Here is a 57,671-nt window from a genome sequence, read left to right as displayed (position 1 = left end):
GAAAGGGAGCAACGACGACCGGAATTGATGAGTACCGCAACCGCATCGATGTATTTTGAAATGCACGGACTGCCATATTCAATTCGTCAAAATCCTGTTCTACTGCCATCATGAAAATCATTCCGATGTTAGCTCCAGCAGAGAAATTTTTTCCATCATTAGAAACTACCAATCCGCGGTATTCTTTTTCAGCAAGATCGATCGCTTTATTCAAACCTTGAATCACATCGCCACCAATGGTATTCATCTTGGTGTGGAATTCACAATTGATAATACCATCACCTAGATCTATAATAGAGACACCTGTGTTTTTCCAGATCGTTTTACTTTCACGGATATGATCCAACACAATAAGTTCCTCTGTTCCGGGAATAGGTTTATACGACTTTGAAGCAATGTCATAATAATGGCGCACGCCATTCTCAATTTTATAGAAGGATTCATGTCCTGCATCTAGCATTTCATGTACCCAGGTTGCAACTTCACCATTTTGGCCTGGAAGTCGTTTTTCTTCCGCCTTAATTTTAGCTAAAGTCTCGCGAACACCTAAGGCATCCCATACTTCAAATGGTCCTAACTCCCATCCAAATCCGGCTCGCATAGCATCATCTATTCGGAAGAAGTCATCGGTGATTTCTGGGACACGGCGGGATACATATTCAAACAAGGGATAATGCATGGCACGGAAGAGTTCTGCGGCTTTATCGGTTCCCTGTTCGTATACTTTCATCCGTTTGCGGATATCATCTACAGGTTTTGTGGATTCCAAAGTCGCTGATTTCACTTTTTGCTGCGACCCAAACTCCAGCGTTTTTAGATTTAAAGACAAAATCTCTGAACTACCATCATCAGCTTTTACTTTTTCATAAAATCCTTTTTTGGTTTTCTCGCCCAACCATTTATTTTCTACCATCTTACTGATGAATGGAGGAAGTTGGAACACACCTTTAGCTTCATCTTCCGGCGCATTCTGTGCCAAACCATTAGCAACATTCACCAAAGTATCCAGTCCGACCACATCTGCCGTACGAAATGTTGCCGATTTAGGGTGTCCCATTGCCGGGCCTGTATATTTGTCGATCTCTTCAACGCTTAAACCGAGAGGTTCCACCAGATGAGTGACCGCCAACATCGAATAAACCCCGATACGATTTCCAATAAATGCCGGTGTATCTTTACATAATACAACAGATTTACCTAACATCTTATCACCGAATTGAAGAATAAAATCGACGACTTCAGGTTTGGTATGCGGTGTTGGAATAACCTCCAACAAAGGTAGGTAGCGGGGTGGATTAAAGAAGTGGGTACCGCAAAAATGATCTTTAAAATCCTCACTTCTACCTGTTGTCATCAAATGAATGGGAATACCAGAAGTATTGGAGGTAATTAATGTTCCAGGTTTTCGAAATTGTTCAACACGCTCGAAAACGGACTGTTTAACATCAAGTCGTTCAACGACAACCTCGATAATCCAATCCACGTGGGCAATATCTTGAAGATTATCATCAAAGTTTCCTGTTTTGATTCGTTTAACAAAAGACTTGCTATAAATTGGTGATGGATTTGTTTTTAAAGCCGTTTCTAAAGAACTGTTAACAATACGATCCCGGACGATCTTGCTCTCCAACGTTAGGCCCTTGGCTTCTTCCGCTGGGAGAAGCTCACGTGGAACGATATCCAACAGTAAAACTTCAACACCAATGTTAGCAAAATGACAAGCAATTCGCGAGCCCATAACACCCGAACCGAGAACTGCCACTTTTCTAATATTTCTGTTCATCATAACATATTTAGTATGCACTTCTGTACATTTGGTTTAAATTCTAGACGATTACTTCTTCCTTGTAGCTGTTTGCAAGATCATTTAGTTTCGCTAGCGAAGCAATCAATTGGTCACGCTCATTTTCTGAAAAATTATCTGCCAGGTATTGATTGAAATTACGCACGACATCTTTAGCAATTCTCCTTTTTTCGCGACCGAGTTCTGTCAAATATACTTTCACAGATCTTTTATCCGTTTCGCTAGTCTCCCGGTAAATAAATCCCAATGACTCCAAATTATTCAACACCCGAGACAAACTAGTTGTTTTAACTCCCGTCAGATTTGCAATCTGAGAAACAGGAGTGCCTTCTTTATGGATATTTATCAAAATATAACCCGCCGCCTGCGTAAATCCATACTGCGAAGCGATTTGATTGTATTTATTGGCTATGGTCTGCCAGCCTGTTTTTAAAAAATAATCGATTGTCTGATTTTGGTTCATAAGCGCACTCTCAAGCTATTTATTATGCTTGCATAACAAATATACTCGTTAGGAATTAGAATAGCAAGATCCGAACTATAAATTTTGTCATATATTCGTCAGCATGATGACCGTTTATAGGTTAAGCGAAACTAAGAGCACTATTGAAATGTGGAAAACTTTTAAACACTGAAATACAGAACGATACAGTAAAACTAAAAACTTTTATTAACAACCTTTATGTAATAATCAAAATTAATTCCGTTAACTTTGTCCTAAACAAATATCAACACTGTATGGCTTTAGTAAACATACCGCGCTTGGACTTGCAGCATTACACACAAGGAACCCAAGAACAAAGAAATCAATTTATTCAAGATATTGGCAAAGCGTTTAACGAAACGGGCTTTGTAACGATTGCAAATCATGGCTTATCAAAAGATCTGATCGAGGAGTTGTACCAAGTAGTTCCTGAATTTTTCAGCTTACCTACTGAGACGAAGGAAAAATATGAGTTTCCAGAATTGGCAGGTCAGCGTGGTTATACAGCAAAAGGAAGAGAAAAAGCTAAAGATGCGAAGACTCCGGACTTAAAAGAATTTTGGCAGCGCGGCCAAACAATTGTTGGCGAAAAATATTCCAAAGCTGATTTTCCGGACAATCCAGAAGTTGCTGAAATTCCTCGCTTTAACGGTGTCACAGCTGAGGTTTATAAAAAGCTTGAAGATACAGGCCGCGACTTACTGAAAGCGATTGCGATCTACCTTGACCTGGAAGAGAATTACTTCGAAAAATTTGTTATCAATGGTAATTCTATTCTACGTGCGATCCATTATTTCCCAATCAATGACCCTGATGCCTTAGCGCCTGACGCTGTTCGTGCCGGTGCACACGAAGATATCAACCTCATTACCTTATTAATTGGTGCCAGTGCGGATGGTCTAGAAGTGTTGACAAAAGATGGCGAATGGTTCCCTATTAAAGCCAAAGGCGAAGATATTGTTATTAATGTGGGCGATATGTTGCAACGATTGACAAACAATAAGCTGAAATCAACTACGCACCGTGTTGTCAATCCTCCACGGGAAAAGATGGGAACTTCGCGTTTTTCTATCCCTTTCTTTTTGCATCCAAAATCTTCCATGAGCTTGGCTTCACTAGAATCATGCATCGATGCAGAACACCCGAAAGTTTACGAAGATTATACCGCGGGTCAATACCTGGATGAGCGGTTGAGAGAAATCGGATTAAAAATGTAATCTGTAAAAGGAAGATAAAACTCCAAAAATATATCAAAAAGGATTCCATTAGCCATTAAACTAATGGTATCCTTTTCATTTTAGGTCGCGAAACACCTAATTTATGCTTAAAAAGTGTAGCCAAATCCAACATTTAGATAGATATTATGCATACTAAAGTCTATAGAATTAAAATCTTTCTCGAGGATATTGTTAAATCCGTAGGTCAGATCGGTTAAAAATTTAAAGTGTTGGTTCAGGAGCCATTCTGCTCCAACTTGCGTTCCCCATTGAAATTTCCGAACGTTCTCAGAGAAATCATAGAAAGCCTGACTTCCCTCTTCAAATGTAATTTTTGTTCCGGTTGGTGTATTTTGACGCAAATAACCATCAGACACATTTCCATCAAAACTATTATCCAATAATGTAGCGAAATAAAGTCCTCCATAGAGATTCCACCGGTTAGATAACTTATAGACCGCTAACACCGGCAGTGTTAGATAGGTATTTTGAACGTTAGTTTCCACTTTACCCGTATAATACCCTTTCACTTTAGCATTATCTTTTACAATCTCCGTTAAATAGTTTTTCACCCGCGCCTTAGTTTTCATCCCTTTTGTTTCGAAGCGAAGCCCGGTACGAACCCCCAAGATTTTCTTTTCACCTAACCATTTTGTCGCATTTGCTTCTAGTCCGACCTGCAAACCTGGATTGAAACTTTCAATCTTCCGTATGGTTTGAGGGAGACCCAACGGGCTACTGCCACCAATACTGAACTGAGCCTGCAATGCGTAATCGATATCGGTATTGAAAAAATTTGGATGATTTGACGTGCCGCTTTGAGCCTGCACACCACCAGTCGCTATCATGAAGACAGCAATTATATAGAGAAACTTATTCATTAGATAGTCTTTAATTTAAAAATGATCACACCAATTGGGAATATATTCAGTGATATGCTCCTCCATTGAAGTATTTATATTTATTGATAATAGAAGGGATACTATTTTAAGTTATTTACAACTAGCTCTACTTCATCAATAAGTAATGTACTGCCTACAGCACCGTTAAACTTATCCCCCTCTTTACTTGAACTAAATACAATTGTATACATATATTCTTTAGTGGGATCGAATGATTTACCATTGACAAAAGAGAAAGGAAGGTTAAATGGCGTCCATACATTTGTCTCAATCTGCTCTTTTGCTCCCACGCGTGCAACGGCAACTATACGTGGATCAGTGAAGCTATGTGCTCCAGTTAGAAAATTATCTTTCGGCGGTGAGACCTTTTCAAACAATAACGCATACCCATCCCAAGTATCTTTCTTTAGCTGTGAAGGCGCATTGTTTACAATAAACAACTCACCAGCTTTATATTTAAAAAATCCCCTCAATGCCAAAGGGGCAGTTTTATTGTCATAAGGAAGTCCAAAACGTGTGGAGTTAATTGTTGGAAATGTTGTTTTAAATTCCCCTAAGAATAAATTACCTGCAGCGAGGGGTGAGCCAAATAGTCCACCTAATGCTCCTGTACTTTTGGTCGTAAGTTTCGCAGCTTTACCGATATAACCATCTGTTATCTGTGTCGTGGGATAAAAGCCAGGGACCAATTGTTCTCCTTGTTCTAAAAGAGTAGCAGCTAAAATATTATATCCATCATTTGCTGTTGCCCAATTATATTTTTTTTGCCCTAGTGTTGTCAAATCAAAAAACTTATGATAATGTCCTTCTGGACTATCCGTATCTACCACTTCAGCATTCTCAAAAGGAGCATATAAATCTGCCCCTTCATCAATCACAAATGAAACCGTATATGTCTTAGTCCAAGCTCCATCCTGGGAAGTAACAGTATATTTTTGTGGTTCGAAAAAATTAAGTTCTGTACCACTTTTCGGCTCGATTGATGCCCCAGGCGTCAACACAAATTCAGGAGATTGCATATAATTCCCCGTAAAACGTTTTAATGGGAAAACAACAGTATTGTTATCTATGGAGGGGTTACCCTTTAAAACCTGATCCCCTTGAGGGATACTAGCCGCTTCGATGTCCGCCTCAGCATTCAGAGCTTCTTCCTTGATACAACTTCCCAAGCTGAGAAGGAACGTAAAACCGATTACCCACAAGTAATTTCGTGTTCGCTTCATAAAAATAATATTTAGTGTAAATTTATTAATCGATGTGATTTCACAATTTTGGCAAATCCAGCATACCAAGTGTCAGAAAAAGTCATTGAAATGCTTTTCCTTAACAGTAAACCGATTCGTCAAATATATGGGCTGGCTATAACCCCTTGATCTCCTGCTTGAGTTTAGTCGGCAAGCTTTCAACAATTAGACTATAACTATGGACAATGAGTTCTTCAAGAATTTTGTCTTCCAGTTCTCGATTGGCAATAATGGTATTCCAATGCTTTTTATTCATATGATAGCCCGGTAGCACTGTATGTTCGTACTTTTCACGCAATTCTATTGCCCTTTCGGGATTACACTTTACATTAAACCGAAGTTCATCGATCTGATCCAGCCCAACCAATAAAAAAATCTTGCCGCCAATCTTAAACACAAGTGTATCTGGACCAAATGGGGTTTCTTCCACAACTGGCCCGATAGATAAACAATAATCCCTCAGATCTTCAATGTTCATATTTCTTTGGTTTTAGCTTAACATTCCTTTTCCAAAACATGGCCAGAAAAGGAAAAAAATGTACTTTCCCTTATTTTTCCAGCAGGGACTGGATTTCCTTTTGGATGGCTACTCCTTTATCGGCATTATACCATTTTTGAATTTCTTCTTTAATTTCGGAGAAATCCACTCCCTGCTCTTTCAGCTTCAAGAACAAATCTTGGCAAGCTGTAGGACGTGGCCCCCAGACAGCTAAATCTCGTCCGTTTTCATCACGTATGACAAGAATCGGAATAGATTTCCCTCCGTTGGTCAGGTAAGAATCGATCAGAAAAGGCGCGCTGTCACGAAGTTGTATGTCCAACGTGATGTTGGAGTTTTGTGAGGCCATTTTAGCGAGCATCGGTACAGAATGCGCCGCATCCCCGCACCAAGGTTCAGTAATAATAATCCATTGTTGTTTCTCAGCAATTGACTTTACAAAATGATCAAAATCCGAGTTTGGCATAAATCGTTTTAACCACCGGCCCATTCTAGCCCAGTTCATTTTGGTGTACTGATAATATTCTTCGTCCTGATAGGCCGGGTAATTCTCAGGATGATTTAAGATATCTTCGAATTGCTGCAAGTAATTTTCAAAAGTCATAACATCAATTTTGTGCAAAGGTAAATTTTACTTCCAACTTTCTCAACATACCTATCGGCAACTATCTGTATTGAATGCAATAAAAATAAAGATTTTCTAAAAACTTCCATTAAAATAACAAAAAGCTGCTACCCTCCGGGGGATATACCAAAGATTTTACATTCAGAAAAGATATTTTACATTTATTAACGATTAAGTAAATTATATTTGAAGGATAACACCCGTACATGAAAAGATTAGTTGAATTATTATTTTTGCTATTTATCCTCATCAACAGTGCTTACTCGCAAATAAACATCAAGGGGAGGATTCTAGACAAGGCAGATGATAAACCCCTGACCAATGCTTCTATTATTTTATTGAACCGCGATTCAGTTCTCCGTTATTTTAACCGCGCCAATGAAGAGGGGAGATTCCAGGTTAAAAATATTAAACCGGGGAGCTACATCATGCTGGCCTCCTACCCTAAATTTGAACTCTATAGCGATACGATCCAAATTGCAGACAAAGATCTGGACTTACACGATATCAAAATAAATTCCCAAAGAAACGTTTTACAGGAGGTGATTGTGACCCGTCGTCTTCCAATTACACTCAAAGGTGACACCATAGAATATGACGCCGCGAGTTTCGCGACGGAAAAAAATGCCAAACTGGAAGATTTACTGCGTCGTCTACCCGGTTTCACCGTGACGGGAGACGGAACTATCACGGCTCAGGGAAAATCAGTACAAAAAGTATTTATTGATGGGGAGGAATTTTTTGGTTATGATCCTAAAATAGCCATTAGAAATGTACGAGCAGATGCTGTCGACAAGGTACAGCTTTATGAGAAAAAATCTGAGGAGGCCGAGCTTTCGGGCATCGACGATGGCGTAAGGATCCAAACGGTTAATGTTGTGCTTAAGGAGAAAGCTCGAAAAGGCCTATTTGGGAACATGGAGGCATTAGCGGGATCCCAAGGACTATATGCTGGAAATCTGTTCGCTGCCAAATTTAACAAGACCGAGCGTATTGGAATTACTGCCAGCCACAATAATATGGGAAGTTCAAGCGGTCGTGAGGGCTCTTTACGGATGAACAATCAAATTACGGGCGAACCACTGAACACAAACCTTGGCGCCAACTATGATAATCAGTTCTTCAAAAAAGCCCTAAAAGTAAATGCCAACTATGGTTACGACGACAATAGCAATAAGAACCGTTCAGAAACTTACAATAAAAATGTGCTGCCAGACGAGTCTATTCAAGAAAAAAACACGAGTACTAATAATGAAAGGCACAGCCAAAGTCATGATTTCCGTTCAAACATCAGCATGCGACTGGATTCCACGCAAAGTATGGAACTCCAATCCAATGCCAGTTGGGAAAATACTTCGCAATTTAACTATACAAACAGCAACACAAGCGATGGATTGGCTAATCCAATCAGTGACTTTAGGGAGAATAATCAGTCGAATTCTTCAAACTCGAACAACAATTTTCGCTTAAACTATAGAAAGCGGCTAAAACCGGGACGCTCTTTAAATGTGATGATCGGCAACAATCACAAAGAATCATCTTCAGAAAGTAAAGTCAATTCACGAACCTATTTTTATAAAACAGCAGATAGCACCATTATCGACCAAAATCGACAGGGCTGGAATAAGGGCAATAATTTCACTTCGTCCATCAACTTGAATAACCGAATCAATGCGTATATCAATGTTGCCTTGGGCTATAGTTTTAATCATTCAAAAAACACCAATACGCAAAATTCAATAAACAATATCACGCAGCAGTTTGATTCACTTTACTCTCAAAATCAGGTGGACAATAACACTAATCAAGGAGTTAATGTCAACTTTTCTTACCGCAAAGAAAAACTGGAAATCAATTTTTCAAACCGAACTTTCTACAAAAATCAACAGCTGAATGATAGCTACAGGGCCATTGATCTTGCCCGTAACTTTTGGGATAACAATTTAAATATTGACGCCAATTATCGAATTTCAAACAGTAGAAATATACGATTAGCTTATCAGAGTTCAAATATTATACCGTCGTTTGATCAATTACAGCCACTTCAACCCCAAACCAATCCTTTGTTCCAGCAAATTGGTAATCCCGATCTTAAGCGCGCAGTTAGTAATAATATTTCGGCCAATTATAACGCTTTCAGTTTATTGAAAGGAACAAATATTAATATCAACGGGAGCTTCTCGTTTGTCAACAATCCTATTGTTAACAAAACCACCATATTGGACAATTCGGCTCAAATCAGCACTTACGAAAACCTGTCCGGCAAATCCAGCTGGAATAGCAATCTGAATATCAACCACATGCAACCTTTAGCCAATCGTCGTATCAACTTTAACAAGAGTGCAAGCGTCATATTTAATAATAGCTATAGCTACACCAAATTTGAAGGTGGTCAATCCAGCGGCGAATTTCTGCTGAACAATGCAAAGAACACCAATTTTAGCGTAGGTTCAAGCTTAAATGAACAAGACTCAGAGGGATTTGACTTTGACGTTTCTGTAAATACCGGATTTAATATACAGCAAAATTCGATCAACACGCAATATAATGCGACAAGTTTTTTGGGGGGAACGTCAGCCTATATTAAGTACTTTTTACCGAAGAAATTTAATATCATGACCAATATTTTCTATAGCTATACAGGCCCGACTAAGCTTTATAAAAAATCAATCAATCAATTTTATGCCAATATTGAATTGGAGAAAAAAGTGCTAAAAGATGAGAGCATGACGCTTAGTGTAAAGGCTTTTGACATTTTCAACACATTTAATAATACACGCCGTAGTGCAAGTGACACCAACTATTCCGAATCCGTTCAACAGGTATTAACACAATACTTTCTGATCGGCGTGAAGTGGGATTTTAACAAATATCTAGGGAAAGGAAATGATTAAAAAATTATATTTAACTGTAATTATCTGCTGCTTGTTTGGGCTGTCCATTCAGGCACAATATGCTTATTTTGGAAGCAGGGGCACGATCAGTTTTGATAAAGTCACGTATACAAAAGCGCGCCTGCGACAGATGTCCAACGACATAAATTCGAAAGGAATGGACAGAGGCGCAGGAATAATGGAATATTTGGATAAGGTACCTGATTCGCATACAGAAAAATTGAAATTCTACTTTGATGAGAATTCAACCGTACTGATGCCCGAGGAAAGCGCGGAAAGTGACAAGAAAAATGCTGAAGTGAAAATGACCGCACCTAAGACTATTTCTGCCAATGGTCGGGGCGGTAGATTTCAAGGGGCGGCTCGATCTGGCGCAAGCCCGAGAGGACAATTTAGAGGTGGAGCTAAAAATGGCAAAGTGCTTTATCAGGATCTGAAAGCTGGCACCGCAGATATTCAGCTCGACATTGACGAGAAATACATTCTTTCGGAAACATTGGACAGCATTACTTGGCGGTTCACAGAAGAATACCGAAATATTGCTGGTGTAAACTGCCGCCGGGTGAATGGTGCCACCAAAGACTCACTTTATCTTATTGCCTACTATTCGGAAGAAATTCCTGTTTCAGCAGGACCAGCCTTAAGCCATGGTCTCCCGGGGATGATAATAGGTCTCGTGATTCCTGAAATGCATATTCAATACTGGGCTACAACTATTGAATATACCAATAAACTTGTGCCTGCTGACTGGCGAGATAAGAAATCGAAAAAAATGGAACTTAATGAATTCTCGGAAATTTTTGGCAGATATATGCCACTCAATCGACAAAACGAGTCAGCAAAAAAAAGGATTTTAGAGCAATTGGTGTATTGAAAATGTCAGTTTGGCAGTACCTAAAGACAAATAGATGACAAATAGTGATTTTTTTTAAAAAAATTTGGATTGGCATAAGGGTTGATAATAGAGTGATAGATTTGTTTAAGTAAAAAATTAAAACACAAGATATGTCTAAAATTATAGGAATTGACTTAGGTACTACAAACTCATGTGTTGCCGTAATGGAAGGTAACGAGCCTGTAGTAATTACGAACAACGAAGGTAAACGTACAACTCCTTCGATCGTAGCTTTCGTAGAGGGTGGCGAGCGCAAAGTTGGGGACCCAGCAAAGCGTCAAGCAATTACTAACCCACATAAAACTATTTATTCCATCAAACGTTTTATGGGACTTTCATACGATGAAGCTGTGAAAGAAGCAGAACACGTACCTTATAATATCGTTAAAGGTGACAATAATACACCGCGCGTAGAAATTGACGACCGCAAATATACACCACAGGAGATTTCTGCAATGATTCTTCAAAAAATGAAGAAAACAGCTGAGGATTTCTTAGGTCAAGAAGTAACTGAAGCTGTTATTACAGTTCCTGCATACTTCAATGATGCACAACGTCAAGCAACAAAAGAGGCTGGAGAAATTGCTGGTTTATCAGTAAAACGTATCATCAACGAGCCAACAGCTGCAGCTTTAGCTTATGGCTTGGACAAAGCACACAAGGACATGAAAATCGTTGTTTTTGACTGTGGTGGTGGTACTCATGACGTTTCTGTACTCGAGTTAGGTGACGGTGTATTTGAGGTTAAATCTACTGACGGTGATACACACTTAGGTGGTGATGACTTTGATAACGTAATCATCAACTGGTTGAACGAAGAATTCAAAAGTGAAAATAATGGCTTTGACTTGAAAAAAGACCCAATGGCATTGCAACGTTTGAAAGAAGCTGCTGAGAAAGCGAAAATTGAATTGTCAAGCTCAACTTCTACTGAAATCAACCTGCCATATATCACTGCTGATGCAACTGGACCAAAACACTTAGTTCGTTCATTATCACGCGCTAAATTTGAGGCTTTGGCTGCTGACTTGATCAAGAGAACAATTGCTCCTTGTGAATCAGCATTGAAAAATGCAGGTTTCAGCAAATCCGATATTGATGAAATTATCTTAGTAGGTGGTTCTACTCGTATCCCGGCAATCGTTGATGCGGTAAAAGCATTCTTCGGAAAAGAGCCTTCTAAAGGTGTAAACCCGGATGAAGTGGTAGCTTTAGGTGCTGCTATCCAAGGTGGTGTATTGACCGGTGAAGTGAAAGACGTTTTATTATTGGATGTAACTCCACTTTCACTGGGTATTGAAACAATGGGTGGTGTGATGACTAAATTGATCGAAGCAAATACGACAATTCCAACTAAAAAATCGGAAACATTCTCTACTGCTTCGGATAATCAACCATCAGTAGAAATTCACATTCTACAAGGTGAGCGTCCTATGGCGAACCAAAACCGTACAATCGGCCGTTTCCATTTGAACGATATTCCACCTGCTCCTCGTGGCGTTCCGCAAATCGAAGTTACTTTTGACATTGATGCGAACGGTATCATCAAAGTGTCTGCGAAAGATAAGGCTACTGGAAAAGAACAAAATATCCGCATTGAAGCATCTTCAGGTTTGTCTGACGAAGAAATCAAACGCATGAAAGAAGAAGCTGAAGCCAATGCTGATGCCGACAAAAAAATGAAAGAAGAAGCTGATAAGGTAAACGCAGCCGATGCTTTAATCTTCTCAACTGAAAAACAATTGAAAGAATATGGCGACAAAATTTCAGCAGATAAAAAAGCACCAATTGAAGCTGGCTTAGCGAAATTAAAAGCTGCATACGAAGCGAAAAACTTCGCTGATATTGACGCTGCTTCTGAAGAATTGCAAAATGCTTGGAATGCTGCTTCTGAAGAGATGTATGCTGCTTCTCAAGGCGGTGCTCAACAGCCTCAAGGTGATGCAGGACAAGCTCAAGGTGGAAACCAAGGTGGTGATGATGTAACTGACGTCGATTACGAAGAAGTGAAGTAATCACTCCTCCTCATAAAAAAAGCTCCGGGAACATTAATCCTGGAGCTTTTTTTTATTTTAACCCTTTCGCTTTTCTATTTCTTAACATTCAACGACTACTTTTTTATGCGCTTCGAGCTATTGCTTGTTCTTATAGTGACTTAATATTCCTTTGTCGAATGTAGCCCATATTCCTGCCGGCATATCCGCCTTCTTTAAAGCATTATTTGTCCAGGTATTGCAGGAATAAAACATACTATACGCACCTTTCGCTTCATAAAACGCATCTGAATCACCATATTGTGCATTTGTATTCACTAAAATAGCTTGATTTTGATTTCCGTCTAACGATTGTTTGATATACTGTACCAAATCATGGTATTGCGATCTACTGATCTGATAAGAAAAACATAATTCATCTTCCTGAATGGTATTGTAATAGGTCACATGAATGGCGGACTGGCCTAATCCGAAAGCAGCGATGAATGCTGTGGAGGCTTTTAGATCCTTCCATTCCGGCGTATCCAAATAAAACCCTTTGTCCCCCCAGCCGATCCCAACATACTGATATCCGTGATGTTTCCCGATCGTATTTTCATAAGGAAACAATTGCGACCAATCCATCTCTTCGTTGACGACCGGTAACACAATATCGGTATGAACACCATTTGATTTGACAAAGACCTGCACTGTCTTATCTACGTTGATTTCTCTTCGCTGCGCTGAAATGCGCGACAAACTGTATTCCGCCACAATATAAAGCACGCAAAAAGACAACAACCCTAAAATAAAATAACCTAACACTTTAAGAACTTTTTTCATCTAAGATCTATTTCCACTCATTAATCAAGCAAACAGGACAAAAAAAACCTGCATTGCTGGCAATACAGGTGAAAGATAAGCTATTTCTTTTAGCTCTTAAAATAACTTTTCAGGATAGACTCCATCAGCAACCAATTTTGAAATTGATTCCTGTACAATAGGTTTATCCTCTTTATATGTTACACCAAACCATTTCGATGAAGTTGGAATTACTTTGAAATCCGCCAATTTATGTTTCACCATATAATCTGGTACGGAAGGTATAAAAAATTCTGCTTTTAAATTCTCTTTGTTTTCCTCGACAAAAGCAGGGAACATCGCTTGTGCCACTTCGAAAATTTTTGGTGTAAACCCCCAAAAGTTCATTGAAACACGCGTTTTTGGATCTAGATCCGTTTCCATGCCATTTTCTTCGTACACGATTTTGCGGTTATCACCTTCGCCTTTGTAATATATATTTGTCCGTTCGGTTACACTTTGCATGTGTCCTGAAGGCGTCACCTCACATACACCACGCGAAACATAACCATAATCAGACATGGTATTTCCAACCTGAAAACCCATTAACGACATTTGTTGGTCAGAAACCTCAGTCATTAAGAATTCAGCCATTTTTTGAAAAGAATCGGATCCGTAAAAATCGTCTGCATTGATGACACAAAATGGTCCATGTACCTTGTCTTTAGCACTCATCACCGCATGCGCTGTACCCCAAGGCTTAGTTCTCTCGATCACATGATTGACACCGAATTTCGTCAGGTCAAAATCTTGAAAAGCATAATCTACTTCTATTTTACCCTTCAATTTCTCATCAAATACTGCTTTCATTTTTTCCAGAAATTCTTCCCGGATAATGAATACAACTTTTCCAAATCCTGCGCGAATGGCATCGTAAATTGAATAGTCAATAATCGTCTCGCCGTGTGGGCCAAATCCATCTACTTGTTTTAAAGAACCATACCGGCTAGCCATTCCTGCTGCCAAAATCAAAAGGGTTGGTTTACTCATATTTAAATTGCGTTAATAGAATTTTCTTTTCGTGGGTAAACTTAGCTAAATTTGCCTTTAAAAGCAAATTTCGGCAAGTTCAGCTCTACCCTCAAAGGTATAGTATTGAAACGAAAAAGATCAAAAAATTATTGTTATTTCTTTTTTAAGAATGCGTTTAATAACCCCGTTGCCAATTTGCCCAAAAACTTCACGCCCTCACGCGCTAAAGTAGTTGTAGCAGTTCGTTGCGCAGCTTCCAAAGGAGTCTGTCTTCGGGAAGTAGGCCGACTTGCCTTTTCCACTTCTTTTTGCTGCGCCGCGTGCTGTTGTTCCTGCTCCACGGCCTGCATTCGTTCTTCTATGATTTCAGTCGCAGAACGATTTTCTTGCCGCTTTTGGTATTTAGCTTTTAAATCAGACTGATTGATAATTTGTAGGATTGTTGGGTCACTTGCAGGCCCCATCACGGCACGGGCAGGTATCAAATGCGTAGCAACAACCTCCGTGGGGATACCTTTATCATTCAATACGGTAATAAATGCCTGCCCCGTTCCCAAGGAGGTTAAGACCTGATCAATTTCATAAAAGTCGGATTTCGGATAAGTTTTAACAATCTTCTTTAAGTTTTCAGCATCGTTTGGTGTAAAAGCACGCAAGGCATGTTGCACACGATTTCCCAACTGCGCCAAAACAGATTCTGGCACATCGGTTGGGGACTGCGTACAAAAGAAAACCCCGATCCCTTTCGATCGAATCAGGCGAATGATCTGATCAACCTGTGCCAGAAAGGCTTTAGGAGCTCCGTTGAACAGTAGATGGGCTTCGTCAAAGAAAAAGACAAGCTTAGGTTTGTCCAAATCACCTACCTCGGGCATATTTTTAAACAGCTGTGCCAGTAAGCTTAACAAAAATGTAGAATAAAGTATGGGCTGATCTTGTACATCGGAGATATTTAATAAGCTAATCACGCCCTTACCATCCACCTTTTGAAACAAATCGTTGATATCAAACTCTTTCTCACCGAAAATATGCGCTAGGCCTTGCTGTTCCAATGCAACGATCTTACGTAAGATGGTTCCCGAGCTTGCTGTGCTAATCTTACCATAATCATTTTTTATTTCTTCGCTACCCGGTCCTTCCGAAAGGTAGGTAAGCAATTTCTTGGTATCTGAAAAATCGATCAAGGGCATTTGTTGATCCTGCGCATACTTAAAAATAGCCGCTAATACGCCCGTTTGCGTTTCATTGAGCTCCAGTATCCTGCCTAGCAAGACCGGCCCAAAGTCCTCTACAGTAATCCGCATAGGAATTCCCTTGTTGCCAGAAAGTGAATACAATTCAACGGGAAACGATGATGGCTCAAATGGTATGCCCACAGCACTTCCCCGATCAATAAGTGCCTGATTGATCAGTCCTGGCTCTGCTAAACCTGACAAGTCGCCTTTGACATCCAGCATAAATACGGGTACAGCGGCATCCGACAACTGTTCGGCGATTAATTGTAACGTACGGGTTTTACCTGTGCCCGTGGCGCCGGCAATAAGTCCGTGACGGTTCATCATTTTCAAAGCTAAATTCACTTTTGCTTCAGTTTGAATTTCCCCATTGAGAATTCCTGCCCCCAAATAAATGAATGCTCCTTTTGGGTTATAGGATACCTTTACCTTCTCAATAAATTGTTCTTTATTTGCCATACCTAAGGCTTTAAGTTTATAAATCAATAAAAATTGAAAAACGTTTCATAAAAATAATCTCTTCGTCACAATTTAGTGCCAAAATATATTTTTTAGTGCACTATTAATTTGAATTTAACATGGAATTACTATTTTTACGATGTAAAACAGTAAGACTAAAGGTAATAAAAAATGTTAAATAAGCGGTTTAGATTTGTGGCAGCGTTCATTTGCGCGATCATCTTTTTCACAAAGATGGCTATATCTATTTCACCTATTTTTTCCAATAGTTTAGATCAAAGTACAATCTTACAGGTTGTTTTACAACTGGAAATCGAGAACAATAATGGCGCGAGTAATGATACACTCGAAACAGCCTCAAAATTTTTCAATACGAAGTCAGAAGAACCTATTGTATTCGAAACTATACTCGTTGAGAACCAAGGAAAACAAAAGAATTATCTTAAAAATGAGAAAAGCATTTTAGCTTTTCACCCTACGGTTCCAACACCCCCTCCTAACTTATAACGACATCCTATCGGGATGTTTTCCTCTCGACCTGCACGCGAAAGAAAAAGCGTGTACGGTATTCTTGATTTTTCTTAAGCAATCTTTGCTCTGGCATTATCGGTCTATTGTTGGCCTTTTGTTGAGTGCAACGCATACGTCGATGCTCCCAGCCAATAAGCCCTGTATCCGTTATTGCTGCCGCTATTATAGGTTGCTTGATGAAAACTTTATTTACAGATAAACACAAATTTTATGTTTGGAACTCGTACGTCGGCTTTTCTGAAATTATCGAAAAGAGACTTAAAATATGACTTCCCTGCTAGTGTTGTGGTGTTTTTAGTGGCACTTCCATTATGTTTGGGAATTGCAATGGCCTCAGGTGCGCCATTGTTTGCAGGATTATTGACAGGTGTAATTGGTGGAATCGTGGTCGCTTCCATCAGTAAATCACCACTCAGTGTAAGTGGACCAGCTGCTGGTCTAACTGTTATTGTCTTAGGTGCTATTCAAAGCCTAGGCGCATATGAAACCTTTTTACTTGCCGTCGTCATTGCTGGCATAATACAAGTCATTCTTGGAATATTAAAAGCTGGAATGATCGGCAATTATTTTCCCTCAGCAGTCATTGTAGGGATGCTTGCGGCAATCGGTATTACGATTATCATGAAACAAATTCCTTTAGCATTGGGTTTGGTGGAATCACACGCCTTTGAAATGGACAATGGACATGGTATTGGTGCTTATTTTGATACAATTGCCTCTGCAATCAACTTTGGTGCATTTATCATCTGTGCGCTTTCTTTGGCGATTCTTATCTTTTGGCCATCGATTCCAAAGCTCAATAAAATTCCAGCCCCATTGGTGGTTGTAATTTTAGGTGTCAGCTTAGCTTACCTTTTCAACGGATCAGCATTCCAATTGCATGAAAAGCAATTTGTTTTGGTTCCGGTTGTAGGTTCCTTCTCCGAGTTCACGGGTTTATTTACACTTCCAGATTTTACACAGGTAGTGAACAAAGAGGTGTGGATTGCTGCGTTTACCATTGCGATTATCGCTAGCCTTGAAACCCTATTGAGCATCGAGGCTGTGGATAAAATAGATCCGTACAAAAGAAATACTCCAACTAACCGCGAACTTGTTGCGCAGGGGATCGGTAATATGACCAGCGGACTTTTAGGGGGCCTACCATTGACATCCGTTATCGTTCGCTCATCGGCAAACGTCAATGCTGGAGGAAAAACGAGACAATCTGCTGTTATGCATGGTATTTGGCTTTTGGTCGCTATGCTTGCTATCCCAACAATGCTAAATATGATTCCGCTAGCCTGTCTAGCCGCTATTCTCCTTCATACAGGGTACAAATTAGCAAAACCAAGCCTGTTCACCTCCATGTACAAAAAAGGTTTAGATCAATTTATCCCATTTTGTGTCACTATTGTTGCAATTGTTTTTACGGATCTTCTGATAGGGGTAGGAATAGGCATTGTCGTGGCAACATGCTATATTTTGAGAGCAAATATGAAAAATGCTTTTAAATACAATATTGAAAGAGACAATGAAGAAGATAAAGCTATCATTACTTTAGCTGAAGAAGTATCATTTTTGAATAAAGTCCCTATTCAACAAAAATTATACAGCCTCCCAAAATCGATCAGCAAGATCCGGATCGATGGGACATTCAGTAAGTTCATCGATAAAGATGTCATCGAAGTCATAAAAGATTTTGAACAGAATGCAAGAAGCAAGGGAAAAGACATCGAACTTTTGCAGGTTGTCTATAAAAAGCCTTCCTAGGACGAAGGCATTCTTTATAGATTACTGTACTTGGTTGGGCATCATATTGCATGAAAAGACTCGATTGGGACGGCAGGGACAATCATTGAGATCGGGAACGGATTTTCAATGAAAATAAGTTGTTTGAAGTAAACAATGAATTTAGACATTTGTATTCATTATCATAAAATAGAAACTACGCCTGCGGGCACGAATGAAATAAGAAAAATATGGAAAATAAAGATTTAATAACAGGATTTGACAATATCATTAAGGGAAATAAAGAGTGGATGGAATTTGTGAAAAATGACGTAACAGGACGGTTCCAGCAGCTTGCCAAAGGTCAGAATCCGGAAATTCTTTGGATCGGTTGTGCAGATAGCCGAGTACCCGCAAACGAATTGACTGGCACAAAGCCAGGAGAGGTATTCGTACACCGCAATATTGCCAACATGGTCATTCACTCTGATATGAGCATGCTTTCAGTATTAGACTATGCAGTCAATGTTTTGAAAGTAAAACATGTCATTATCGCAGGTCACTATGGCTGTGGAGGTGTAGCGGCTTCTCTAAGCCGCAAGCAGTACGGCATTATTGACAACTGGCTTGGCCATATCAAAGATGTATATCGTTTACATAGCGCAGAGATTGATGCGATCGAAGAACACGATAAAAAGGTAAATCGCTTAATCGAGCTTAATGTAAAAGAGCAAGTTTTTAATCTTTGTGCAACGTCCATCATTCAAAATGCGTGGAAAGAACGTAATGATCTTGCAGTACATGGCATGATTATCAATATCGGTACTGGAGAATTGATCGACCAACATTGTACGTTTACGAATAATGATGAACTGGGAGAAGTCTTCTCGTATAAATAGCGTAGTAATAAAAATCGGTAAAAGGGGCATTGCATAATATTGCCCCTTTTTTTTGCCAGATCAAAAGGTTATTAACTATGCACATAGTAAGCTATATAACACGCACATTCCACCGCTTATCCTGAGCCGAATATCTACGATCTCCTAGCAAATATCTCGTCGCGAATAATTAACTTTGCACTATGAGTGAAGAAAAATCATTAAATTTTATCGAGGAAATTGTCGAAGAGGATCTTCGTACAGGAAAGCATGGCGGACGTGTATTGACACGTTTCCCTCCTGAGCCAAATGGTTACCTCCACATTGGTCACGCCAAATCCATCTGCTTGAACTTTGGATTAGCACAGCAGTATAATGGCAAGACTAATCTACGTTTTGATGACACTAACCCTGTCACTGAGGATACTGAGTATGTTGAAAGCATCAAGAAAGATATTCAATGGCTTGGATTCCAGTGGGCAGAGGAATTATATACTTCAGATTATTTTGAGACATTATACAGTTATGCCGTTGAGCTAATAAAAAAAGGTCTAGCATACGTTGACGATAGCACAGCTGAAGAAATCGCTGCCGCGAAAGGTACCCCTACAGAACCGGGAGTTCCGACGCCTTACCGCGGCAGGTCTGTTGAAGAGAATCTTGCTTTATTTGCAGAAATGCGTGCCGGTAAATACAAAGACGGCGAAAAAGTACTCCGGGCAAAGATAGATTTAGCTAGCCCGAATATGCATATGCGCGACCCTTTGTTGTACCGCATCAAACACGCTCATCACCATAGAACTGGCGATCAATGGTGTATCTATCCCATGTATGACTTTGCACATGGACAATCCGATTCTATCGAGAAAATTACACATTCGATCTGTACATTGGAATTTATCCCACACCGCCCACTTTATGATTGGTGTATTGAAAAATTGGAGATTTTCCCTTCTAAGCAATACGAATTTGCCCGTTTGAATATGACCTATACCGTCATGAGTAAACGCAAATTGCTGCAATTAGTTAATGACAAATTTGTTGAAAGCTGGGACGATCCACGTATGCCTACGATCTCAGGATTGCGAAGAAGAGGCTATACACCTGCGAGTATCCGTAACTTCTGTGAGAAAATCGGTGTTCAAAAGCGTGAAAATATGATCGATGTCAGTCTTCTGGAATTCTGTATTCGAGAGGATCTCAACAAAACAGCATGGCGCAGAATGGCTGTATTAGATCCAATTAAATTAGTCATCACTAACTATCCTGATGGCCAGGTAGAAGAACTTATCGGTGAAAACAATCCAGAAGTTGAAGGTGGTGAAGGCGCGCGGTCCATTCCATTTTCAAAAGAACTTTGGATAGAACGCGATGATTTTATGGAAGACGCTCCAAAAAAATTCTTCCGTTTAGCTCCAGGACTTTCTGTGCGTTTAAAACACGCATATATCGTAACCTGTCACGATTTTGTGAAAGATGAAAATGGAAAAGTAACGGAAGTGCATTGTACATATGTTCCAAATTCTAAATCAGGAGAAGATACTTCTGGGTTGAAAGTGAAAGGAACAATTCATTGGATCTCCGTGCCGCATGCGAAAGAAGCCGAAGTGAGATTGTACGACAGATTGTTCAATGATGAAAACCCTGCTGCTGCAGAAGATTTCAAAGCATCGATTAACCCTGAAAGCTTGCATATTATTGAACGCGCTTATATTGAACCGGATCTAACACATGCAACTCCGGGAAAAGGTTATCAATTTATACGACTGGGATATTTTACATTAGATACACATTCTACCCCTTCCCAATTAGTCTTTAACCGTACGGTTACACTGAAAGATTCCTGGGGCAAAGAGGTAAAGAAAAATGCATAAAAGATTTATTCTTAACTAAAAGAGGTCGGAAGTGATTCCGACCTCTTTTAGTTTATGGTATGTCCTTTTACTAAATCTGCAGCCAGCTTTGACATTTTCCTTCCCCAAAAAGCATATATAAACACAGTCATCCTCTTCACAGCATTTCTGATAAATTTAGGCAACGCTATCAAACCTGAGATCATCCTAAATTTTTGCTTTTTCTCCAACATGCAATATAGCCTTCGAAAATTCAGGCTTTACTCAAGACTGACAAACAAAATTCCCCCAGAGTCAAAAACAGATACAGATGTGCTTTTTTTTGACAATAATTTATAAAGGTACGTCATGTACACTACTCAAAGCATTATATCATTCATTTTTCAACTTGATTATCGTCACTCTTTTGCCTTGATTTTAGCAATAGTTTTACGTCAAATAAATACCCTTAATGATATGAAAAAGTTATTTTTAATCGCATTGACACTCACTTTAGGAGCACTAAGTTTACAAGCACAAACAATCCCTAATCAACGTTGGCAAATGAGACTCAGAGGAGTGGCAGTCATGCCAAACGAATCGGCTACTATTAATACGATAGGCGGAGACGTGGACATCAACACAAAGTTTATTCCTGAACTGGACTTCACCTATTTTTTCACAAAAAACATTGCGGCGGAATTGATTCTTGGAACGACAAAACATAATGTGCATACAACAGGCTCAGATTTAACTGCGATTGGTGGAAGTTCATCCAGCAATGTCGATCTAGGCAGTGTTTGGCTTCTTCCTCCTACGCTTACAGCTCAATATCACTTCTTCCCCGATGGAGCTATAAAACCTTATGTGGGCGCAGGGATAAATTACACGATATTCTATAGTGCTAACGCTGGATCAACTGTAAAGAATGTGAAATACGACAATGCTTTTGGCTTCGCTACCCAACTCGGGATTGACTTTAAGCTATCAGACAAATATTTTGTGAATTTAGATGCTAAATATATTCTTTTAAAGACAGATGTTAATGTGGATGCATCCAACTTGGCTCCCAACTTATCCATACCGGCAAAAGTTGATATCAATCCTTTTCTCCTTGGCTTTGGAGTCGGCATGAAATTCTAATCATTTGGCTCATTTCCCTATCCTATATGTATCGAGGCCGCTTTCAGTATATGAAAACGGCCTCATCTGGTTCCTTAGCTCAAGCATATTCATCCAGTTACCATTTAGGCAAACCCAATACATTGGCTTCGTTTGTTACAAACATTACTCTAGACCATACCAGTTTTGATATTGACGCCTTAAGCCCTCGACACGCGCTAATCGTTTATCCTCTTTCGCATCCGATAAAATTTTACGGTAGCGATCTACCGAGTCCAATCCAACCTGAATATCATTCCATTCGAAGCTTAAATTTTTCTTATCCACTACGAGTTGATGCAAATATTCCATATTTTCAGCTACATAATTTAGATTTCGATCCATCATATTATTGGCGAGCTGAGGTTGTCCAGAACGATATAGACTATCAATAATATCAGCATAGTTGACTGCATCTGACATAGCATACACGCGCGCAGGTAATTGATCATATGCTTTTTTAGCAACTTCTCCTGCTTGTTTTATTTGGCCATTAGCCAACAACAGACGCGCTGCTTTTCCAAAAATATCTCTTGCATACATGCTTGAAAAGCGGAATGAATCCGTATCAACATATCGAGCGTTTTTTATATTGCCCCAATTATACGTGTGCATAATGTTATGATATAAAGCTTCAATGTTCACTAGTCCGGCTTGCTCAATTTGCTTTTCTGTTGACGCACCTGTAGCTGCGACCGGCATCAGTCTAGACGTGAAACCTTCATTAACAAGATATTTATCTAATCCTAATTTAAGATCACTTGGCAACATATTTGAAAAATAGACGGGCCTGTTCCATTTGTTATTTTCAAGCACCGATAAGATTGTTAAATCTGCCCTTGTTAGGTGGTCATTTGGTATCTCCCATTCCATAATTGATACAATAGCTTCCTGCAAATAAGATGGAACTGCATTTTTCTTGACGACCTCCGCTTTATTAACGTCCAGTTTGACTTTTCTTGAGGGGAAATAATTTTCCCTCTCACCGGAATTCAACTGAACTTTATAATCGGGATCATCTGACGTCACAAATTGTAATAACTGACCTGCATCAACAGCTTTGTCGAGTTGCCTATCCACAAAGGGGATATAATCACGGACACCTTTTTTTGTCTTTTCTGCCGGAATTGTCACGGGGAGGCCTGCTGCTCGATAAGTCGGCTGCCTGGCCTGTTGCATATACCAATCACCGGTAAGATAACTTAAGACGACCACCCGTACATCGGGACGCACACCTTCTACTTCTTGTAAGTACCACACCGGAAATGTATCATGATCGCCATACGTAAATAGGATTGCATTTGGAGCACAGGCCTCAAGATAATTACGCGCCAAGTCCCTTGCCATCGATTTCTCCGATCGATCATGATCGTCCCAGTTTTGATGAACCAAAATAATGGGGCCGCCCAGCAACGCAAAAGATAAACCAGTCGCCAAAGCATAACGTGTTCGTACAAAACGTTTGAAAAAACGAACCAATGCGATCAGCCCCAATCCAATCCAGATTGCAAAGGCGTAGAAAGAGCCCACATAAGCATAATCCCGCTCCCGAGGTTGCATGGGCGTTTGATTTAGGTAAACAACAATCGCTATTCCGGTAAATACAAACAGCAGGGTTACGACCAAAGTATAAGGCTTGTTGTTTCGATACAACCATACCGCACCAGCTATTCCCAAAAGCAGCGGCAGAAAGAAATAGGTATTTCGGCTCGGATCATGTGCCTGCGATTGCGGTAGTTTATCTTGCGCACCTAGTCGCCAGTTATCGAATGCTTTGACCCCCGACAGCCAGTTGCCATCGCTATAGGTCCCATACCCTTGTCGATCATTCTGTCTACCGACAAAATTCCATAAGAAATAGCGCGTATACATATCGCCAAGCTGAAAATTGAAAAAGAATTTAAAATTGTCGGAGAATTGTGGTTGCTCTCCCTCTTTCAAATTGAGGTAACTTCTATAATAGGCTTGATGGTTTCCATCTTGGCTGTAGATACGCGGGAAAAAGGTTTCCTTATCAAATTGATATTTGTCTATCTGTGTAAAGGGTACATACGCCGATTGATCTTTCCGATAGCCTGTCTTACTCTTTACACCAACCACTTGCGAATCATAATACGGGCCTTTGAGCAATGGCTCCCGGACATATTGTTCCCGGCTCAAATATCCCAAAAAAGAAAATACATTATCCGGCGCATTATTATTCAAGGATGGATTTGCTTTTCCCCGGATCATGACCATGGTGTAGGAACTGTATCCAAATAAAACAAAACAAAAAACTAACAAAGCGGTGTTGAGCGTGTATTTGCGCTTTGTATACGAATAATACAAACCGCAAACTATCAATCCTACCAGCAATGAGCACGAGAAGAAAATTCCGGAACCAAATCCCATTCCAAGTGAGTTTACAAATACAAGGTCAACTTTAGCAGCCAGGCCAACCAACCATTGAATAATACCCCACAAAACGGCTCCCAGGATCAGTACACCTACTACAAACGCTTTTAAGGTACCTTTCGCACTCACCTGAGTTGCTTTTCTGAAATAGACCACCATCGCTATCGCTGGGATAGCCAAAAGATTCAATAAATGGACTCCAATAGAAAGCCCCATAACAAAACCGATAAATACCAGCCAACGATCACTACCTTCTTCATCAGCACGAGCTTCCCATTTTAATATCCCCCAAAACACAACTGCTGTACACAAGGACGACATCGCATAAACTTCGGATTCTACGGCCGAATACCAAAATGAATCGCTGAAACTAAATGCCATTGCACCAACAATTCCTGCGCCGAAGATCTGCAAGCAGTTGGATAAAGGTGCGTATTTGTCTTCGCGGAGTATCTTCTTGGCAATTGCTGTTATCGTCCAAAATAAAAATGTAACCGTAAGCCCGCTGCAAATTGCCGATCCGATATTCATCCAATAGGCGATTTTACCTGCATTACCCAAAGCCAAGTTTGAAAATACATTCTGAATCAGAAGAAACAATGGTGCCCCAGGTTGGTGTGCTACTTCCAGCTTGTAAGCACAGGCAATGAATTCACCACAATCCCACCAGCTTACCGTCTTTTCCACGGTAGCAATGTATACACATGTGGCAATGAGTCCGCAAGCAAAACCCAGTAGAGAATTTATTCTGTTGTACGTCATAAGGTCAATTGGTCTTCTATTAAAATCCTTTTTAGGACTTTAAGTTAAAAAGTTATCCTGATTCCAATATGTTAATTAACACTATTTAACACAAGTACCTGACAATAAACACACTGACACTTGCACGCACGCAAATGACTCCGTTACCAACACGACGACTCGGCTATAAGGTCAATTATAGGATATCTTAACAATGAAAAAGGGAGCTTATCAGCTCCCTTTCGCGGGTATTTTTATGAGTTAGGCTAGTTTTTCTACAATTTTCTTTGTTGGACCCGGATTACTCATCGTATAGAAATGTAAAACCGGAGCACCAAACTTGATCAGCTCCTGACATTGTTGTACTAACCACTCTTCTCCGACTTGTCTGACGTCGGCATTCGTTTTACATTCCGAAACAGCATCGCTCAGTTCTTCTGGAATATCGAGATGAAATATTCGTGGTAAGGTCACGAGCTGCTTTTTAGTTGTCAGTGGCTTTAATCCTGGAATAATAGGCACATGTATTCCATTATCTCTACATTTAGTAACAAATTCCTTATATTTTTCGACATTAAAGAACATTTGAGTTACAATAAATTCCGCCCCCATATCGACTTTTTGTTTCAGATATTTAAAGTCAGTATTAAAATTTGGCGATTCAAAGTGTTTTTCGGGGTAACCTGCTACACCGATGCAAAAATCAGTCTTTTCCGATGTGACAATATCCTCATGCAGATACTTTCCTTTATTCATATCAGCAACCTGTTCCAATAGGTCTGTTGCAAAAGCATGTCCACCATCCGTCGGAATAAAATCAGCATCGCCCTTACGTGCATCTCCGCGCAATACTAAGACATTATCTATACCCAGGAAGTTCAAATCGATCAGTGCATTTTCGGTTTCCTCCTTAGTAAAACCACCACATATCAAATGGGGCACAGCATCAACTTTATATTTATTCATGATTGCTGCACATATCGCCACTGTCCCAGGACGTTTGCGATAGGAAACGCGTTCCAGTAATCCACTTGCATGCTCTTTATAGATATAATCTTCCCGGTGGTAAGTTACGTCGATAAAAGGAGGTTTAAACTCCATCAGTTCATCCATGGTTTTAAAAATACTTTGGATGCCCTGCCCTTTCGCCGGTGGCAATAGCTCAAAAGAAAATAATGTTTTTCCTTTGGCATTCTGGATATGATCGATAATCTTCATTAAAAAACTGTTTTTTAGTTTGGTTGGCTTATATCGAAACGCACACGTCGAGGAATCGTTTATCTTCATGTAACTTATCTTTCCCACATGGAGTAGGGTAGAATTTAGCACCTTGAACAATACAGGTTGCTAAGGCTTCAACGGGTCTATTCCCTCGGCCTTTCTCTATAAGCGTTGCTAATATCGTTTTAAAAAATCAAAAGACAAAAATATTTTTTCGAAAAGACTAAAATGGCACCGAAAATAGGGCAATAAGACCTTTGGGCTCTGCTTACACGCAACAAAAGAAATGTATGCACCACCAAAAAATGTTAAAAAAACAGGCGAAAGTAAGGATCGAGAATCATTGGCTAAAGATGCGCTGCCAGGGAATTCCGTAGATTTTTGAGATAAAATGTGATTAATAAAAGTCCTGTTACGTGGTATTCCTCTTTCGATGCATATTTAAAGCCATCAAATAAATAGCGATAGGCGATCAATGCATCTTGTTCATTGTAAAACAACTCTTTCCAAGATTCCGGCACATCTGTCCACGCCTTGAGCACAATACCGTTCTCAGCATAAATAATTGGCGATTCAACACCATCCATTCGATAATCGTGATGTGTACCAGAACTTGATATATGTTGAAAGTAAGCGATGGAATAATCAACAAAATTCAATGCCCTCGCCTTGACCTCCTTTTCACTTTCTGCTCTTACGGGAGCATTCCGCCACAAATTCACTTGACTGTCAAATTTGCTTGGTGTCTCGCGTATAGGGGTTTTATCTAAGGCAAAGTTGAGATAAAGTCTTTCGGTAGTAGGTACACGCGCTGAGTTAAACTGTGAAAAATCACCTCTTAGCTGAATAAAATCTTTTTTTACCTTAACAATATCCAATGCGATGCTACCTTTTTTCTCGTCGGTCAACTCTAATCTGTCACCATTGAATCTATACTTTCCGAAGAGTAATATATCGTCGAGCGCCAAGACAAAGCGGTCTTTATTATGGAGTGAGAGAAAGGACCGATATAAAGTAGGATCATTCCCATAGGTATTTGCCTCCACATTCTGGGGAGATTCTCTCTTAAGTTTATGATATTGCTCATTCGAATAGCCCAATATCATCTGATAATTACCTTCAGGAAACTCCTTTTTCTTTCCAAAGAAAGCACAAGAAGACAGTGAAAATAGGAATAGCAGGAGTAATAACGATTTCAAAATCAATTAATAATTATGGCAAAATAATATATGCCAATATAATAAATTACTGCGATAGTCTATGAAAGGCTATTCATTTATATAAGCCTAAGGATATACTTATTCTTTATACAGATCCACTAAGCCTTCTGGCAATTCAACTTCAATAATCTCCTCTTCGCCATCAATACCTAAGATCAAATCGTCCGAAAGTGGGAACATCAGCTCCTTGCCATCCATATCTACGGTAGCAACAAATTGTTGTGGAAACTCCTGAACATCTGTTATTCTCCCCAGTTCACCATGGTTTTCATCAATTACTAAAAAACCGATTAAATCCGTATATCTAAAATCATCTGGATCACGCTCCGGCATTTTATCATTGGAAAGATATAGCTTTTTACGTACAAGTATTTGAGCCTTATCAATATGATCCACATCCTCGAATGTCACATAAGCGGTACTGTTCTTTTGAAATTTGATGGCGTCAACAAAATAAGGAACAAGCTTTTTGTTCACTTCCACGAAGACGACATCCATATCCAAACTCTCGTATTCTTCGAATTCAAAAAATAGCTGTACTTCTCCTTTAAGCCCTCTTGTTTTGCTGATATAACCGATGTAAAAGCTTTGATCAATAGTCATATTTTCGTATTTAGCAATTAGATGTAAGACATGATAATGGCAAACTATAGCCTATAGGCTGTTTCAAAAAAAGCCGGCTCAAGGTTGAGTCGGCTTTCTCGAATACTTTATGAAAGAATTAACCTTCAGTTTCTTCTGATGCAGGAGCTTCAGTCTCTTCAGCAGGAGTTTCTTCCGCTACAGGAGCATTTTTAGCAGCTACAGCAGCAGCTTTTTCTTCTTTTTTCTTAGCTTCAGCAGCTAAAGCAGCATTTCTAGCATCAGCTTTAGTTTGTGCTAAACCATCTTTTTTACCAGAGATTCTTGCATCATTAGCTTCAGTCCAGGCTGCAAATTTAGCTTCAGCAGCAGCTTCATCAAAAGCACCTTTTTTCACACCACCTTGCAAGTGTTTTTTGTAAAGAACACCTTTGTAAGAAAGGATAGCGCGAGCTGTGTCAGTCGGTTGAGCACCTTTGTTCATCCAGTCCAAAGCTTTTTCAAAATCCAAAACGATCGTTGCTGGATTAGTGTTTGGGTTGTAAGAACCAATACGTTCAATGAATTTACCGTCACGTGGAGCGCGAGAATCCGCTACGACTACGTGGTAAAAAGGACGTCCTTTTTTACCGTGTCTTTGCAATCTGATTTTAGTTGCCATTTTTTAATTTATTTTATGTATTCAACATATCCCCCGAGCTTCATACTAGAGGGGATGCAAAGATAGTTATTTTTTTCTATTCATAAACATAATTTTATAAACTTCGCTGAAAATGACATCCTTAACACCTTGAACACCCCTTTTAGAACATATCTCATTGCACCAGCTCTGCCGTCAACACCTAAAGTAATGTGTACAGCTGTTGGCTTCGCCCGAAGGCAACACCTACTCATATTACGACACCAGTATATATCATAAAACAATAATTTGGTTAATAAATTAGAATCAAATTAAGGCTGTTTTCTCAATTAAAATAATCTTCCTCATTTTTGCCAATTCACTTTTTACTTTCTACCTTCATTCTATGAAATCCGTTGCGCCATTAAAAATATTAAAAGCTTCAGCCGGTTCGGGGAAAACCTTTAGCTTGACTTTACATTATCTCACCCTTCTCCTATCCAACGAGAATAGCTATAAGGAAATTTTGGCGGTGACATTCACCAATAAGGCAACTGCCGAAATGAAGGAACGTATCCTATCGGTACTCCATGGCCTGGCAACAGGCCATCCTAGCCCTAAAATTGAAGATTTCAGAAAGTTATTACTGGCACAACAGCCAGGTTGGACTTCACATCTTGTGCAGGAGAAAGCTCACCGTGTTTATCGCCGTATCTTACATGATTATAGTCATTTTACGATAAGTACAATTGATGGTTTCTCCCAAAAGGTCATCCGCGCGTTTACATATGAACTTAATCTTGATGCGGCTTACAAGATTGAAATGAATGTCAATAAAGTGAAAAATGAGCTGACAGTTATGCTCAATCAATTACTGGATGAGCGCCCCGATCTACTCGATTGGATTATAACTTATGCTGAAAAGAAGATAGCAAAAAATGAAAATTGGAACTACCGTCAGCAATTAATGAGTTTGGCGAGCCTTATTTTTTCTGAAAATTTCCAGGAATTTGATAGTTATATCAACTCAGCAAATCCCAAGGAGGTTTTTAATATCCTTAATCAGGAGATTGAACAGAAGATAAGCGCATTTACCGAAGCGCTATCCATGACAATTGAAGCGTTTAGTGAGACATTCAAAAAATTCAACCTCACTGAAAGTGACCTGAAGGGTAAATCGCGCAATAAGATAATCTCAGCTAGCAAAACCAGCAAAAAGACGGAAAAACTCAGCGCTTCTGAAATTGCCAAGATAATAGAAAAATACCTTCTGTTAATCGATAATGAAGATGCTTTTACGGATAGTGACAAAAATATACGTCATGATCTTATGGCTGCGTTCAGCCCTATCTTGGCGTCCTTCCAAAAGTTACACGACAACCTATCTGCTTACATTGCCTATCAAGCGGTACAGAATAACCTCTATTACCTGCGTTTACTCAAAGAAATGAGCGATTTACTGACACAGTGGCGACGCGACAATGGTGCCCAGTTAATTTCCGATTCTCAGATTCTGTTAAACAAACTCGGACTTGATGAAAATAGCGACCCAACATTTATCTGGGAGAAAATCGGCAATCGCTTTAACTACTTTTTGTTTGACGAATTTCAGGATACTTCGCGCATTCAATGGAAAAACTATAGTCCGCTACTGATCAATGCATTGGCAGATGCCAAAGGTACTGTCAGCGAACACCTGATTGTAGGAGATGTTAAACAAAGCATCTATCGCTGGCGGAATGGCGATTGGCGAATTTTACTCCAACAGGTAGAACAACAAATTGTCCATGCCTTTCACTTGGACAACGATAGCAAAACAACCTTTATCGAAAACGGAAGTCTCGATACCAATTTTAGAAGTCTTCCAAATATTATTCATTTAAACAATTACCTATTTAACAGTATTCCAAAACATTTGCAACAGGTATTAAATGAAAAAGTATCCGAAAGCCTGGATGAAGAAGGCAAACAGTGGTGGGCTTCCTCAGGCAATGATAGCATGCTTGTCAAAGCGTATGAAAACAGCCAACAGGAGGTGCCTGAACATAAAAAAGGAAAACTTGACCAATTAGGTTCCATTGAGATCTCCTACATTCCCGTTACTGATGGACGCTACAGACGAAATCAGGTTATCGAAGAATCACTTGTAAATTTATGCCAAAAAATAAGCGAATGGCTACTCGACGAACGCTATCAACCCCAACAGATCGGTATTTTAGTGCGTAGTAATTCACAAGCCAAGTTGGTTATCCAGAAACTCATGGATTTCAAAAAACAGCAACAGCTCACGTTTGAAGTCATATCAGGAGATGCGCTGTCGCTAGCCAGCAATGATGCCGTTTTACTACTGATCGAAACGCTGAAAGCATTAGTCTATAATTCGGAGAAACATACCATTCATAAAGCAAAGATCGTCTATCTCTATCAGCATATACAGAATAATACGACCGTTGATCAGAATGCATGGTTAAAATTTGCCACAAATGACATCCATGAGCTTAAAGATTTTCTACCTCAAGCCTTAATTGACTCTTGGGAAATGGCACAGAAACAGCCATTGGTCCACTTGATTGAAAAGCTTATCGAAATCTACGGTTTCACAACCACGGACAATATTCACCTCCCTTACCTCCTCGCATTCAAAGATATGATCTCAACGTTTTCCACGAATGGCGAACGTGGCATTATACAATTCTTAGAGTTCTGGGAAGAAGATGGCAACCGGGCTGTACTCCCTTCCAATGGAGAAATCAATGCGATTGAGGTAACGACGATACACAAATCAAAAGGGCTGGCTTATGACGTGGTCATGATTCCATTTTGTTCATGGGATCTCGACGGCATGATCAACGGCGATTTTTGGATTGAAACATCCGAAACTCCATTTGCTCAATTGGGAAAAATTCCAATCAAATACACATCTACCGTCGGCAAATCTATATTCTTCAAACAATATTTTGAAGAGATGCTATTCAACTACATGGACGCCCTTAATACGTTCTATGTGGCAACAACCCGCGCCGTTGAACACCTTTATATTACTGCTCCGTGCTTTAAAGAATCCGTCGACAAAAAGACAGGAGAGATTACAGGCTATGATAAGAAAGACGAATACATAAGCGATGTGCTCTTCCAAGTCTTAGAGACTCCAGAATCCCCGTTTAAACTCGAAAATAAAGTCTTATATATTGATCAGATAATCCAAAAAAGAAAAGCGAAGTTTCGAAATGACCGTATTATTTCGTTAAGCCATTATCCCATTTCCAAAGAACTGGAAATGGCTTTAGAAAAAGCGAGTACGCGAAGTATCAATGATATTATGATGTTGGAAAAAGCGGCACAGTATGGCATATTGGCACATGATATTATGGCTCAGATTTCAAACGAAGAAGACATCCATAAACTGGTTGGCCAACTGATCCAGGAAGGTATCCTTTCCAAGGAGGAGCAGCCCTTCCTCATGCAGGAGATCAATCAAATCTGGAAGCATCCCATCATTAATAAATGGCTTACCGGAAACTATAAGATCTGGAATGAGGCCAGTATCATTACCGCCAAGGGCGAAACCATTCGGCCGGATAAGGTCTTCACTTCCAAAGAGGAAACAATCGTACTCGATTTCAAGTTTACGCAGACAGATTATATCGGACATCAGTATCAAGTCGATAACTACAAAAAAAATCTAGAGAATCTAGGCTACAACAATGTTAGGGCCTTTCTCTATTATGCAAAATCAAATCAATTAATTGAAGTAAAATAATAGCACGATGCAGACAGCCTTTCTAAAATTAGTAGCAACAGATATTCAAAAACGTTTTGGAAACGATCTGAGTGAGATTGCCATCGTCTTTAATAATAAACGCCCGATTACCTATCTCAAAAAATATCTTTCTGAAGTATATGGACAGGCGATCTGGTCTCCTCAGTTTTTTACGATTCAGGAATTTTTTAGACGTTCGACCGATGATACCGAAGCCAGTCCTTTGGCACAATTTTTCCACCTTTTTAATATCCATAATGAGTTATTGGTGATTGAAGGAAAACAACCAGAAACGTTGGAAGAGTTTTACCCAATTGCCGAAATAATACTGAGTGACTTCGGCCAGCTCGATTATGATCTTGCTCCTATTGAGCAGATCTATCTAGAACTTTATGACAACACCAAAATCGACATTGCTTTTCAACATCTAACCCAAGAACAGCAAGGATTTATACGTCAATTTTGGCAGTCTTTTTCCATTGCTGGACATAGTGGCGTACAGGAGCGCTTTCTACAACTTTGGAAAAGACTACCTGTGTTGTATAATCGATTTAAAGAAAAGCTTAAAGCAGAAGGACAAACCAACTATCCAACCATTTACCGCGATCTAGCTGAAGGCAAAGCTACGCATCAGCAATTTGCATCCTCCTACCAACATATCCTTTTTGTCGGTTTCAATGCATTAAACAAAGTCGAAGCAAAATTATTCAGGCAATGGCAAGAGGAAGGCCGCGCCCTATTTTACTTTGATGCCGATGCCTATTATCTGGAAGACACCATGCAGGAGGCCGGGCTATTTATTCGTCGAAATATTTTCCAAACAGGCTTGGTCAATGCCCTCGGCGATAGCCCGAATATTATTGGCAATAGAACTTCAACCGTAAATCTATATGCTAGCACCGGGAAGATCAGCCAAACAAAATTACTGCATGATATCCTCGAACAGCACAAGAATATGGAGCAGACGTCCGCTATTCTTCTAGCAGATGAAAATTTACTTGTCCCTTTACTGCAAAGTTTACCAGATGTAAAACCTAATATCACTACGGGCTACCCCTTGACGCAGTCTCCTATTTATGGCATACTGGATCTATGGATGGAGGTACATTTGGAGATATCACAGTTTAAAAGACGGAAACTTCCCTATCAAATCATAGAGACCTTCATAAATCATCCCCTGAGTATGGTTTCCTTGGCAGATAAACTTCAGATTCAGAAAGAGATTGCCGACAAACAACTCTTCGAGATCACATTGGAAGAGCTTCATTTCAAAAGCTCCTTACCACAATTTTTTGTACCTATCGAAAATTCAGCTCATTTGGTACCAGCGCTCATCCTGCTCGTCGATGATTTGTTACATAGTATCTCATCTCAAGAGCGCATCCGCCAAATTGACAACAATCTCCTAATCGAAACAAAAAAAATCCTGAACCAGCTTTTACTAGGCTTTGAAACTGTTGCCCCGTTAAGTATCAGCTTCCAGATCGGTTTGATAAAAAAAGCCATTGCTCCCATAAATTCTGCCATAGAAGGGGACCCACTCGAAGGCATACAAATCATGGGGCTCTTGGAAAGCCGCTGTTTAAATTTTGACAACATCTATATCTTGGGGGCTAATGAGGGCATTCTACCCAAAACATCCAATTCACCGACCTTTATACCCAATAGTCTGAGGAGCGCGTACGGTCTTCCTATATTGGAAAATCAGAATGCCCTATCGGCCTATTTGTTTTATCGTCATTTTCAATACAGTGAGGGAATACATATTTTCTACAATGGTTTAGTTGACGAAAGCTCCACTGGTGAAGAAAGCCGGTTTATCAAACAGCTAGAATTTGAAAGCAAATTTCAGTTTGACCGAAAAGTTCAACAACAGCCCATCCAATTTGCAGATAAAGCGCAAGAGATCGTTATCCAAAAGCATGGCGAAATATGGAAAAAAATGTACGAGGACTTTATCGTTAACCAGAAAAAGATATCGGCGACCGCACTGACGACATACCTCCAATCTCCATTACAGTTTTTCCTAAAACATATTGCCAACATTAAAGAGCCACCTTCACTCTCTCAGGAATTTGAAATGAATAAGCTCGGAACAGTCATCCATAATGTCATGGAGGATATATTTTTACCCTTCAAAGGGAAACAGGAGTTTACATCAACACATATGCTACGCGGGCAGATAGACCGTATCGAAGCATATGTGACCCGAGAAATAGGCATTCAATATCAGATTGAATTAAAAGAAGAAAAGGACTTAAATAGCTTGCAGCGGATCATGCTGAAAATTGCCTCCGAGTATGTCAAAATGTATCTCGAATATGACATCAATAACTATAAGTCATTTCGGATTATTGAACTTGAAAACGACACCGATTATATCTTACCATTCCCACTTCAAATCAATGGAGAGCAACATCAAGTCTCACTATACGGTATTATTGACCGTGTAGACGAGGTAGTAACACACGACGACCGTATTATCAGTAGAATTGTCGATTACAAAACGGGCGGAGATTCGATTCTATTCAAAGAAATCGATCAAGTATTTGCTCCCAATACCGAAAATAAAGCCATGGTGCAGACGCTACTTTATGCCTATGTATTTGAACAGAAAACAGGGAGAAAACACCTTGAACCTCATCTCTACGTTGCGCGGAAAATGCGGGAAGAGGGAACCTTATTCAGTGGTAAAGAGGGAATATTGACCGACGAATTTCTCGCATTCCAAAAAGAGAATTTTATCAGATTCTTACGCGATATCCTACAAGAAATCTTTAATCCGGATGTTCCATTTCGGCATAATCCGGACACAATAGTTTATCCAAGCGATCCCTATACCTTATTTTATCGAGAAGCAAGCAAATGGGCCGAAGCAGAAGAATAAAAGGAAATACGGTTTGACAGGAGAGGTCAAACTAATCTTTTGTAATCAATACGTTAATATAGAAAGGAGACATTTGGTGTCCCCTTTCTATATTAACGTACTTTTCTTTTTATTGCATTATTAGCGCGACGTTTCGCTGTATTGATTTTATAGTTGAACCAATGCCCTTTGAAGATCTTTCGCATCGTATTATCAAAATGTCTTGTGATAAACAAGTTGCGCGCACCCTTCAATTTCTCGCTGATTGAATTTGCTAAAGCCCTAACGGAAATTGAATACCCTTCAGTTTCATATTGAATATAATGCCACCATCCTGCGGGCATATACAAAGTCTCTCCAGGGTGAATAACTGCCTCGTAGCCATCCAAATACTTAATCCCAGGATATTCCTCTACATTACTGTATTTTGGATTGGCAATACTATGAAAATTGTATGGCAATTTGTACATCAAATCAGATTGATCATTTGGGAAAAGCCAAATACGCTTTAACCCCTGAAATTGAGAGATAAACACATGTGACATATCAATATCGAAATGATTACGGGTACTCGAACCTTCACCACCAAAGAACATAAATGGCAACCATTGCAATACCTTGCCACCTGTGACATCGTTATAAATAACGTCATGCTTCAGTTCAGGACGAATTTTAAGCAGATTGAACAAAAACAATCGTAACTCCGTAGGTTCTTTTGTAATCAGGTCCAAATATTCTGCAAATGTCATATGGCCAACAGGAGCGCTCGCAGCACGGTCCATCGATTCCTCCTCTTTTCCGTAGACATCTATTTTTATATCTCCTGCAATTTCTTTAAAGTAATCATAACTCCATTTCTTCCACGCTGGACTTTCTGCACTTATAAAATCTGATATAATGACAGGAAAACCTGGTTTCAGATAATTTTTTAGGAAGTCCTCTGATCGAATGCCCGAAATTTTATCAACTTGCTTTAACTTCACGACTGATTAATTTTGCTTAATTACAAACATAAAAAAATATTTCTACCAAATTTCAAAAATACCACCTATGCGTTATTTTACATAGAATGAATTATATTAAGCAATTTAATAGAAATATACTTAAAATCTCAATGACCTTCGTCATTTTATTATATTTTAACACCTCCGATCCAGCTAAACATCAGTCCATAGCTCAATAGACCAACATAAGGAAGCTTCTGTTTACCGATCTTATGCCCCAACAGCCCTTAGCTTGCCAAGCTCTCTACAGATAACAAAAAAAAGGGTCTTAAGAACCCTTTTCCATATTTACCTTTTGCTAGGCTATTATTTATTTACCTTTTTGATGTATTCTTCAACAGCCATAGTCATACTAGGAGCTTTTGGCGTTGGAGCAGGAATATCTAAAATCAATCCATGATCCAAAAGTGCCTGTTGAGTAGAAGCGCCGAATGCTGCAATCCTTGTATTATTCTGTTTAAAATCTGGGAAGTTATCATATAAAGACTGTACACTGGAAGGACTAAAGAACACGATAACATCGTAAAAAACATCCTTTAGGTCAGTCAAATCGCTTACAACAGTTCTAAAAAGCACAGCTGGTGTAAACTTATAGCCGTTTTGCTGTAACCAGTTCCTGGTCTCCTCATTCGCTACATCCGAACATGGAAATAGGAAATTCTCACTTTTGTGTTTTTTCAACACGTCTTCAAGGTCTTTCGCGGTCTGTTTACCAAAGAAAATCTTTCGTTTCCTATATTGAATATACTTTTGAAGATAAAGCGCAATGGTCTCCGAAATGCAGAAATACTTCATCTCTGCAGACACTTCAAATCGCATCTCTTCGCAAACTCTAAAATAATGATCTACAGCATTTCTACTTGTAAATATTACGGCAGAATAATCTGCCAAATTCACTTTATCCCTACGCACATCTTTGGCAGGAACTCCCTCTACGTGTATAAAACCTCGAAAATCTAATTTTAACCCGTATTTCTTTGCTAAATCATAATAAGGGGACTTATCGTTTTCAGGTTTCGGTAAAGTTACCAGTACACTTTTTACCTTCTTTGCTCTTTCTACGTCTGAAGTTTGCATATAACCACTTTTAGCTCAATAATCTTAATAGTATTAATATTGGTGCTATTTCTAGGCAACAAAGGTACAAAATTAAATAGGAAATTGAAAATTTATACATCGACATAATATGAGCCGCTGTCTTAAGAAATCGATAACAAAAAAGTAATGCCGCTCCAACAATGGCCAAGTGCAGTACAACACCTACCGATGTTAAGGGGACAAGACTCAATATTAATAGTACAGGAAGCATTAAAAAAAGTGTATTGAAATAAATCAGATACAGCACTGTCACATATTCCTTTACCAACTTCCTAATTTCAAACACAAAGGAGAGGAATCGAATAAATCCGATTTTTAACGCAAATAAGCCGCCAACCATGCCCACCGTTTTCATATAATTGGAGAACGTGATAAAATCAAATCTATCTAACTCATAGGCATAGAATAGACTCACAAATAAGCCCAATGCTCCTGAAAATAATATAAATAGAAAAATAAAAGGCCATGACGTCAAGATGGTGTCCTCTTTGCTCACCGATAGCAACACCCGATCATCCCAATACCCCTGAAAAACCAATTTGATATCAGAAGGGAAAAATATCCGAATCATCCCAACACCAAAAATTAATGCAAGAACTGTGAAAAGAATCCAATTTTCCCGGTGAACTTTAAGTGTCCCATATTGTCTATCCAACTTGCTAGTTCGCAATTCTCCTTGAAAATATTGCTGCACATCGAAGCTATAAATATTATGAACCATTAACCCCTCCCTTTCCACTGTTACAATTCGATATTGATCCTGTAACGCTGGATTCAAGGATGCCAAAACTTCCTCATTAGGCGTTAAAAGCGAATCCTTTACAACATGTGTACTATCAATCCCAATTGTGCTACCGTCTTGAACAACGTTTCGATAAGTACGCCCCTGCGCATTCAATTTCGTTATTGCGAATAAAAGAAATAGTACAAATAGAATATGATATTTGAAAATAGCTGCGTTCATTAAAATGAATTGTCTTTTAACGGCAATGAAATATTCAAGAACCGTCTATAATCGAAACTCTTTAATTGTGGTCGTAAAGTTAGGATAAAAAGTTATATTGCATTCAAAAAATCTTCATAGAACATGCACAAAGAAATCACACGCTGCCAATGGTGCGGATCTGACGAACAATATGTTGCCTATCACGATAACGAATGGGGCCGACAAGTCAAAGATGATAAAACCTTATTCGAGTTTTTAGTATTAGAATCAGCACAAGCGGGATTAAGCTGGATTACTATCCTACGTCGAAGAACGGCATACCAAGAAGCTTTTGCTAACTTTGATGTCGATCAGATAGCAAACTACAATAATGAAAATGTAGCACAGTTACTCGCCGACTCTGGGATCATAAAACATCGCAATAAAATTGAGTCAACCATCACAAATGCGAGGCTTTTCAAAAAAGTCCAGGCCGAACATGGCAGCTTTTACAACTATTTATACAGCTTCTTACCCGAAGAGCAGCCCATCGTAAACCATTGGTCCAGTTTACAACACGTACCAGCTACTACTGATATTTCTGATAAAATCGCCAAAGATATGAAGAAAAAAGGTTTTAAGTTTTTTGGATCTACCATCTGCTATGCCTACATGCAGGCCGTTGGAATGGTAAATGATCATGTTGAAATTTGCTCTTTTAAATATCCTGCAGATGCAGTATCATAAACACAAAAAAACACCAGTGCACTGCAATGTGAAATAGCGCAGTGCACTAAAAATCAAAGAAAACTTCTTTGTTTCAAACTCTTAGAACATCCCGTTTTTTCTAACCAGGTATGTTTTTATAGATATCGGGCAGATTCCGGCCTAGCCCGTTAAAGTCCATGCCATACCCGACCACAAATTCTTTACTTATTTCAAACCCAACATAATTCAATTCCTCGAAATGATACTGCAGCGCGTCAGGTTTCACCAAAAGCGCACAGGCAATGACACTCGCTGGATTTAATTTTTTTACCGCATCCAACGTATGTTTGAGTGAATGCCCAGAGTCGACAATATCTTCCACGATAATCACATCACGCCCTTCCAGATCAATACCAAGCCCTAAAAGCTCATTTAACTCAGATTGGCCTGTTCCGATGTACGATGCCAATTTAATAAATGACATCTCGCACGGAACTTCAATTTGCTTGAGCAAGTCTGCCATAAACATAAAACATCCATTCAATACGCCTATAAAAATAGGCTGTTTATGCTCATAACGCAGACTTATATCGATACCCATCAGGCGAACACGCTTCTGAATCTGCTCCTCTTCAATGAGAGGCTCAAATAACAATCCGTCAATTTCTATGTTTCTCATGCTATTATTATTCTTTCATGACACACACTACTTTTGTGCATCCTGATCTTTTTCCTCTTTTTTACGCCCCAATATCTTGTCAAATAACGATCGCTTTGGCTTATCCTGCTCACCGGTTTCCTCGTCCTTCTTTTCCGTGAGATCCATTTTGTTTAATTTCTTTGGAACAGATACACTTTCGAGATTGTCGCCAGGAGGGCTGCTATCAAGACGATCGAACAACAACGGATCTTCACCCATATCGAATATATCGACAGAATCCACCACAGCCGGTCTTGCTGCACGCAGGTGTGGTTGCAGAACAACCTCATAAAACCCATAATTTGAGGTTGTTGAATCCACGCTAATCTGTCCGGTTTTCGTCATAATATGACCGTAAGTATTAAAATACCGCAACATATTCCCTTTTAAGTGACCTGTCCAGTCAAAAAAGTTCAACCCTTTTTTAGGTCGTGGAACAATACTTGACAAAAATATACTCTCTCCAAGGCCTAATTGTGCTGGAGTTTTTCCAAAATAATAGCGTGCAGCTTCGGTAATGCCATAGACATTATTTCCCCATTCGATCACATTGAGATAAACCTCGTACATGCGTTTTTTGCTCACTTGCTGAGAGCGCTCCATCAGCCATACCAACAGAATTTCCTCCAGCTTCCGTACAACCGTCTTATTGCGATTTAGAAAAACATTTTTCACCAGCTGCATCGATATTGTGCTGGCTCCACGCTTAAATCCTTTTTCCTTGATGTTTGTAACAATGGACAATTTAAAAGCCTTCTCTTCGAAGCCCTTGTGCTTAAAGAAAAATGGGTCCTCGGTATTGATCAAGCTAATTTGCATATAACGGGAGATTTGATCGATAGGCGTAAAATTGCGATTCTGTGGGCCCACAACGATCTCCCGCATCGGCTTGCCATCTTCATAAGCGGTATACGTGAAAGGAGTGTTTAACATTGCAATATTAGCCTCTCCCCATTTCACGACCTTTAAATCCTTATCGTCCATTTTAGAAGAGAAAAGGAGATTTTCAGGCTTCTTAAATTCAAGAGCAAAATTCAGGTCATATTGAATGTGCCCCTCCACCTGAATTCCTTCCAGACCTGGAAACAATCCAACTGGTATAGCATCAAAAAAGTGTTGCGCTTCTATCTTATCCGTATGAATAGCCAAAAAGAGCTCTTTCTCGGGTTTGTGAATATATTTAACGTAGGGAGAAAACACAAAATCTTTGACCTTTACCGTACTTTCTTTGCTTACTTCGAGAGAAGACGCTCCGATATTCAGAGCCCCCTGCATTTGGGCCTCAGGAAAGATCACATCTTTACTAGAAATACGCCTATGATTTACTTTTAAATTTTTAAATCCCCATTGCCCATGCAGTTCCAGCAATTCCTTATTTCTTCTGTGTGCTTTGTCCAATCGGAAGGATATTTCATCAAAACTTACAGCAAGACCAAATTTGCGTTGCAATAGGGGAAGATTTACGCCCTTCTTATCAGAAAAAAGACGGAGGTCACATTCTTGATTATCCGAATCAATTGTTCCCGTTAGATTCCAGGCGGCCTCATGATCGTTTAACAAAAATTTAGTTTCCATATCACCGCCATCGATCACAGCAGAAGGAATAACAACACGTTGTGAAGTGCTGTCATCACGATAAGAAAGTTCAAGGCTCTTCAGATCGAGATCATTGGGAATTTTAAAAAACACATTTTTCAACAATCGATCTGCCAAAGCTGCCAGATTCTGTTTCGGATTATCATTTTCTATTGTGTCTTTCTTCTGCTTTTTAAACAGAAAATCGTAGTTACTAATTGAATCCTTTTTTATAAGAGAAACCGTACCGTGATCTAAAATAACCTGTCCCAACTTCACATCCCCGAATAATAAGGGCCATAATTTTACCGATACTGTCAGATCATTAATTTGAGCCAATTGGTCTCTATTTTTAGGCAATAATTGGATATTCTTAAACTGTACAGCATTAATTCCACGGAAAGCATAGTATTGGATCTTCAAATCCAAATCATATTTTTCAAGCAACTTCGCTTTTGCTTTGTTGATTACCCCCATGAGCATCACATCTCTTTTTTGATAAGCATACGCGCCAACTGCAAACGCCAAAACCAAAATAGCAGCTAAAGAGATATAAAGCCATCGCCATTTGCGGGACTTAAAAGATGTTATAAATCGATTGGACATAATTATTACTAAATGCAAACTCATGCATATCAACAGTCAAACTTAGATAAATTTGGCTGTATATACAATTATAATTCACGGAAACGATGGTCGCTTTTATCCGTGACTTCAGCACGACAAATTTATTGACAAACGCATTAATTACATAAAAATGAAAATGTTCCACGAAAGCGATCTTTCCTAAAAGCCAGCCCTATATCCAGTAACTTTAATCCCATTAAAAACAGAGAAATGACATGAAATTGATCCGCAATGAGTAGTTTTGTAATCCATGATTACAAATGAACAATAGATGGTTACCAAAGAACAAATATTAAATGCATTATCCTATGTAGAAGAGCCTGATTTGAAAAAGGATCTTGTCACATTGAATATGATTCAAAATATCGGGATCGAAGGTGAAAAAATTTCTTTCGATGTCATTTTAACTACTCCCGCTTGTCCACTTAAGGACCATATTGAACACGCGTGCCGAAACGCCATCGCTCATTTCATCGACAAAAATCTCGAAGTTCAGATCAACATGACATCCAATGTGATCGGGAAACAAGGCGCACAGGTTTCAGGCATTAAAAACATCATCTTGGTTTCCTCAGGAAAAGGTGGAGTTGGAAAGTCAACTGTTGCCGCCAATTTGGCGCTTGCTCTCCATGCTAAAGGAGCTAAAACAGGACTTTTAGACGCTGACATCTATGGACCTTCACTTCCGATTATGTTTGGCCTAGAAGGTGCTAAACCCGGATCAGTAGAAATGCCTGATGGCCAGGTTAAAATTGAACCGCTTGAAAAATTTGGACTAAAATTACTTTCAATCGGATTCTTCACCGACCCAAACCAGCCTATCCCATGGCGTGGCCCCATGACCACCTCTGCAATCAAGCAACTCTTTAATGATGCACACTGGGGTGAACTCGATTATCTAGTGGTTGATATGCCGCCAGGTACAGGCGACATCCATATTACCGTATCACAAACTTTCCCGATTGCGGGCGCAGTGATCGTCACTACTCCGCAGCAAGTTGCCCTAGCTGACGCTGTCAAAGGTATAGGTATGTTTTTAATGGATAGTATCAATATTCCGTTACTGGGCGTGGTGGAAAATATGGCTTATTTTACACCAGCGGAGCTTCCTGATAATAGATATTATATTTTTGGAAAAGACGGCGGAAAAAGGTTAGCTGAAGAATATAAAGTACCTTTCCTTGGCGAGATACCACTATTAAAGGGTATTTCTGATGCTGGAGATAATGGATTCCCCATTGCGATAGACAACGAAGATCCTGTAACAAAATCATTTCTGACGATTGCAGAAAAAGTTGCTCAGCAGCTTTCCATCATTCATAGTCAGTTAAAATAGCTATTCAAAGGCAGTGCTGCTGCTGTTAATCATACAAAAGGCTTTNNAAAGCCTTTTGTATGATTAACATTTTATTGGAGCGCTAGCTCTAATACTACCGGGCAATGATCGGAATGCACAGCATCCGGCAATATACTGGAAGATTTGATATGGTCGGCCAAAGACTTAGAAACCATATTATAATCAATGCGCCAACCCAAATTCTTTGCACGCGCTCCAGCACGATAACTCCACCAGGTATAATGGTGCGGATCTGGATTTAGATGGCGAAAAGAGTCAATATAACCTGAATTAATAAAATTCTCCATCCATTCGCGCTCTTCCGGAAGAAATCCCGAAGAGTTCGCATTTGATTTTGGATTATGAATATCGATGGCACGATGGCAAATATTATAGTCACCGCAGACAACCAGATTCGGCTTTTCCACCAAAAGCTTATCGCTATACAACTGAAAATCCTTCAAAAAGCGGTATTTAAAATCCTGTCTTACGTCCCCGGTTGTACCCGAAGGAAAATAGGTACTCATCACCGACAGTTGATCAAAATCAGCACGGATAATACGACCTTCAAAATCATAATCCTCATGACCACAACCGTACTCAATATGCTTAGGTGTCAGCTTGGTAAACAAGGCAACTCCGCTGTACCCCTTCTTTTGCGCTGGATACCAGTAATGCTCATAGCCCATTTCCTCCAGTAGGGCAACTTCGGGAATCTGATCAGGCGTAGCCTTAATCTCCTGAAGACAGATGACATCTGCATTTACAGCTTTCAACCAGCCCAACCAATCTTTCTTTAAGGCCGCACGCAAGCCATTCACATTATAAGTTACTATTTTCATTGTTTATTATTGTGATGCTAGATTATAGAAACAAGAAACCTTCTCAATCCCTAATATATTATTTCAACATAACATTAGTAGTCCTTTGAAGAGAATAAATCACCAATCTTTGAAAAGATACCCGTTTGAGGTTTTAAACCTTTAAGTTCACGTTCCAAGTTTAATGCCTCTCGCCTCGTAAGTACATGCATGGTCATTTTTTGATCGGTTTCTGGCCTATCATGCTGATCTGCCTTTACCGCTGCAATCTGATCGATAACATCTACACCTTTGACCAACTCACCAAATACAGTATAATTCCAGTCTAAATGGGGCGCACCACCAATAGTGGTGTATACCTGACGTTGAGTATCAGAAAATCTCTTGCCATTCATTCGGGTCTGCTCCAACCGATTGAGATCTTCAGGACTAAATACCTTTCCCTGAACAAGATAAAACTGAGAGCCCGACGAAGCTTTTTCAGGATTATTATCCCGGGCAGCTCCGATAGCACCTTTTTTGTGAAATAAACCATCCTGAATCTCCGCAGGAATGGTGTATCCAGGCCCCCCATTACCCAACTGAGCTCCGCCAACCGCATTTTTTGAGTCAGGATCACCCCCTTGAATCATAAAATTCTGAATGACGCGGTGGAACAGCGTCCCATCATAATATTGGCTTTTTGCCAATTTGACAAAGTTATCTCGATGTTTTGGCGTTTCATTATACAGCCGCACAATACAGATGCCCTTGTCAGTAACGATCTGTACATATTTAAATTCAGGTTTAGCCGCAAATGCCAAAACCTGTAAAAAGCAGAATACTGCAATTAAACTAGCTTTTAAAAATTTCATCTGTTAATAGTTCTACGTTCCCATTTGAACATTTAATTTTTCTCTTGACGTGATCGCTAGATAACATTTAATTCCTCAAAATAATCGATGATCAGAGACTTCATAATCAGTTCTTGTTCCAAAAGTGTATAGTTAGGAATTGGTTTTATTAATTCCCAATGCGGCCATCCTTCCTCATCAAGACCTTTCAGCGTATAAAATCCCATCGCACTAAAAAGACGACAAGTGGCAATATGCATCAACTCTTCCTTTTCCCGCTTCGAGAATTTCTGGGCTCCCTTGCCCAATTCCTGAACACCAATGAGGAATAAACACACCTTGATGTCTGGCTTTTCCATATCAAATAGTGCAGCAATCTCCTCCTGCAGGATAATCCATTTCGTGTTAACTTCAGCTGCCTTCATTTTTTTAATTTAATAAAACTAGCCATCACCTCTGCACAACGTTGGTCAATCATTTGAAAAACCGGATCAAACAAATTATCATCAAAATAGGGATCAGGAACAATATCTTCTCCTAAAAATAATTTAACCTTGTTCAGATCGGCTTTGTCTATAACCTGAGCACAAACATCTGCATAATTTTGTCTATCCATGACAAATATCAGATCATATTCAGCAAAAAACTGTGGTTTAAAATGCCGGGCCCGCTGACCCGATATATCGATACCATATTTCTTGGCAACTGCGATCGCCCTATGATCGGGTGCTTCACCAATGTGCCAATCACCTGTACCAGCCGATTCAACGACCCAGTTCAATTGTTTATCCAATGCCTTTTGCTTCAATATACCGTGTGCAAGGGGTGAACGACAGATATTACCCAAACAAACCATTAAAATCTTCATTTTTATAACGTTTAAAAAGCTATACAATAAATACCACTACTGCTATGGAATTCGACTAATTCCGTAAAAACTCAATTAAATCAACTAGCCACCCCATCGATTCATTAATAGCACCATATATAGTAGATTGCAAGTCCAAAAAGTCTGAGCTTATCAAGTGCCAAGTTGCTTCTGTACTTTTATTCCGCAAAATAGCTAAACTAAAATTATTAACGAAACAACCCGCTTAAAAGTGACCAACTTCTTACCAAGCCATGTTTTTTTAATACGGTGTTGCTTCTTCCACCTTTGTAAAAGAAATCAAACCTTACCGTAGGCAGTTTTGCCAAGCCAAAAAAAAGGTGGCCTAACCTAAAGGCTAGAGCCACCTAAACTATATTAATCAACCAATTCTTAATTCAATGCTTAATATTCTACTGGGAAGCTCAATTGAACAGCACCACCTTGAGGTGACACACCTTTCAAACGTACAATATTACGTTGTGTTGCTCCTAAAGCGGCTTCAACATCATCAACTGAATTAACGGCCTTTCCGTTGACCTCAGTAATAACTAATCCGCGCTCTACACCGAAGTAATCGAAGATACCTCCACGGTTCACTTGAGTGACAACAACTCCGGAGTTAACACCCAATTCCTTTTTCTTCTGCGCAGACGCAGGAATAAAGCTTGCTCCTAATTTGTTATAAATTTCGGTTGCGCTTTTCGAAGCTTTTCCGCCAGCATTCGCAGACTTTAACGAATCTTCACCTTTCAATGCCATAGTAACCTGTTTTTCCTTACCATCTCGTTTGTAAGTAACATTTACCTTATCTCCAGGACGCGCACGACCTATAGTTTCACTTAAAACAGGCGAACCTGTAATTACTTTTCCATTAATTTTGGACAATATATCACCTTTCTTGATACCTGCGGCCTCAGCAGCACCACCAGCTACGACATCCTGAACATAAAGACCATCAACATCTGCAAAACCCTTCTCTTTCGCCAATTCAGGTGTTATTTCAGTATAAGTTACCCCGATGTAACCACGTTTTACATTACCGTATTCAACAAAGTCATCAACAATTTTCTTTACCAAATTGACAGGAATCGCAAAACCATAACCCGCATAGGTACCTGTTGGAGAAGCAATAGCGGAATTAATACCGATCAATTCACCCGAAGCATTTGTTAAAGCGCCGCCACTATTACCCCTATTAATTACCGCATCTGTCTGAATAAAAGATTCAATTGCTGAGCTGACAGGAATTTGGTCTTGTCCACCTCCAAATGGGTTACCACGTTGTTGTTGACCTTCACTTAAAATGCCAATCTGACGACCTTTCGCACTAATGATACCTGCAGTCACTGTAGACTGAAGTCCAAGAGGATAGCCAAAAGCCAATACCCATTCGCCAACATTGACATTATCTGAATTACCTAATTTAACAACAGGAAGCCCCTTGCCCGATACTTTCAATAAAGCTAGGTCAGTATTTGGATCACGTCCGATCAATTTGGCTTCAAATGTTCGCTTATCTGTCAATACGACTTCAATCTTGTCTGCATCTTCCACCACATGGTTGTTCGTTACAATATAACCATCGTCTGAGATAATTACACCCGATCCCGATGCTTGTACCGGTTGTGACTGCATTTGACGTCGCCCGCCTCCCTGTGGCATGCCAAAAAACTCTTCAAACATGTCAAACGGAGAACCCTGAGATTGTTGCGAACCCTTACGACTATATGTGGTTTTAATATGTACAACACCCGGTGACACCGCAGCAGCAGCCTGGGTAAAATCAGGGTTACCTGTAGAGGACATTACTCCTGTTGGATTATTTGCAAAATAAACCTTTTGTTTGTCTTCGAAAGACATACCATCAAACTTCTTATTCTCAATAAGCTTGTAACCTCCTAATGCTACCGCTCCACCGAAAACAGCTGTTAATAGCGTTAAACCGACCTTATTCATAAACTTATTTCTATTTTAAAATGTCTTAATATAAGCTGATAATTTTTGCTCTTAAAATTACCGATTTTATTCGGATATGTCCAAATGTAATACCATTTCGAAACCTTCGGAAAATCAGACACGTTAAAAAATGTTAATTACTAGACAAATGCGACCATTTTAACAAATCTTAACTTTATTACGTTTTTTTGTAACAAAAAAACGTACTTTTGTTACTAAAAATCAACAGAATGGCGACAACAATAAGATTCTCTAAATACCAAGGAGCAGGCAATGATTTCATTTTAGTAGACAATCGCCAAAATGCATTTGACAGAGCAGACGAAGCATTGGTAGCGAAGCTATGTGACCGCCGGTTTGGTATTGGTGCTGACGGGCTAATGCTCTTACAGCAGAACGAGAATTACGATTTTGAGATGGTTTACTTTAATGCAGACGGTAGAGAAGGAAGCATGTGTGGTAATGGAGGCCGTTGTATTGTGGCCTTTGCTCGCGACCTTGGCATTATTACTGACAAAACTGTCTTTTTGGCAGTAGACGGTATACACCATGCATCTTTATCTGCAGATCTTGTCAATCTCCAAATGATCGACGTGCAAGATTTTGCCCGTGATGGAGACGCCTACCTGTTACAAACAGGTTCTCCACACTATGTTGAATTTGTAGAAAATCTCGCGCATAAAAATGTCTATCAAGACGGCTACGCCATTCGTAATAATGCGACATATGGAAAAGATGGCATCAATGTAAATTTCATCGAAGCAGAAAGAGACGGTTATTTCCTGCGTACTTTTGAACGCGGTGTCGAAGATGAAACCTATGCCTGTGGCACTGGTGCTACTGCGGCAGCCATGGCCGTCGCCATACAGCAAAATCTCACAGGCGATATTCATATTCCTATCCGTGTATTAGGAGGGCAGCTTTATATCTCCTTCCATAAAAATGGTCAGCATTTTACAAAGGTATTCTTAAAAGGGCCTGCACAGTTTGTCTTCGAGGGTAACTATCAGGTTTCTACAGGCAATCAACACTAATCGCTTCCAGAATATTCAATTCAAGCACGTCAATTTTTAAAATTTCATCGGGCAAATTGCGAGTAATGGTATATTTTATTGTATATTAGATACCTTTATTTACAAGGTCCGCTATTTTTAATGCAACAGTCAAACTCATTCCCAGTATATAAAATCGTTTATTCCATATGTGAGCACCCTTATCTCGGCTATCTCATTGAGCCACACATGGTCCAACTAAATCCCAATGGGACTTACTCACTCCGATATCAACGCATATTTAGTAACACTGTCGGTGCCTACGCCGCCGAATTAGATGAAGTAGATTACAAACTCATTCGACTGCTTGATGAAATCGAACAAACACACCTCATCAAAAAATACTACAAAAAAGCGATCAGACCTGTAGATTTCTTTTCCAAAGTTTTTGATAAAAAGCTTTATGAACTCCTTCGTCCTAAAATAGATGAAAAAATGATTCAATTTTTTGAAACTGTTGGAGACAAACCATTCTTTATGATGAGCAAAGATGGGTATCCTGCAGATCAAGAAATTAAACTGGCCACATCTGCCGCCTCGATACTTTTTCATTTCCGTCGAAACGAAGAAGAAACACGCTATTTCCCGACCATCAAATACGAAAATCAGCGTTTGGAGTTCATGTTCAAAAATGCTATCGTGCTGACCAATGTACAAGCATGGCTACTTTTAAATAATACCCTTTATTATTTCGATCAAACCCTTGAAGGGAAAAAGCTTAGCCCCTTCTTGAATAAACGCTATATTTCTGTCGGTAGGAGCACTGAAAAAAAATATTTTGAAACCTTTGTCTGTGGCTTGATAGAACGCTATCATGTTTATGCCGAAGGATTCGACATCCAAACCCATCAGCATCAAGCAATTCCAATTCTCCGTTTGATTTATATCGAAGATGGAGCTTCACAACTTCAATTGCAATTTAAGTACGGTAAACATATCTTTACAGCTGGTGCCGAAAATAAAGTTACTGTCCGCATGGTCTATCAGGAGGAAGACGATCGTTATATTTTCCACCGTGTCAAACGATCTTTGCAATGGGAAGAACAACAGCATGAAAACTTAAAAAAGCTGGGGCTACAGGATTTTGACCTTCAACTCGGTTTATTGACACCAGCGATAGCCGCTGGAAAACGACTTTCCATATTTGACTGGATAAATAATCACCAAGATCAGCTGGAGAAACTTGGCTTTCAAATTGTACAAAATAATGAAGAAAAGCGCTTCTTCATAGGACAGACCTCGCTGGATATCTCCATTGAAGAAGACAATGATTGGTTTGATATCAGTGCTATCGCAAAATTTGGACCTTACGAAATCCCATTTATTCAGCTGCGCAATCATATCCTCAATAACATTAAGGAATTTACTTTACCGAATGGAGAAATTGCCATGATTCCCGAAGAATGGTTTGCACAGTACAATCATTTATTTCAATTTTCTGCAGATCGCCATGAACTTAAATTAAATAAGGTACACATAGGCCTACTCTTTGAAATTAGCGAACATACGCAACTGATATTTACCCGAAAACTTCAAAATCTGGCCAACTTCGAAGAAATTGCAGATATTCCCGAACCAAAACATTTCAAAGGAAATCTTCGCCCATACCAAAAGGCAGGATACAATTGGTTTAATTTTCTAAAGCAGTATAAGTTTGGAGGCTGTCTTGCGGATGATATGGGCTTAGGTAAAACCATACAAACATTAGCCTTATTGCAGCAACAAAAAGAACTGCTTCAGAATGAACAGGATGTACGTACTTCGCTTTTGGTCTTACCGACTTCATTGGTATATAACTGGCAAAAAGAAGCACATCAATTCGCGCCACAGCTTAATATTCACCTTCATACCGGGAATAACCGTATTAAAGATGCCTCACTATTCTCCAAATATGATTTGATAATCACCACCTACGGGATAGCACGTATAGACGAGGATACTTTGAGTAGCTTCTATTTTAACTATATTATCTTGGATGAAAGCCAGAACATTAAAAACCCTACATCCAAATCTTTCAAAGCCATAAAAAGCCTAAAAAGTAAAAATAAACTGGCCTTAAGTGGAACCCCGGTCGAAAATTCAGTTTCGGATCTTTGGGCACAGATGCACTTCACCAATCCCGGACTGTTGGGTAGTTACACCTATTTTCAAAAGGAGTTTGTGCAGCCAATAGAAAAGAAAAAAGACGAAGAAAAAGCACAACGCCTCCAGGCGATTGTTAAACCGTTTATATTAAGACGTACAAAAGATCAGGTGGCAAGAGAATTACCGCCAAAGACAGAACAGGTACTCTACTGTGAGATGACAGAAAAACAGTCCGAACTTTACGAGAAGGTTAAATCTGAATATCGCAATGCAATCCTCGACGGACAATTGGAAAACAAACCAAAATCTAGCCAAATTGCACTTTTACAAGGATTGACAAAGCTGCGGCAATTAGCCAATCACCCCAGAATGGTGGATGAGAAATTTTCGGGCGATTCCGGTAAGTTCGAAGCGGTCATTGAAACACTTGAAATGGTCATGCAGAGAGGTAACAAAGTGCTGATTTTCTCGCAGTTTGTAAAACAACTCAATATCTTCCGCCAATATTTTGATCATAAAGGAATAAACTACGCCTACCTGGATGGTGGCACAAAAAATCGGGATGAAGCGGTCAGTCAGTTTCGTAAAAACAACGATACCAAGCTATTCCTCATTTCGATAAAGGCAGGTGGTGTGGGACTCAATCTTATTGAAGCAGACTATGTTTTTATCCTAGACCCTTGGTGGAATCCGGCCGTAGAACAACAGGCCGTAGACCGTTCGCACCGCATCGGTCAGACGCGCAACGTCTTTATCTATAAATTTATCAGCAAAGATACCGTTGAAGAAAAAATCTTAGCCTTACAGAATAAGAAGAAATCGATCGCACAAAGCCTGATCACAACCGAAGAAAGCTTTATCAAGTCACTTTCTCAGGAAGATCTGCAGGAACTTTTAGCCTAAATACAATCACTACTGCTATTTGTATCCATTGATCTTCGCCATATAAATCGATGGACGAATACCCGTCACGCGTGTAAAAATGTTGCTGAAAGAAGAGAGCTCGTTGTAACCCACGCGCATGGCGATTTCGAGAATGGAGTAGTTATTTTCAGACATGAGCTCCAGCGCTTTCGCAATTCGTATCGCTCTTAAAAACCGAATATAACTGATGCCCATATCTTCTTTAAAAAGCCTGGATAAGGAGCGGCTACTCATTCCAAAACGCGCAGCAATCTGTTCAATGGTAAAGGCCTGATCGATGTTGCTGTTGAGATACCGAGCCACACTTTTGAGCTTTTCACTTTTAGGATAGGGATGCTGCATCGGAAAAGCATCTACTGGTGAACTCGTATCTGGAATAATAGCCATCATCGCACGCAAGAGACAATATTTAGAATATTCAGTCATCTTGCTCACCCCGCCAGCCCAATCTCGAGCAAATAAAAACATTTCACGCATCAAATCATTGCTTAGAAATATATTTGGCACCGAAAGCACAGATGGCATACCCGGCCTTTCTTTAAAGTAAAAACTATAGAGTGGAATACGAGAGCTTGTACTTTCCAGATGATAAGTTGTATCTGCCGGAATCCACATATAAAATCTTGCAGGCAAATACCAGTGCTTTGTTGCTGTAAATACATGAATAATCCCGCCTTCAGCGTACAACAGGCGCGCCTTTTTATGTTGATACTCGCGAGAATCAATACGATCTACGTAGAGGTGGTCGACATAAAAATCATAGTGCTCAGCATCAATCGCTGCAAGTTTGCCCTCTTCCATAACTCAAAATTACGTTATTTCGACAATATGGCGCAAATAAACAAATATCCGTCCGACTATACAAAACAAATCATTTCCGTCCTACAGTATCTTTGTACGGGCCATATTCCCAAACAGAAACGTCGATCGGGACTCAAGCCCCCCTTTTAAGTAAAATGCATTGACAGATATTGATGTATCAGGTAATTCATAACCAGAATCGGAATGTGGATCTGAATGCTAAAGCTGAAGAATTTGGAAAATGCGCAAGTAGAATGGAATAATGAATAGAAAAGATAAAAAAGACAAAACAAAAGGATTTAATAGAGTGCTTGTCCTATTTGCCAGTATATTATTATTGGCCGGTATTGGCTTCCTGGCCAAGCATCTGATTTTTACTCATCAATATGTAACGACCAATGATGCACAGATAGATCAATATGTGACCCCTGTTGCTAGTCGGATCCCCGGTTTTATCAAAGAAGTCCGATTTGAAGAAAATCAATATGTGCATCAGGGTGACACCCTATTAATCATAGATGCAAGTGAATATCAGACCAGGGTAGATATCGCAAATGCCGAACTCCAAAGTAGCCAGAGAAATGCCGAGGTAATCAGCAAAACAGCCAATGCGACTGCCAATAGTATTTCGGTTCAAAAGGCAAGATTAGAAGCAGCAAAAGTAAGTGTATGGCAAACGCAACAGGATTATAGTCGATTCAAGAAATTATATGAGGCTGATGCGGCAACCAGACAGCAATACGACAATGCCCAAGCAGCTTACGATTTAGCATTAGCACAACTACATGCTATGACAGAAGAGTATCATTCCGCGCGACTGAATACCAGCAAAGAAAAAGCAAACGAGTTACCTGCAAAAGCGAATATTAACATCAAAAAGGCCGCAAAAACAAATGCGCAGCTTTTCCTTTCTTATGCCGTAGTAACTGCGCCCTATGACGGTTTTGTGGGCAAGCGGACTATACAACCCGGACAATTTGTGAAGGAAGGCCAGACGCTGGCAAATGTAGTTAGCGAAGAGAAATGGATCGATGCAAATTTCAGGGAAACACAGCTCGAAGATCTTATAGAAGGCACTATCGTGACGATACAGGTGGATGCATTTCCCAACCTTCTTTTTAAAGGAAAGATCCATTCTTTTTCTCCAGCATCAGGTTCCAAATTTGCCGTAATACCCCAAGATAACGCAACCGGAAACTTCGTAAAAATAGAGCAGCGCATCCCCGTTAAAATTGTCTTTGATCCACAGCAGGATCTTAAAAAACTACGTGCCGGAATGAACGTTGTCATTCATGCCGCCCATCAATCCTAATTTGACCATGCTTAACAACAAATCTTTATACTATAGCTGGGTTCCCGAATGGATCAAACTTCCGCTTATGATATTAGCGATGTTTCCCCATCTCATGTTAATGTCGCTCTTCCATTCAAACACGGCATTTACTGCGTCGACGCTTGACATCGAAACCGAAGATATTCAATATTTCCTTTCCTTGATGTATGGTGCCATTGTGGTTGCTTTACTCATATTTCAGCGGCTTTTTTCTTATTTCAGGGTGAGAACATATATCCTGTTGACCTGCAGTGCTTCCATCCTCATCTTAATAGGCATCTCATTGACAAAAGATCCAATCCTTATTGGCGTTCTGCGTGTAGCCGAAGGTATTTTCTGTGTACTTGAAGGAGCTTGCTTCCTTCCAATGGTTATGAACCAGATTAAACATGCTAAGAGCCGCACCATTGCCTATTTCTTCCTGTATACATTTATGCTTACTGGCTCAACCTTAACAACATCTTTGCTCAAAGAAAGTATTATGGATTATGGATGGCAAGATATGATCCACGTTGTACTCTATTGGCATTTGATTGTGATTGCGATAGCCCTGCTCTTACTCAACAATAACCGCTTAAGTAAAAAATTCCCCCTCTATCAACTGGATCTCACAAGTTGTCTGTTTCTGCTGCTCTCATTGAGTTGCGGCGCTTATGTCCTAATTTATGGCCGTAAACACTATTGGTTTGAACACACCAAATTACCATCAACTTTGCCCTTTTCCTGGTGTTCGGAGCACTCTTTATAATTAAACAAAGTTTGGTCAAAAGACCTCTTTTTCACTTTGAGGTCTTGAGATACAAAAATGTGATTTTGGGAGTTATCCTATTTTTTCTCTTTTATATTATTCGCAGCAGCCTCAACAATGTCTATACCGTCATGGCTACCGTCTGGAAATGGCCCTGGCACTACATTATTGATGTACAATACATCAATGTCATAGGTACTATCCTGGGTGTTGGCAGTTCTGGCGTCTTACTTCTACGCGACGTATCGCCTAAATATAGCTTTGGCTTTGGCTTTCTGATATTGGCAATTTCCTGTTTTCTCTTTGTCCCTACCTTTTATCCTGATACCACAATCTGGGCCATTAGTCTACCTTTGTTCATTCAGGGCATCGGACAAGGCTGGTTATTCACCCCGTTGGTGATTTACATTTTAACAGGTGTCGAATCGCAACATGTAGGCAATGCCGGCCTCATGGGTACAACTGTTCGATTTTGGAGTACCAATATTGGATTTGCATTTATCCAAAACATCAGCTATATACTAAATAAAAAGCATTATAATCAACTCGAACAGACACTGAATACAAGCAATCCGTTGACAATGAATTACTGGAACACATTAATCGAGAAATATAGCGGATTATATGGCGATCAAGTGGCAAACCGTATTGTTAGTAAAAGTCTTTCCGGAAGTTTGAGTCAGCAAGCATCGCTAATCAGCAATATGGAAATATTTACTTACCTCGGAATGCTGGGATTAGTTGTCACCGGAATAATATTCTTATTTGGCCCAGTCAAGACCCTTTATATCCGGCTGAGGTTACCTTACTTATAAATCTAACTAGGGAAACGCCTAGTATAACCAAACTAGGGGACGCCTACCTAACAAGGTCTAACAACTCCATCAAAGCCAAAGAAAATAAACTTTTCCAGTAAAATGAGCATAGTAAACTCATGGAAACCCTAGTCAACAATACTAAAAGAGGCTATTTGCAAATCAATGCAAATAGCCTCTTTTAGTATTTTATACGCTATTACTTTAAGCATCAAATTCCTGAAGTGCTTTTTTCACACGATTTACGACTTCATCTCTGCCCAGCAGTTCAACTATCTGAAACACATCTGGTCCAAATTTCCCACCGACTAACATAATACGGAATGGCATCATCAGTTCGCCCATTTTCATTCCGGATGCCTGAATTGCATCCTTGAAGAAAGGTTCCAACTCAGAGGCCTTCCAGGTATTAAATCCTGCGAAAGACTGGTTAATGCCTTCAAAAAATGCAGTTTTTTCCGCAGACCATTTAGGCTTTACTGCATTTAAATCATACTCTGCAGGTTGCAGGAAGAAAAACGACGCTTGGCTCCAAAAATCTTCCACAAAGGTCAGGCGCTCTTTTACCGCATCCAATACCTTACTCACATAAGTATCATCAGCCGCTACTTGATGATGTTCCAAAACTGTTTTGATCTGCGGTAACAACGACTCTGTTGAAGATCGTTTGATCCATTCGTGGTTAAACCATTTTGCTTTTTCAAAATCAAATTTCGCCCCAGCTTTACTGATACGGTCAACGCCGAATTTCTGGATCAATTCATCTAAAGAAAAAAGTTCCTGTTCAGTTCCATCATTCCAGCCTAACACCCCAAGCATATTGACGAAAGCCTCCGGCAAGAAACCCATCTCACGAAAACCTTTTGTTGTATCGCCAGAGTTCGCATCGGTCCAGTTCATCGCGTAAACAGGGAATCCCAAACGATCGCCATCGCGTTTACTTAATTTACCATTTCCATCGGGCTTGAGGATTAGAGGAAGATGTGCCCAGCTCGGCATGCTATCGCCCCACCCAAGGTATTCCCACAACAAGATATGAATAGGTGCCGAAGGCAACCACTCTTCGCCACGGAATACATGCGAAATATCCATGGTTTTATCATCGACAACAACGGCCAGGTGATAAGTGGGCATACCATCAGCTTTAAGCAATACCTTATCATCAACAAGATTTGTATCAAAAGCAACCTTACCTCGGATCATATCCGTGAATGTTACCGTGTCATCTGTAGGAATTTTTATACGAATGGTATGCGGAGTTCCCGCATCCAACAGTTGTTGAGTTTCAGTCTCAGATAGGCTCAACGAATTGCGCAATTGAAGTCTGTTTTCGTGGCTATACCGGAAGTTAGGCTGTAATTTACGCTGTTCATCTAGCTCTTCAGCAGTATCAAAGGCATAATAAGCATACCCATTTGCGATCAACTGCTCAGCATATTTCCGGTAAGATGGTTTTCGCTCACTTTGACGGTAAGGCCCATATTTTCCCCCTTTTAACGGACTTTCATCAGGGGTCAGACCACACCATGCTAAACATTCGTTAATATATTCTTCAGCACCTGGGACAAAACGAGTTTGATCCGTATCCTCGACACGTAAAATAAAATCTCCCTGATGCTGACGCGCATAGAGAAAATTAAACAAAGCTGTACGTACCCCACCAAGGTGAAGACCACCTGTAGGGCTTGGTGCAAAACGCACTCTTACTTTTCTTTCTGAACTCATGAAGCAAAATTACCACAAAATTTTTGATTTGGGCGCTACGACCACTTCTTCAATGAAATAAAAGTGCAGAAAACAGACATTTATTCACTAATTTGCGATGAAGGACACGAATACGGAATCATGAAACCCTATCAGATTAGCCAGCAACGCTGGAA

Annotated in this window: 45 protein-coding genes and 1 riboswitch (2 of these 46 only partly in view); of the genes, 19 read left to right on the top strand and 26 right to left on the bottom strand. The window is 39.7% G+C overall.

Annotated features, from left to right (window positions below):
- Window positions 1-1,786 carry the 5' portion of a 3-hydroxyacyl-CoA dehydrogenase/enoyl-CoA hydratase family protein gene (locus B2W36_RS20260; protein WP_209578103.1) on the bottom strand. The gene continues 644 nt to the left of window position 1, outside the view, so the window shows 1,786 of its 2,430 coding nt (coding positions 1-1,786); its start codon is at window positions 1,784-1,786; its stop codon lies off the left edge, out of view.
- A 40-nt stretch (window positions 1,787-1,826) separates the two neighbouring features.
- Complete coding sequence (locus tag B2W36_RS20255; RefSeq protein ID WP_209578102.1) at window positions 1,827-2,267, bottom strand: MarR family winged helix-turn-helix transcriptional regulator; 441 nt, start codon at window positions 2,265-2,267, stop codon at window positions 1,827-1,829.
- Between the two features lie 275 nt (window positions 2,268-2,542).
- Here B2W36_RS20255 and B2W36_RS20250 point away from each other — a divergent pair, with 275 nt between their 5' ends.
- Entirely contained in the window at window positions 2,543-3,505 is a 963-nt protein-coding gene (locus B2W36_RS20250) for an isopenicillin N synthase family dioxygenase (protein ID WP_209578101.1), read from the top strand.
- A 107-nt stretch (window positions 3,506-3,612) separates the two neighbouring features.
- Here the strand turns inward: B2W36_RS20250 and B2W36_RS20245 are convergent, their stop codons facing one another.
- The 4 genes from B2W36_RS20245 to B2W36_RS20230 form a co-directional block, all read right to left on the bottom strand.
- Window positions 3,613-4,386: a porin family protein gene (locus tag B2W36_RS20245; RefSeq protein WP_209578100.1), complete on the bottom strand. Its 774-nt coding sequence runs from the start codon at window positions 4,384-4,386 to the stop codon at window positions 3,613-3,615.
- A gap of 101 nt (window positions 4,387-4,487) precedes the next feature.
- Window positions 4,488-5,630 carry a PCMD domain-containing protein gene (locus tag B2W36_RS20240; RefSeq protein WP_209578099.1) on the bottom strand — a complete coding sequence of 381 codons (1,143 nt, stop codon included), beginning with the start codon at window positions 5,628-5,630 and terminating at the stop codon, window positions 4,488-4,490.
- A gap of 136 nt (window positions 5,631-5,766) precedes the next feature.
- The gene (locus B2W36_RS20235) at window positions 5,767-6,129 is read right to left on the bottom strand and encodes an MmcQ/YjbR family DNA-binding protein (protein WP_209578098.1); all 363 of its coding nucleotides are present in this window, start codon (window positions 6,127-6,129) and stop codon (window positions 5,767-5,769) included.
- Between the two features lie 70 nt (window positions 6,130-6,199).
- Complete coding sequence (locus tag B2W36_RS20230) at window positions 6,200-6,754, bottom strand: thioredoxin family protein (RefSeq protein ID WP_293884062.1); 555 nt, start codon at window positions 6,752-6,754, stop codon at window positions 6,200-6,202.
- 227 nt (window positions 6,755-6,981) lie between these two features.
- Between B2W36_RS20230 and B2W36_RS20225 the strand changes: the two genes are divergently transcribed.
- The 3 genes from B2W36_RS20225 (at window position 6,982) to dnaK (ending at window position 12,579) form a co-directional block, all read left to right on the top strand.
- Entirely contained in the window at window positions 6,982-9,669 is a 2,688-nt protein-coding gene (locus B2W36_RS20225; protein WP_293889381.1) for a TonB-dependent receptor, read from the top strand.
- Window positions 9,662-10,543 (top strand): GLPGLI family protein, encoded by an 882-nt coding sequence (locus tag B2W36_RS20220; RefSeq protein WP_209578095.1) that lies wholly within the window; start codon window positions 9,662-9,664, stop codon window positions 10,541-10,543. The genes B2W36_RS20225 and B2W36_RS20220 overlap by 8 nt, the downstream gene beginning before the upstream one ends.
- Before the next feature lie 131 nt (window positions 10,544-10,674).
- Window positions 10,675-12,579 (top strand): molecular chaperone DnaK, encoded by a 1,905-nt coding sequence (gene dnaK / locus B2W36_RS20215; protein WP_209578094.1) that lies wholly within the window; start codon window positions 10,675-10,677, stop codon window positions 12,577-12,579.
- A 117-nt stretch (window positions 12,580-12,696) separates the two neighbouring features.
- Here dnaK and B2W36_RS20210 read toward each other — a convergent pair whose 3' ends face one another.
- From B2W36_RS20210 to B2W36_RS20200, 3 genes are all read right to left on the bottom strand, one after another.
- Window positions 12,697-13,380, bottom strand: a complete 684-nt coding sequence (locus B2W36_RS20210) for a TIGR02117 family protein (protein WP_293889380.1) — start codon at window positions 13,378-13,380, stop codon at window positions 12,697-12,699.
- A 96-nt stretch (window positions 13,381-13,476) separates the two neighbouring features.
- Complete coding sequence (locus B2W36_RS20205; protein WP_209578092.1) at window positions 13,477-14,388, bottom strand: sugar phosphate nucleotidyltransferase; 912 nt, start codon at window positions 14,386-14,388, stop codon at window positions 13,477-13,479.
- Window positions 14,389-14,522: 134 nt separating this feature from the next.
- On the bottom strand, window positions 14,523-16,064 hold the full coding sequence (locus tag B2W36_RS20200) for a helicase HerA-like domain-containing protein (protein ID WP_209578091.1): 1,542 nt from the start codon (window positions 16,062-16,064) through the stop codon (window positions 14,523-14,525).
- Between the two features lie 234 nt (window positions 16,065-16,298).
- Between B2W36_RS20200 and B2W36_RS20195 the strand changes: the two genes are divergently transcribed.
- From B2W36_RS20195 to B2W36_RS20175, 5 genes are all read left to right on the top strand, one after another.
- Complete coding sequence (locus B2W36_RS20195; protein WP_209578090.1) at window positions 16,299-16,571, top strand: hypothetical protein; 273 nt, start codon at window positions 16,299-16,301, stop codon at window positions 16,569-16,571.
- 234 nt (window positions 16,572-16,805) lie between these two features.
- A complete protein-coding gene (locus B2W36_RS20190; RefSeq protein WP_293889379.1) occupies window positions 16,806-18,347 on the top strand; it encodes a SulP family inorganic anion transporter in 1,542 nt (513 codons plus the stop codon).
- Between the two features lie 209 nt (window positions 18,348-18,556).
- Window positions 18,557-19,204, top strand: coding sequence for a carbonic anhydrase (locus B2W36_RS20185; protein ID WP_209578088.1), 648 nt, complete (start codon window positions 18,557-18,559; stop codon window positions 19,202-19,204).
- Window positions 19,205-19,386: 182 nt separating this feature from the next.
- Window positions 19,387-21,057: a glutamine--tRNA ligase/YqeY domain fusion protein gene (locus B2W36_RS20180; protein WP_293884080.1), complete on the top strand. Its 1,671-nt coding sequence runs from the start codon at window positions 19,387-19,389 to the stop codon at window positions 21,055-21,057.
- Window positions 21,058-21,492: 435 nt separating this feature from the next.
- Window positions 21,493-22,158, top strand: a complete 666-nt coding sequence (locus B2W36_RS20175) for an OmpW/AlkL family protein (RefSeq protein ID WP_209578551.1) — start codon at window positions 21,493-21,495, stop codon at window positions 22,156-22,158.
- A gap of 144 nt (window positions 22,159-22,302) precedes the next feature.
- Here the strand turns inward: B2W36_RS20175 and B2W36_RS20170 are convergent, their stop codons facing one another.
- From B2W36_RS20170 to B2W36_RS20150, 5 genes are all read right to left on the bottom strand, one after another.
- On the bottom strand, window positions 22,303-25,332 hold the full coding sequence (locus tag B2W36_RS20170; RefSeq protein ID WP_293889378.1) for a DUF2723 domain-containing protein: 3,030 nt from the start codon (window positions 25,330-25,332) through the stop codon (window positions 22,303-22,305).
- Window positions 25,333-25,572: 240 nt separating this feature from the next.
- Window positions 25,573-26,529: a methylenetetrahydrofolate reductase [NAD(P)H] gene (metF, locus tag B2W36_RS20165; protein WP_209578549.1), complete on the bottom strand. Its 957-nt coding sequence runs from the start codon at window positions 26,527-26,529 to the stop codon at window positions 25,573-25,575.
- A 71-nt stretch (window positions 26,530-26,600) separates the two neighbouring features.
- Window positions 26,601-26,703, bottom strand: a riboswitch (SAM riboswitch).
- A 176-nt stretch (window positions 26,704-26,879) separates the two neighbouring features.
- The gene (locus tag B2W36_RS20160; protein ID WP_209578548.1) at window positions 26,880-27,731 is read right to left on the bottom strand and encodes a hypothetical protein; all 852 of its coding nucleotides are present in this window, start codon (window positions 27,729-27,731) and stop codon (window positions 26,880-26,882) included.
- A gap of 99 nt (window positions 27,732-27,830) precedes the next feature.
- Window positions 27,831-28,355, bottom strand: coding sequence for a ribosome maturation factor RimM (gene rimM / locus B2W36_RS20155; protein ID WP_293884091.1), 525 nt, complete (start codon window positions 28,353-28,355; stop codon window positions 27,831-27,833).
- A gap of 118 nt (window positions 28,356-28,473) precedes the next feature.
- Complete coding sequence (locus B2W36_RS20150; protein WP_209578546.1) at window positions 28,474-28,995, bottom strand: 30S ribosomal protein S16; 522 nt, start codon at window positions 28,993-28,995, stop codon at window positions 28,474-28,476.
- Window positions 28,996-29,359: 364 nt separating this feature from the next.
- Here B2W36_RS20150 and B2W36_RS20145 point away from each other — a divergent pair, with 364 nt between their 5' ends.
- The gene (locus B2W36_RS20145; protein WP_293889377.1) at window positions 29,360-32,713 is read left to right on the top strand and encodes a UvrD-helicase domain-containing protein; all 3,354 of its coding nucleotides are present in this window, start codon (window positions 29,360-29,362) and stop codon (window positions 32,711-32,713) included.
- Window positions 32,714-32,720: 7 nt separating this feature from the next.
- Window positions 32,721-35,600: a PD-(D/E)XK nuclease family protein gene (locus B2W36_RS20140; protein WP_293889376.1), complete on the top strand. Its 2,880-nt coding sequence runs from the start codon at window positions 32,721-32,723 to the stop codon at window positions 35,598-35,600.
- A gap of 92 nt (window positions 35,601-35,692) precedes the next feature.
- Here the strand turns inward: B2W36_RS20140 and B2W36_RS20135 are convergent, their stop codons facing one another.
- From B2W36_RS20135 to B2W36_RS20125, 3 genes are all read right to left on the bottom strand, one after another.
- A complete protein-coding gene (locus B2W36_RS20135) occupies window positions 35,693-36,562 on the bottom strand; it encodes a cupin-like domain-containing protein (RefSeq protein WP_293884099.1) in 870 nt (289 codons plus the stop codon).
- 327 nt (window positions 36,563-36,889) lie between these two features.
- Window positions 36,890-37,660 (bottom strand): uroporphyrinogen-III synthase, encoded by a 771-nt coding sequence (locus B2W36_RS20130; RefSeq protein WP_209578542.1) that lies wholly within the window; start codon window positions 37,658-37,660, stop codon window positions 36,890-36,892.
- Window positions 37,661-37,670: 10 nt separating this feature from the next.
- Complete coding sequence (locus tag B2W36_RS20125; protein WP_293889375.1) at window positions 37,671-38,645, bottom strand: DUF4271 domain-containing protein; 975 nt, start codon at window positions 38,643-38,645, stop codon at window positions 37,671-37,673.
- A gap of 123 nt (window positions 38,646-38,768) precedes the next feature.
- Between B2W36_RS20125 and B2W36_RS20120 the strand changes: the two genes are divergently transcribed.
- Window positions 38,769-39,353, top strand: a complete 585-nt coding sequence (locus B2W36_RS20120) for a DNA-3-methyladenine glycosylase I (protein ID WP_293889374.1) — start codon at window positions 38,769-38,771, stop codon at window positions 39,351-39,353.
- Between the two features lie 100 nt (window positions 39,354-39,453).
- Here B2W36_RS20120 and hpt read toward each other — a convergent pair whose 3' ends face one another.
- Together hpt and B2W36_RS20110 are read right to left on the bottom strand one after the other, a co-directional pair.
- The gene (gene hpt / locus B2W36_RS20115) at window positions 39,454-39,993 is read right to left on the bottom strand and encodes a hypoxanthine phosphoribosyltransferase (protein ID WP_293884105.1); all 540 of its coding nucleotides are present in this window, start codon (window positions 39,991-39,993) and stop codon (window positions 39,454-39,456) included.
- Window positions 39,994-40,020: 27 nt separating this feature from the next.
- Window positions 40,021-42,195 carry a transglycosylase domain-containing protein gene (locus B2W36_RS20110; protein ID WP_293889373.1) on the bottom strand — a complete coding sequence of 725 codons (2,175 nt, stop codon included), beginning with the start codon at window positions 42,193-42,195 and terminating at the stop codon, window positions 40,021-40,023.
- Between the two features lie 292 nt (window positions 42,196-42,487).
- On the opposite strand from B2W36_RS20110, the gene B2W36_RS20105 reads away from it, so the two are divergent.
- Window positions 42,488-43,552 (top strand): Mrp/NBP35 family ATP-binding protein, encoded by a 1,065-nt coding sequence (locus B2W36_RS20105; RefSeq protein ID WP_209578537.1) that lies wholly within the window; start codon window positions 42,488-42,490, stop codon window positions 43,550-43,552.
- Window positions 43,553-43,623: 71 nt separating this feature from the next.
- Here the strand turns inward: B2W36_RS20105 and B2W36_RS20100 are convergent, their stop codons facing one another.
- The 5 genes from B2W36_RS20100 to B2W36_RS20080 form a co-directional block, all read right to left on the bottom strand.
- Window positions 43,624-44,394: an exodeoxyribonuclease III gene (locus B2W36_RS20100; RefSeq protein ID WP_293884110.1), complete on the bottom strand. Its 771-nt coding sequence runs from the start codon at window positions 44,392-44,394 to the stop codon at window positions 43,624-43,626.
- Between the two features lie 74 nt (window positions 44,395-44,468).
- On the bottom strand, window positions 44,469-45,227 hold the full coding sequence (locus B2W36_RS20095; protein WP_293889372.1) for a peptidylprolyl isomerase: 759 nt from the start codon (window positions 45,225-45,227) through the stop codon (window positions 44,469-44,471).
- Window positions 45,228-45,283: 56 nt separating this feature from the next.
- On the bottom strand, window positions 45,284-45,631 hold the full coding sequence (locus tag B2W36_RS20090; protein ID WP_293889371.1) for a hypothetical protein: 348 nt from the start codon (window positions 45,629-45,631) through the stop codon (window positions 45,284-45,286).
- Window positions 45,628-46,074: a low molecular weight protein-tyrosine-phosphatase gene (locus B2W36_RS20085; RefSeq protein WP_293889370.1), complete on the bottom strand. Its 447-nt coding sequence runs from the start codon at window positions 46,072-46,074 to the stop codon at window positions 45,628-45,630. Before B2W36_RS20085 ends, B2W36_RS20090 begins: the two co-directional genes overlap by 4 nt.
- Window positions 46,075-46,479: 405 nt before the next feature.
- The gene (locus B2W36_RS20080) at window positions 46,480-48,033 is read right to left on the bottom strand and encodes a Do family serine endopeptidase (RefSeq protein WP_293889369.1); all 1,554 of its coding nucleotides are present in this window, start codon (window positions 48,031-48,033) and stop codon (window positions 46,480-46,482) included.
- A gap of 230 nt (window positions 48,034-48,263) precedes the next feature.
- Here B2W36_RS20080 and dapF point away from each other — a divergent pair, with 230 nt between their 5' ends.
- Both dapF and B2W36_RS20070 read left to right on the top strand, forming a co-directional pair.
- Window positions 48,264-49,067 (top strand): diaminopimelate epimerase, encoded by an 804-nt coding sequence (gene dapF, locus B2W36_RS20075; RefSeq protein ID WP_293889368.1) that lies wholly within the window; start codon window positions 48,264-48,266, stop codon window positions 49,065-49,067.
- A 120-nt stretch (window positions 49,068-49,187) separates the two neighbouring features.
- On the top strand, window positions 49,188-52,073 hold the full coding sequence (locus B2W36_RS20070) for a DEAD/DEAH box helicase (RefSeq protein ID WP_293889367.1): 2,886 nt from the start codon (window positions 49,188-49,190) through the stop codon (window positions 52,071-52,073).
- 15 nt (window positions 52,074-52,088) lie between these two features.
- Here the strand turns inward: B2W36_RS20070 and B2W36_RS20065 are convergent, their stop codons facing one another.
- Window positions 52,089-52,895: an AraC family transcriptional regulator gene (locus B2W36_RS20065; RefSeq protein WP_293884124.1), complete on the bottom strand. Its 807-nt coding sequence runs from the start codon at window positions 52,893-52,895 to the stop codon at window positions 52,089-52,091.
- 262 nt (window positions 52,896-53,157) lie between these two features.
- Between B2W36_RS20065 and B2W36_RS20060 the strand changes: the two genes are divergently transcribed.
- From B2W36_RS20060 to B2W36_RS20050, 3 genes are read left to right on the top strand one after another with little or no spacing between them, the layout of a single operon-like run.
- On the top strand, window positions 53,158-54,207 hold the full coding sequence (locus B2W36_RS20060; protein WP_293889366.1) for an HlyD family secretion protein: 1,050 nt from the start codon (window positions 53,158-53,160) through the stop codon (window positions 54,205-54,207).
- Between the two features lie 7 nt (window positions 54,208-54,214).
- The gene (locus B2W36_RS20055) at window positions 54,215-54,976 is read left to right on the top strand and encodes a hypothetical protein (RefSeq protein ID WP_293889365.1); all 762 of its coding nucleotides are present in this window, start codon (window positions 54,215-54,217) and stop codon (window positions 54,974-54,976) included.
- Between the two features lie 44 nt (window positions 54,977-55,020).
- Complete coding sequence (locus tag B2W36_RS20050; protein WP_293889364.1) at window positions 55,021-55,791, top strand: hypothetical protein; 771 nt, start codon at window positions 55,021-55,023, stop codon at window positions 55,789-55,791.
- 204 nt (window positions 55,792-55,995) lie between these two features.
- Here the strand turns inward: B2W36_RS20050 and gltX are convergent, their stop codons facing one another.
- Window positions 55,996-57,516 (bottom strand): glutamate--tRNA ligase, encoded by a 1,521-nt coding sequence (gene gltX / locus B2W36_RS20045; protein ID WP_293889363.1) that lies wholly within the window; start codon window positions 57,514-57,516, stop codon window positions 55,996-55,998.
- 120 nt (window positions 57,517-57,636) lie between these two features.
- On the opposite strand from gltX, the gene B2W36_RS20040 reads away from it, so the two are divergent.
- Window positions 57,637-57,671, top strand: partial view of a sensor histidine kinase gene (locus B2W36_RS20040; RefSeq protein WP_209578562.1) — the start only. The gene runs 1,195 nt beyond the window's last position; the window shows 35 of its 1,230 coding nt (coding positions 1-35); it begins with the start codon at window positions 57,637-57,639; its stop codon lies beyond the right edge, outside the window.

The organism is Sphingobacterium sp. UBA3549, from assembly GCF_002376635.1.
Taxonomy (GTDB): Bacteria; Bacteroidota; Bacteroidia; order Sphingobacteriales; family Sphingobacteriaceae; genus Sphingobacterium.
The sequence above is the reverse complement of the archived record's forward strand: the minus strand, read 5'-3'. Positions and strand labels throughout refer to the sequence as shown.

What these genes read in the sequence shown, in the direction of transcription:
- B2W36_RS20095 (WP_293889372.1), bottom strand. Translation starts at nt 45,227, where the DNA reads ATGAAATTTTTAAAAGCTAGTTTAATTGCAGTATTCTGCTTTTTACAG.
- B2W36_RS20190 (WP_293889379.1), top strand. Translation starts at nt 16,806, where the DNA reads ATGTTTGGAACTCGTACGTCGGCTTTTCTGAAATTATCGAAAAGAGAC.
- metF (WP_209578549.1), bottom strand. Translation starts at nt 26,529, where the DNA reads ATGAAGATTATCGATCATATCCAGAATGCCAAAGGAAAAACATTATTT.
- B2W36_RS20140 (WP_293889376.1), top strand. Translation starts at nt 32,721, where the DNA reads ATGCAGACAGCCTTTCTAAAATTAGTAGCAACAGATATTCAAAAACGT.
- B2W36_RS20220 (WP_209578095.1), top strand. Translation starts at nt 9,662, where the DNA reads ATGATTAAAAAATTATATTTAACTGTAATTATCTGCTGCTTGTTTGGG.
- B2W36_RS20110 (WP_293889373.1), bottom strand. Translation starts at nt 42,195, where the DNA reads ATGTCCAATCGATTTATAACATCTTTTAAGTCCCGCAAATGGCGATGG.
- B2W36_RS20120 (WP_293889374.1), top strand. Translation starts at nt 38,769, where the DNA reads ATGCACAAAGAAATCACACGCTGCCAATGGTGCGGATCTGACGAACAA.
- B2W36_RS20230 (WP_293884062.1), bottom strand. Translation starts at nt 6,754, where the DNA reads ATGACTTTTGAAAATTACTTGCAGCAATTCGAAGATATCTTAAATCAT.
- B2W36_RS20255 (WP_209578102.1), bottom strand. Translation starts at nt 2,267, where the DNA reads ATGAACCAAAATCAGACAATCGATTATTTTTTAAAAACAGGCTGGCAG.
- dnaK (WP_209578094.1), top strand. Translation starts at nt 10,675, where the DNA reads ATGTCTAAAATTATAGGAATTGACTTAGGTACTACAAACTCATGTGTT.
- B2W36_RS20210 (WP_293889380.1), bottom strand. Translation starts at nt 13,380, where the DNA reads ATGAAAAAAGTTCTTAAAGTGTTAGGTTATTTTATTTTAGGGTTGTTG.
- B2W36_RS20150 (WP_209578546.1), bottom strand. Translation starts at nt 28,995, where the DNA reads ATGGCAACTAAAATCAGATTGCAAAGACACGGTAAAAAAGGACGTCCT.
- B2W36_RS20080 (WP_293889369.1), bottom strand. Translation starts at nt 48,033, where the DNA reads ATGAATAAGGTCGGTTTAACGCTATTAACAGCTGTTTTCGGTGGAGCG.
- B2W36_RS20065 (WP_293884124.1), bottom strand. Translation starts at nt 52,895, where the DNA reads ATGGAAGAGGGCAAACTTGCAGCGATTGATGCTGAGCACTATGATTTT.
- dapF (WP_293889368.1), top strand. Translation starts at nt 48,264, where the DNA reads ATGGCGACAACAATAAGATTCTCTAAATACCAAGGAGCAGGCAATGAT.
- B2W36_RS20250 (WP_209578101.1), top strand. Translation starts at nt 2,543, where the DNA reads ATGGCTTTAGTAAACATACCGCGCTTGGACTTGCAGCATTACACACAA.
- B2W36_RS20185 (WP_209578088.1), top strand. Translation starts at nt 18,557, where the DNA reads ATGGAAAATAAAGATTTAATAACAGGATTTGACAATATCATTAAGGGA.
- B2W36_RS20175 (WP_209578551.1), top strand. Translation starts at nt 21,493, where the DNA reads ATGAAAAAGTTATTTTTAATCGCATTGACACTCACTTTAGGAGCACTA.
- B2W36_RS20240 (WP_209578099.1), bottom strand. Translation starts at nt 5,630, where the DNA reads ATGAAGCGAACACGAAATTACTTGTGGGTAATCGGTTTTACGTTCCTT.
- B2W36_RS20055 (WP_293889365.1), top strand. Translation starts at nt 54,215, where the DNA reads ATGCTTAACAACAAATCTTTATACTATAGCTGGGTTCCCGAATGGATC.
- gltX (WP_293889363.1), bottom strand. Translation starts at nt 57,516, where the DNA reads ATGAGTTCAGAAAGAAAAGTAAGAGTGCGTTTTGCACCAAGCCCTACA.
- B2W36_RS20200 (WP_209578091.1), bottom strand. Translation starts at nt 16,064, where the DNA reads ATGGCAAATAAAGAACAATTTATTGAGAAGGTAAAGGTATCCTATAAC.
- B2W36_RS20125 (WP_293889375.1), bottom strand. Translation starts at nt 38,645, where the DNA reads ATGAACGCAGCTATTTTCAAATATCATATTCTATTTGTACTATTTCTT.
- B2W36_RS20085 (WP_293889370.1), bottom strand. Translation starts at nt 46,074, where the DNA reads ATGAAGATTTTAATGGTTTGTTTGGGTAATATCTGTCGTTCACCCCTT.
- B2W36_RS20145 (WP_293889377.1), top strand. Translation starts at nt 29,360, where the DNA reads ATGAAATCCGTTGCGCCATTAAAAATATTAAAAGCTTCAGCCGGTTCG.
- B2W36_RS20060 (WP_293889366.1), top strand. Translation starts at nt 53,158, where the DNA reads ATGAATAGAAAAGATAAAAAAGACAAAACAAAAGGATTTAATAGAGTG.
- B2W36_RS20100 (WP_293884110.1), bottom strand. Translation starts at nt 44,394, where the DNA reads ATGAAAATAGTAACTTATAATGTGAATGGCTTGCGTGCGGCCTTAAAG.
- B2W36_RS20195 (WP_209578090.1), top strand. Translation starts at nt 16,299, where the DNA reads ATGGCTATATCTATTTCACCTATTTTTTCCAATAGTTTAGATCAAAGT.
- B2W36_RS20225 (WP_293889381.1), top strand. Translation starts at nt 6,982, where the DNA reads ATGAAAAGATTAGTTGAATTATTATTTTTGCTATTTATCCTCATCAAC.
- B2W36_RS20245 (WP_209578100.1), bottom strand. Translation starts at nt 4,386, where the DNA reads ATGAATAAGTTTCTCTATATAATTGCTGTCTTCATGATAGCGACTGGT.
- rimM (WP_293884091.1), bottom strand. Translation starts at nt 28,355, where the DNA reads ATGACTATTGATCAAAGCTTTTACATCGGTTATATCAGCAAAACAAGA.
- B2W36_RS20130 (WP_209578542.1), bottom strand. Translation starts at nt 37,660, where the DNA reads ATGCAAACTTCAGACGTAGAAAGAGCAAAGAAGGTAAAAAGTGTACTG.
- B2W36_RS20205 (WP_209578092.1), bottom strand. Translation starts at nt 14,388, where the DNA reads ATGAGTAAACCAACCCTTTTGATTTTGGCAGCAGGAATGGCTAGCCGG.
- hpt (WP_293884105.1), bottom strand. Translation starts at nt 39,993, where the DNA reads ATGAGAAACATAGAAATTGACGGATTGTTATTTGAGCCTCTCATTGAA.
- B2W36_RS20105 (WP_209578537.1), top strand. Translation starts at nt 42,488, where the DNA reads ATGGTTACCAAAGAACAAATATTAAATGCATTATCCTATGTAGAAGAG.
- B2W36_RS20180 (WP_293884080.1), top strand. Translation starts at nt 19,387, where the DNA reads ATGAGTGAAGAAAAATCATTAAATTTTATCGAGGAAATTGTCGAAGAG.
- B2W36_RS20170 (WP_293889378.1), bottom strand. Translation starts at nt 25,332, where the DNA reads ATGACGTACAACAGAATAAATTCTCTACTGGGTTTTGCTTGCGGACTC.
- B2W36_RS20070 (WP_293889367.1), top strand. Translation starts at nt 49,188, where the DNA reads ATGCAACAGTCAAACTCATTCCCAGTATATAAAATCGTTTATTCCATA.
- B2W36_RS20090 (WP_293889371.1), bottom strand. Translation starts at nt 45,631, where the DNA reads ATGAAGGCAGCTGAAGTTAACACGAAATGGATTATCCTGCAGGAGGAG.
- B2W36_RS20235 (WP_209578098.1), bottom strand. Translation starts at nt 6,129, where the DNA reads ATGAACATTGAAGATCTGAGGGATTATTGTTTATCTATCGGGCCAGTT.